The 55558-nt window shown below is 63.3% G+C and carries 59 protein-coding genes and 2 tRNA genes (1 of these 61 cut by a window edge); 31 read left to right on the top strand and 30 right to left on the bottom strand.

Annotated elements, in window-relative coordinates; translation table 11 throughout:
* Positions 1 to 991: the 5' end (the start) of a M10 family metallopeptidase C-terminal domain-containing protein gene (locus tag IC232_RS21605; protein ID WP_190847016.1), read on the bottom strand. 1004 nt of this gene lie to the left of the window's left edge; only the first 991 of its 1995 coding nucleotides appear in the window; it begins with the start codon at positions 989 to 991; its stop codon lies off the left edge, out of view.
* Between the two features lie 263 nt (positions 992 to 1254).
* Between IC232_RS21605 and IC232_RS21600 the strand changes: the two genes are divergently transcribed.
* From IC232_RS21600 to IC232_RS21560, 9 genes are all read left to right on the top strand, one after another.
* Positions 1255 to 3867: a TIGR02302 family protein gene (locus tag IC232_RS21600; protein WP_190847015.1), complete on the top strand. Its 2613-nt coding sequence runs from the start codon at positions 1255 to 1257 to the stop codon at positions 3865 to 3867.
* A 75-nt stretch (positions 3868 to 3942) separates the two neighbouring features.
* Positions 3943 to 4134: a twin transmembrane helix small protein gene (locus IC232_RS21595; protein WP_190847014.1), complete on the top strand. Its 192-nt coding sequence runs from the start codon at positions 3943 to 3945 to the stop codon at positions 4132 to 4134.
* A 196-nt stretch (positions 4135 to 4330) separates the two neighbouring features.
* The gene (locus IC232_RS21590; protein ID WP_190847013.1) at positions 4331 to 4927 is read left to right on the top strand and encodes an acyloxyacyl hydrolase; all 597 of its coding nucleotides are present in this window, start codon (positions 4331 to 4333) and stop codon (positions 4925 to 4927) included.
* Between the two features lie 25 nt (positions 4928 to 4952).
* Positions 4953 to 5528 (top strand): cob(I)yrinic acid a,c-diamide adenosyltransferase, encoded by a 576-nt coding sequence (locus tag IC232_RS21585; RefSeq protein WP_190847012.1) that lies wholly within the window; start codon positions 4953 to 4955, stop codon positions 5526 to 5528.
* A 10-nt stretch (positions 5529 to 5538) separates the two neighbouring features.
* Complete coding sequence (locus IC232_RS21580; RefSeq protein WP_190847011.1) at positions 5539 to 6246, top strand: rhomboid family intramembrane serine protease; 708 nt, start codon at positions 5539 to 5541, stop codon at positions 6244 to 6246.
* A gap of 103 nt (positions 6247 to 6349) precedes the next feature.
* Entirely contained in the window at positions 6350 to 7099 is a 750-nt protein-coding gene (locus tag IC232_RS21575) for an electron transfer flavoprotein subunit beta/FixA family protein (RefSeq protein WP_036355185.1), read from the top strand.
* A 15-nt stretch (positions 7100 to 7114) separates the two neighbouring features.
* A complete protein-coding gene (locus IC232_RS21570; protein ID WP_190847010.1) occupies positions 7115 to 8062 on the top strand; it encodes an electron transfer flavoprotein subunit alpha/FixB family protein in 948 nt (315 codons plus the stop codon).
* A gap of 73 nt (positions 8063 to 8135) precedes the next feature.
* A complete protein-coding gene (locus tag IC232_RS21565; protein ID WP_190847009.1) occupies positions 8136 to 9017 on the top strand; it encodes a 3-hydroxybutyryl-CoA dehydrogenase in 882 nt (293 codons plus the stop codon).
* Between the two features lie 145 nt (positions 9018 to 9162).
* A complete protein-coding gene (locus IC232_RS21560) occupies positions 9163 to 9732 on the top strand; it encodes an HNH endonuclease (RefSeq protein ID WP_036355619.1) in 570 nt (189 codons plus the stop codon).
* Positions 9733 to 9752: 20 nt separating this feature from the next.
* On the opposite strand, the gene IC232_RS21555 is transcribed toward IC232_RS21560, so the two are convergent.
* Both IC232_RS21555 and IC232_RS21550 read right to left on the bottom strand, forming a co-directional pair.
* Positions 9753 to 10253: a disulfide bond formation protein B gene (locus IC232_RS21555; RefSeq protein WP_190847008.1), complete on the bottom strand. Its 501-nt coding sequence runs from the start codon at positions 10251 to 10253 to the stop codon at positions 9753 to 9755.
* 11 nt (positions 10254 to 10264) lie between these two features.
* Positions 10265 to 10846, bottom strand: a complete 582-nt coding sequence (locus IC232_RS21550; RefSeq protein WP_190847007.1) for a YqaA family protein — start codon at positions 10844 to 10846, stop codon at positions 10265 to 10267.
* Positions 10847 to 10991: 145 nt separating this feature from the next.
* Here IC232_RS21550 and IC232_RS21545 point away from each other — a divergent pair.
* Positions 10992 to 11076, top strand: a tRNA-Leu gene (locus IC232_RS21545).
* A gap of 127 nt (positions 11077 to 11203) precedes the next feature.
* Complete coding sequence (locus tag IC232_RS21540) at positions 11204 to 11539, top strand: hypothetical protein (RefSeq protein ID WP_190847006.1); 336 nt, start codon at positions 11204 to 11206, stop codon at positions 11537 to 11539.
* Positions 11540 to 11674: 135 nt separating this feature from the next.
* Here IC232_RS21540 and IC232_RS33115 read toward each other — a convergent pair whose 3' ends face one another.
* On the bottom strand, positions 11675 to 11881 hold the full coding sequence (locus tag IC232_RS33115) for a DUF1236 domain-containing protein (protein ID WP_190847005.1): 207 nt from the start codon (positions 11879 to 11881) through the stop codon (positions 11675 to 11677).
* On the opposite strand from IC232_RS33115, the gene IC232_RS33110 reads away from it, so the two are divergent.
* A complete protein-coding gene (locus IC232_RS33110) occupies positions 11868 to 12410 on the top strand; it encodes a hypothetical protein (RefSeq protein WP_190847004.1) in 543 nt (180 codons plus the stop codon). The genes IC232_RS33115 and IC232_RS33110 overlap by 14 nt on opposite strands.
* 221 nt (positions 12411 to 12631) lie before the next feature.
* On the opposite strand, the gene IC232_RS21525 is transcribed toward IC232_RS33110, so the two are convergent.
* From IC232_RS21525 to IC232_RS21495, 7 genes are all read right to left on the bottom strand, one after another.
* Positions 12632 to 13180: an RNA pyrophosphohydrolase gene (locus tag IC232_RS21525; RefSeq protein ID WP_190847003.1), complete on the bottom strand. Its 549-nt coding sequence runs from the start codon at positions 13178 to 13180 to the stop codon at positions 12632 to 12634.
* 225 nt (positions 13181 to 13405) lie between these two features.
* On the bottom strand, positions 13406 to 14728 hold the full coding sequence (locus tag IC232_RS21520) for a S41 family peptidase (RefSeq protein ID WP_190847002.1): 1323 nt from the start codon (positions 14726 to 14728) through the stop codon (positions 13406 to 13408).
* A complete protein-coding gene (locus tag IC232_RS21515; protein WP_190847001.1) occupies positions 14728 to 16068 on the bottom strand; it encodes a murein hydrolase activator EnvC family protein in 1341 nt (446 codons plus the stop codon). Before IC232_RS21515 ends, IC232_RS21520 begins: the two co-directional genes overlap by 1 nt.
* A gap of 4 nt (positions 16069 to 16072) precedes the next feature.
* Complete coding sequence (gene rlmH / locus IC232_RS21510; RefSeq protein ID WP_190847000.1) at positions 16073 to 16567, bottom strand: 23S rRNA (pseudouridine(1915)-N(3))-methyltransferase RlmH; 495 nt, start codon at positions 16565 to 16567, stop codon at positions 16073 to 16075.
* A gap of 73 nt (positions 16568 to 16640) precedes the next feature.
* Complete coding sequence (rsfS, locus tag IC232_RS21505) at positions 16641 to 17021, bottom strand: ribosome silencing factor (protein ID WP_190846999.1); 381 nt, start codon at positions 17019 to 17021, stop codon at positions 16641 to 16643.
* Between the two features lie 98 nt (positions 17022 to 17119).
* Complete coding sequence (locus IC232_RS21500) at positions 17120 to 17776, bottom strand: nicotinate-nucleotide adenylyltransferase (RefSeq protein WP_190846998.1); 657 nt, start codon at positions 17774 to 17776, stop codon at positions 17120 to 17122.
* Complete coding sequence (locus IC232_RS21495) at positions 17773 to 19014, bottom strand: glutamate-5-semialdehyde dehydrogenase (RefSeq protein ID WP_246812328.1); 1242 nt, start codon at positions 19012 to 19014, stop codon at positions 17773 to 17775. Before IC232_RS21495 ends, IC232_RS21500 begins: the two co-directional genes overlap by 4 nt.
* Positions 19015 to 19201: 187 nt before the next feature.
* Here IC232_RS21495 and IC232_RS21490 point away from each other — a divergent pair, with 187 nt between their 5' ends.
* Positions 19202 to 19966, top strand: coding sequence for a DUF72 domain-containing protein (locus IC232_RS21490; protein ID WP_190847037.1), 765 nt, complete (start codon positions 19202 to 19204; stop codon positions 19964 to 19966).
* Here IC232_RS21490 and proB read toward each other — a convergent pair.
* The 5 genes from proB to rplU form a co-directional block, all read right to left on the bottom strand.
* Positions 19936 to 21051 carry a glutamate 5-kinase gene (gene proB, locus IC232_RS21485; protein WP_190846996.1) on the bottom strand — a complete coding sequence of 372 codons (1116 nt, stop codon included), beginning with the start codon at positions 21049 to 21051 and terminating at the stop codon, positions 19936 to 19938. The genes IC232_RS21490 and proB overlap by 31 nt on opposite strands.
* Positions 21048 to 22082, bottom strand: a complete 1035-nt coding sequence (gene obgE / locus IC232_RS21480; RefSeq protein ID WP_190846995.1) for a GTPase ObgE — start codon at positions 22080 to 22082, stop codon at positions 21048 to 21050. The genes proB and obgE overlap by 4 nt, the downstream gene beginning before the upstream one ends.
* A 148-nt stretch (positions 22083 to 22230) precedes the next feature.
* On the bottom strand, positions 22231 to 22881 hold the full coding sequence (locus IC232_RS21475; RefSeq protein WP_190846994.1) for a GNAT family N-acetyltransferase: 651 nt from the start codon (positions 22879 to 22881) through the stop codon (positions 22231 to 22233).
* Positions 22882 to 23062: 181 nt separating this feature from the next.
* On the bottom strand, positions 23063 to 23329 hold the full coding sequence (gene rpmA, locus IC232_RS21470; protein WP_036355650.1) for a 50S ribosomal protein L27: 267 nt from the start codon (positions 23327 to 23329) through the stop codon (positions 23063 to 23065).
* Between the two features lie 34 nt (positions 23330 to 23363).
* Positions 23364 to 23756 carry a 50S ribosomal protein L21 gene (rplU, locus tag IC232_RS21465; RefSeq protein WP_190846993.1) on the bottom strand — a complete coding sequence of 131 codons (393 nt, stop codon included), beginning with the start codon at positions 23754 to 23756 and terminating at the stop codon, positions 23364 to 23366.
* 263 nt (positions 23757 to 24019) lie between these two features.
* Between rplU and IC232_RS21460 the strand changes: the two genes are divergently transcribed.
* Positions 24020 to 24109: transfer RNA gene (locus IC232_RS21460), tRNA-Ser, on the top strand.
* A 211-nt stretch (positions 24110 to 24320) separates the two neighbouring features.
* On the opposite strand, the gene IC232_RS21455 is transcribed toward IC232_RS21460, so the two are convergent.
* Positions 24321 to 25151 (bottom strand): alpha/beta fold hydrolase, encoded by an 831-nt coding sequence (locus tag IC232_RS21455; protein ID WP_190846992.1) that lies wholly within the window; start codon positions 25149 to 25151, stop codon positions 24321 to 24323.
* A 442-nt stretch (positions 25152 to 25593) separates the two neighbouring features.
* Here IC232_RS21455 and IC232_RS21450 point away from each other — a divergent pair, with 442 nt between their 5' ends.
* The 6 genes from IC232_RS21450 to IC232_RS21425 all read left to right on the top strand — a co-directional run bounded on the left by IC232_RS21450 (position 25594) and on the right by IC232_RS21425 (position 27948).
* Entirely contained in the window at positions 25594 to 25803 is a 210-nt protein-coding gene (locus IC232_RS21450; protein WP_190846991.1) for a cold-shock protein, read from the top strand.
* A gap of 152 nt (positions 25804 to 25955) precedes the next feature.
* Positions 25956 to 26165 (top strand): hypothetical protein, encoded by a 210-nt coding sequence (locus IC232_RS21445; RefSeq protein WP_190846990.1) that lies wholly within the window; start codon positions 25956 to 25958, stop codon positions 26163 to 26165.
* Positions 26162 to 26455 carry a hypothetical protein gene (locus IC232_RS21440; RefSeq protein ID WP_190846989.1) on the top strand — a complete coding sequence of 98 codons (294 nt, stop codon included), beginning with the start codon at positions 26162 to 26164 and terminating at the stop codon, positions 26453 to 26455. The genes IC232_RS21445 and IC232_RS21440 overlap by 4 nt, the downstream gene beginning before the upstream one ends.
* A gap of 50 nt (positions 26456 to 26505) precedes the next feature.
* Positions 26506 to 26811, top strand: coding sequence for a hypothetical protein (locus IC232_RS21435; protein ID WP_190846988.1), 306 nt, complete (start codon positions 26506 to 26508; stop codon positions 26809 to 26811).
* A gap of 38 nt (positions 26812 to 26849) precedes the next feature.
* A complete protein-coding gene (locus tag IC232_RS21430; RefSeq protein WP_190846987.1) occupies positions 26850 to 27554 on the top strand; it encodes a hypothetical protein in 705 nt (234 codons plus the stop codon).
* Between the two features lie 145 nt (positions 27555 to 27699).
* Positions 27700 to 27948 (top strand): ParB N-terminal domain-containing protein, encoded by a 249-nt coding sequence (locus IC232_RS21425; RefSeq protein ID WP_190846986.1) that lies wholly within the window; start codon positions 27700 to 27702, stop codon positions 27946 to 27948.
* 101 nt (positions 27949 to 28049) lie between these two features.
* Here IC232_RS21425 and IC232_RS21420 read toward each other — a convergent pair whose 3' ends face one another.
* A complete protein-coding gene (locus IC232_RS21420; protein ID WP_190846985.1) occupies positions 28050 to 28919 on the bottom strand; it encodes an amidoligase family protein in 870 nt (289 codons plus the stop codon).
* 221 nt (positions 28920 to 29140) lie between these two features.
* On the opposite strand from IC232_RS21420, the gene IC232_RS21415 reads away from it, so the two are divergent.
* The gene (locus tag IC232_RS21415; protein ID WP_190846984.1) at positions 29141 to 30235 is read left to right on the top strand and encodes an alginate lyase family protein; all 1095 of its coding nucleotides are present in this window, start codon (positions 29141 to 29143) and stop codon (positions 30233 to 30235) included.
* A gap of 39 nt (positions 30236 to 30274) precedes the next feature.
* On the opposite strand, the gene IC232_RS21410 is transcribed toward IC232_RS21415, so the two are convergent.
* Positions 30275 to 31042: an SDR family NAD(P)-dependent oxidoreductase gene (locus IC232_RS21410; protein ID WP_190846983.1), complete on the bottom strand. Its 768-nt coding sequence runs from the start codon at positions 31040 to 31042 to the stop codon at positions 30275 to 30277.
* A gap of 107 nt (positions 31043 to 31149) precedes the next feature.
* Here IC232_RS21410 and IC232_RS21405 point away from each other — a divergent pair, with 107 nt between their 5' ends.
* The 7 genes from IC232_RS21405 to IC232_RS21375 all read left to right on the top strand — a co-directional run bounded on the left by IC232_RS21405 (position 31150) and on the right by IC232_RS21375 (position 39936).
* Positions 31150 to 31911 (top strand): GntR family transcriptional regulator, encoded by a 762-nt coding sequence (locus IC232_RS21405; RefSeq protein ID WP_190846982.1) that lies wholly within the window; start codon positions 31150 to 31152, stop codon positions 31909 to 31911.
* Between the two features lie 194 nt (positions 31912 to 32105).
* Complete coding sequence (locus tag IC232_RS21400; RefSeq protein ID WP_312895217.1) at positions 32106 to 32990, top strand: ABC transporter permease subunit; 885 nt, start codon at positions 32106 to 32108, stop codon at positions 32988 to 32990.
* 9 nt (positions 32991 to 32999) lie between these two features.
* The gene (locus IC232_RS21395; RefSeq protein WP_190846981.1) at positions 33000 to 33914 is read left to right on the top strand and encodes a carbohydrate ABC transporter permease; all 915 of its coding nucleotides are present in this window, start codon (positions 33000 to 33002) and stop codon (positions 33912 to 33914) included.
* 58 nt (positions 33915 to 33972) lie between these two features.
* Entirely contained in the window at positions 33973 to 35520 is a 1548-nt protein-coding gene (locus tag IC232_RS21390) for an extracellular solute-binding protein (RefSeq protein WP_246812324.1), read from the top strand.
* Positions 35521 to 35573: 53 nt separating this feature from the next.
* A complete protein-coding gene (locus IC232_RS21385; RefSeq protein ID WP_190846980.1) occupies positions 35574 to 37910 on the top strand; it encodes a heparinase II/III family protein in 2337 nt (778 codons plus the stop codon).
* An 82-nt stretch (positions 37911 to 37992) separates the two neighbouring features.
* A complete protein-coding gene (locus IC232_RS21380) occupies positions 37993 to 39102 on the top strand; it encodes a DUF3616 domain-containing protein (protein WP_210335453.1) in 1110 nt (369 codons plus the stop codon).
* A 126-nt stretch (positions 39103 to 39228) separates the two neighbouring features.
* The gene (locus IC232_RS21375; protein ID WP_190846978.1) at positions 39229 to 39936 is read left to right on the top strand and encodes a PRC-barrel domain-containing protein; all 708 of its coding nucleotides are present in this window, start codon (positions 39229 to 39231) and stop codon (positions 39934 to 39936) included.
* Positions 39937 to 40025: 89 nt separating this feature from the next.
* Here the strand turns inward: IC232_RS21375 and IC232_RS21370 are convergent, their stop codons facing one another.
* Positions 40026 to 42080, bottom strand: coding sequence for a sensor histidine kinase (locus tag IC232_RS21370; protein ID WP_190846977.1), 2055 nt, complete (start codon positions 42078 to 42080; stop codon positions 40026 to 40028).
* A gap of 75 nt (positions 42081 to 42155) precedes the next feature.
* Between IC232_RS21370 and IC232_RS21365 the strand changes: the two genes are divergently transcribed.
* Complete coding sequence (locus IC232_RS21365; RefSeq protein ID WP_190846976.1) at positions 42156 to 42932, top strand: hydroxypyruvate isomerase family protein; 777 nt, start codon at positions 42156 to 42158, stop codon at positions 42930 to 42932.
* 10 nt (positions 42933 to 42942) lie between these two features.
* Here IC232_RS21365 and IC232_RS21360 read toward each other — a convergent pair whose 3' ends face one another.
* The 6 genes from IC232_RS21360 to IC232_RS21335 all read right to left on the bottom strand — a co-directional run bounded on the left by IC232_RS21360 (position 42943) and on the right by IC232_RS21335 (position 47816).
* On the bottom strand, positions 42943 to 43293 hold the full coding sequence (locus tag IC232_RS21360; RefSeq protein ID WP_190846975.1) for a cupin domain-containing protein: 351 nt from the start codon (positions 43291 to 43293) through the stop codon (positions 42943 to 42945).
* An 18-nt stretch (positions 43294 to 43311) separates the two neighbouring features.
* Complete coding sequence (gene kduD / locus IC232_RS21355; protein ID WP_190846974.1) at positions 43312 to 44070, bottom strand: 2-dehydro-3-deoxy-D-gluconate 5-dehydrogenase KduD; 759 nt, start codon at positions 44068 to 44070, stop codon at positions 43312 to 43314.
* Between the two features lie 10 nt (positions 44071 to 44080).
* Positions 44081 to 44917: a 5-dehydro-4-deoxy-D-glucuronate isomerase gene (gene kduI / locus IC232_RS21350; RefSeq protein ID WP_190846973.1), complete on the bottom strand. Its 837-nt coding sequence runs from the start codon at positions 44915 to 44917 to the stop codon at positions 44081 to 44083.
* A gap of 23 nt (positions 44918 to 44940) precedes the next feature.
* Positions 44941 to 46221 (bottom strand): TRAP transporter large permease, encoded by a 1281-nt coding sequence (locus tag IC232_RS21345; RefSeq protein ID WP_190846972.1) that lies wholly within the window; start codon positions 46219 to 46221, stop codon positions 44941 to 44943.
* Between the two features lie 4 nt (positions 46222 to 46225).
* Complete coding sequence (locus IC232_RS21340) at positions 46226 to 46765, bottom strand: TRAP transporter small permease (RefSeq protein WP_190846971.1); 540 nt, start codon at positions 46763 to 46765, stop codon at positions 46226 to 46228.
* 70 nt (positions 46766 to 46835) lie between these two features.
* Positions 46836 to 47816: a TRAP transporter substrate-binding protein gene (locus tag IC232_RS21335; protein ID WP_190846970.1), complete on the bottom strand. Its 981-nt coding sequence runs from the start codon at positions 47814 to 47816 to the stop codon at positions 46836 to 46838.
* Between the two features lie 192 nt (positions 47817 to 48008).
* Here IC232_RS21335 and IC232_RS21330 point away from each other — a divergent pair, with 192 nt between their 5' ends.
* Entirely contained in the window at positions 48009 to 48689 is a 681-nt protein-coding gene (locus IC232_RS21330) for a GntR family transcriptional regulator (protein WP_312895216.1), read from the top strand.
* A gap of 106 nt (positions 48690 to 48795) precedes the next feature.
* Complete coding sequence (locus IC232_RS21325; RefSeq protein WP_312895215.1) at positions 48796 to 49854, top strand: MBL fold metallo-hydrolase; 1059 nt, start codon at positions 48796 to 48798, stop codon at positions 49852 to 49854.
* 18 nt (positions 49855 to 49872) lie between these two features.
* Here the strand turns inward: IC232_RS21325 and IC232_RS21320 are convergent, their stop codons facing one another.
* The 4 genes from IC232_RS21320 to IC232_RS21305 all read right to left on the bottom strand — a co-directional run.
* Positions 49873 to 52113: a xanthine dehydrogenase family protein molybdopterin-binding subunit gene (locus tag IC232_RS21320; RefSeq protein WP_190846968.1), complete on the bottom strand. Its 2241-nt coding sequence runs from the start codon at positions 52111 to 52113 to the stop codon at positions 49873 to 49875.
* 12 nt (positions 52114 to 52125) lie between these two features.
* Positions 52126 to 53142, bottom strand: coding sequence for an FAD binding domain-containing protein (locus IC232_RS21315; RefSeq protein WP_190846967.1), 1017 nt, complete (start codon positions 53140 to 53142; stop codon positions 52126 to 52128).
* Positions 53139 to 53654, bottom strand: a complete 516-nt coding sequence (locus IC232_RS21310; RefSeq protein ID WP_190846966.1) for a (2Fe-2S)-binding protein — start codon at positions 53652 to 53654, stop codon at positions 53139 to 53141. Before IC232_RS21310 ends, IC232_RS21315 begins: the two co-directional genes overlap by 4 nt.
* A gap of 481 nt (positions 53655 to 54135) precedes the next feature.
* A partial coding sequence (locus tag IC232_RS21305) for a hypothetical protein (RefSeq protein WP_190846965.1) occupies positions 54136 to 55558 on the bottom strand: 1423 nt, incomplete at its 5' end.

Below are 55558 nucleotides of genomic sequence, written 5' to 3'. Positions count from 1 at the left end.
CCGGATCGTATCCCACAAGAGTGCCGACAAGGGTGCCGGCGGGCGTGTTCTTTTGGACTTCCAGGAACTCGAAAGTGGCCTCCGGCTCCAGGTTATCGTTGATGTTGAGAAAGACGGTTTCCGTTGTTGTTTTGTTGTCGCCGTCTGTCACTTCGATCACGAAGCTCTGAAAGGCTGCCCTGTCCGAACGCAGGGTGACGCCCTCCTGCACCACGACGTTCCAAGTGCCGTCGTTATTGTTGACGAGGCTGAACCACTGGTCGCTGGCCTCGGACGGTTTATACCTCAGCGGAGTGCCCTCGGAATCCTCGGCGCTGATCACGGCGACGAGGGTCCCTCCTTTAGAGCCATCCAACACCTCCTTCGGATCGGCAGTCACCTCCGGCGCTTCGTTCAAGGGGATCACGGTGAGCGTGATCGGCTTCACGTAAAACAGGCCTTTAGCGTCTGTGACCTTGACATAGACCAGCATCGGTTCGATCGAGGCATCGCCGAGGTCGTGCTTGACGACGATCTCGCTGCCGGAAGTCTCGAAATAGGGATGGTCGTATTCGGTCGCGCCGGACATATCCGTAACGATCATGTAGGTGAACTGGTCGCCCCGATCCGGGTCCTCAGCATTCAAGGTGGCGACGGTGTGGCCAATGATGGCATTGTCCTCAACGGTGCCGCCACTGACAAGGATGATGTCCGTGGGAGCCTCGTTCACATTGGTGAGGCTGATCACCACCGGAGTGGCGTCGACCGGCGTGCCCTGGTTCCCAGTGACTTGGATGTTGAGCGAGAACTGCTTCTGAGTTCCTTCGAAGTCGAAGTTGCCGGACTTCACGACAAGCTGGTTTCCATTGACGATCTGGAAACGCTCATCATTAAGGACGAACGAGAATGTCTCGCCCGCGACGACCTCACCATCGACGCTGAGAGTGCCTACGAGAGCGCCTGCCTGAGCATTCTCGGCAAGTGTATTGGAGGATAGAACAAGCGTAGCCATGGAAGCGCCCCGAACAAATAATGTAATTATGTTATTATTGAAATAATGTATCGTCTTGGGACCGTTGACGTCAAGGAATTTCCCCGCTCCAGGCCTCCCGTCACAGCCGTGAACCCAGGCCGTTTCAGCCGCGTTTTCATAAAAGCCCCGGTCACCTCTTCTTGAACCTCCGTGCCGATTTGACCGCTGGTCATGCAGGGCGGCCGTGCTAGCTTCCTTACGGGGGCGTCTGCACGTGTGGTGCAGCGGGAGACTTGGTTACCATGAGCGAAGGCCCGAACCCGACATCTGGGCAGAGCCGGCTGAACCAGCGGTTCGGCCGCCTTGTGACTCATGCGCGCTGGTCCCTCTGGTGGGAGGAGGCCTGGCCCCGGCTCTGGCTGCCGCTCGCTATCGTCGTGCTGTTCCTCACCCTGTCCTGGCTCGGCCTCTGGCTCGATCTGCCTGTCCTGTGGCGGACGATCGGGCTCGGCCTGTTCGCGGCCGCCTTCCTTCTGTCGCTCTGGCCCTTGGTGCGCCTGAGGATGCCGAACCGGACCAGAGCCCTCGACCGGCTCGACCGGGAGACCGGCCTCACGACCGGCCCGGCGCGCGCCCTCGACGACTCGCTTGCCATGGGGTCCGCCGATCCGGGCACCCGGGCGCTCTGGGCTCTTCATCGCAAGCGTGCGGAAGAGGCGGTCAGCCGGATGCGGGTCGGTCTGCCCCGGCCGGACATGCCGCGGCGCGACCGCTATGCCTTTCGGGCCGCGGGCCTGCTCGCCCTGGTGACGAGCGCCTTCGTGGCGGGTCCCGAGATCGGCTCGCGCCTCGCCGCGGCCTTCGACTGGCGGGATCCGGAGACGGCAACGGCCTCCTTCCGCATCGACGGCTGGATCGACCCGCCTCTCTACACCCGCACGCCGCCTCTCATGATCGATCTTGCCCGCGGGCAGAACTTGCGGGCGCCGGCTCACTCGACGGTGGTGATCCGCATCGCCGGCGAAGGCAGCGCCGAGGTCAAGCCGGGCAAGGGGCTCACCCCCCTGCCCCCCAAGGCCAGCCAGCGCACCGACATGCGCGAGGAGCGCTATACGCTTGAGGGCTCCAGCGAGCTGACGGTCAGCACGGGCTTTGCCCAGAGCGTGACGCTGACCATCGAGGCCACTCCCGACCGGATGCCCGAGATCGCCTTCACCACCCCGCCGGAGGTGAATGCACGCGGCACCTTCACCCTCTCCTACAAGGGCAAGGACGACTACGGAATCAGCGCTCTGGAAGGCGCCGTGGAGAAGGCCGACAACAGCCGGGGCCGCTCCCTCGTGGCCGCCCCGCAGCTGACCCTGACGCTGCCGAGTCACGAGGAGAATGCGCCCGACACCAAGTCGCCCGTCGATCTCACCAACCATGCCTGGGCCGGCGCGCCGGTGACGATCCAGCTCAAGGCCAAGGACGAGGCGGGCCAAGAAGGGCTAAGTGAGAAGATCACCTTCACCCTGCCGCAGCGCCCCTTCACCAACCCGCTCGCCAAGGCCCTGGTGGAGCAGCGGCGCAACCTGGTGCTCGCGCCCGACGACCGCAAGCGCGTGCAGGTGGCGCTCGACGCGCTGCTGATCGCGCCTGATCAGTACACCCCGCAATGGGGGGTGTTCATGGGGCTGCGCACGGGAACGGAGCGCCTGCGGGTTGCCAAGACCGATCAGGATCTGCTGGATGTGGCCGACTGGCTCTGGACCATGGCGCTGCAGATCGAAGATGGCGGGTTGTCCGATGCGGAGCGGGAGCTGCGCGCCGCCCAGGAGCGCCTGAAGGAGGCCATGGAACGGGGGGCGACGGACGATGAGATGCGCCGCCTCACCGAGGAGTTGCGTCAGGCCATGGACAAGTTCCTGCGGGAATTCGCCCAGCGCATGCAGCAGAACCAGCAGCAGTCGCAGAACCAGAACCAGCGCGCACCGGACCGGACAATCTCGCAGGACGACCTCAACCGCATGCTGAAGCAGATGGAAGAGGCCATGCGCCGCGGCGACGTGGCCGAGGCCCAGCGCCTGCTCGAACAGCTGCGCAACATTCTCGAAAACCTCCAGACCGCCCAACCCAACAGCCGCATGACCGACCCTCTCGGCCGCGAGATGAACCAGGCCATGCAGGACATGGAGGACATGGCGCGCGAGCAGCAGAACCTGCGCGATGAGACCTTCCGCGACGGGCAGAACCGGCGCATGCAGCAGGGCGACCGCAACGGCCAGCGCCAGCAGGGTCAGCGACAGGGCCAACGTCAGCAAGGCCAGCGCCAGCCCGGTCAACAGGGCCAGCAAGGCGAGCAGGGCGAAGGCCAGGAGCCAGGCGAGAACGGCCAGGCAGGGCCGGACCAGGATCCCCTAGGCCTCAAGCAGCGGCAGCAGGCCCTGAGGGAAAGGCTGGAGGAGCTTCAACGGCGCATGCAGGGCATGGGCATGCAGGGCGAGCAAGGCCTCGGCGAGGCTGAGCAGGCCATGCGCGATGCCGAGGGCGCTCTCGGCCAGGGCCAGGACGGTCCGGCCGTCGATGCCCAGGGCCGGGCTCTCGAGAGCCTCCGGCGCGGCATGCAGGGCATGGCCCAGCAGATGCAGCAGATGCAACAGGGCGAAGGCCAGGGTAACGAGCAGGCGGGCGACCAGCCGGGCCAGGGCAATCCACAGGGCAACCAGCAGGCAGGCCAGCGCGACAACGACCCTCTGGGACGCCCGTTGCGGAACAGGGACTACTCCGATGGCCGCGTCGAGGTGCCCAGTGCCGGTGCGTCACCGGCGCAGCGCGCCCAGCAGATCCTCGAGGAATTGCGACGCAAGCTGGGCGATCCCTCGCGAGCGCAGGAAGAACTCGAGTATTTCGAGCGGCTGCTGCGCAGAAACTGATATCAGGGTCAACGCGGCCCTTGTCTCTCCTAAAGGTTCGGGCCAGGGTCGCCCGAACCTCTTCATGGAATCACGATGTCCGGTTTTGTCGATCTTCTTGTGCCGATAGCGGTTGTCGCTGTCGCTCTGGTGTTGCTTCTCGGTCTCTTCAACATGCTGCGCGGCGGCAATGCCAATCGGTCGCAGCATCTCATGCGACTGCGCGTCCTGCTGCAGTTCGTCGCCATCATCGTCATCATGGGCGTGATCTGGTGGAGAGCTGCTTGAGTATTTCCCATGCGTAAGATCCCGCAAGGCAAGTCGCCGGATCGTTCATAAGCGTGGACAACCGGCATCACCTGTCCGGTTAACGCTCCGGGCATCTCCGTATTGACACGTTTTCGCCACGGTTTGTATTAAGAGATCGTTAGCCATAACGGCGTAGCCTTTTGGCCTTAATTTTTATTGAGTTATGGACCTTTTAATGCGCACCAGCCCGGCCCTAGGCCTGAGTCTTCTGGTCCTGTTCATGGGATCGGCAGGCGCTTTGGGCTCCGATTTCAAGCGACAGGCCGACACCTCCCAAATGTCATCTCAAGCCAGCATCCTGTCGGAATTCCGTTTTGGGCTGTCGGCTCAGGATCCCTGGGGACGCGAAGGACGGGATGGCTCGGCCAACCTGACCGGCGAAATCCTGTTCGATAAGCCCTTCACCACATCGGACCTTTTCACCAGCTATTTCATTCCCCGGCCGCACATCGGCGGCAGCCTGAATTTCGACGACCGCACCAGCTTCGCCTATGCGGGCCTGTCCTGGACGATCGACGTCACGCCGAACATCTTCGTGGAAGGCAGCTTCGGCGGCGCCATCCACAACGGCAAGGACTCCTCTCATCCGCTCTCGGATCGTCAGACGTTAAGCTGCTCACCGCTGTTTCGTGAATCCGGTTCGGTGGGCGTGCGGCTTTCCGCCAACTGGAGCGTGATGGCGACCATCGAGCACCTGTCCGACGGCGGCACCTGCTCGGACGAGAATAGAGGCTTGACGAATGTCGGCGCGCGGGTTGGGTATTCCTTCTAGCGAATCCTAACCTGTCAGGCCTTTCATGGTCGTTCTGAACCGCATCTATACCCGCACCGGTGACACCGGCACCACCGCGCTTGCCGCCGGAGGGCGCCGCCCCAAGCACGACCTTCGCATAGAGGCCTATGGCACGGTGGACGAGACCAATGCCTGCATCGGGCTGGTCCGCCTTCACACGGCGGATCACGAAATCGACCCGATGCTGGGCCGCATCCAGAACGACCTGTTCGATCTCGGCGCCGATCTCGCAACGGTGGAGACGGACAAGCCCCTGCCCTACGAACCCTTGCGCATCACGCAAGCCCAGGTGGACCGCCTCGAGCAGGAGATCGATCGCTTGAACAGCGAATTGTCGGTGCTCCGCTCCTTCGTGCTCCCGGGCGGCACGCCAGCCGCCGCAGCGCTGCATCTCGCCCGCACCATCTGCCGCCGCGCGGAGCGTCATGTGGTCGAGCTCACGGAAAAGCCGGACGAGAAGGTCTCCCCGGAAGCGGTGAAATACCTGAACCGCCTGTCCGATTTCCTGTTCGTCGCATCCCGCTATGTCAACGACAAGGGTGCGCTCGACGTGCTCTGGGTGCCGGGACAGAACCGGTAGGAAGCAGAACATGTTTCTCCCGCTTCACGACGGCGTCCCGCTCAAGCACATGAAGACGCCGCTCGCGACGCGGTGTCTGATCGGCCTCTGCATCGTCGCCTATGTCGTCACCTTCTATGTCCCACCGGGTCCCGATGCGATGGTGGGCGGCCTGGGCTTCATCCCCTCGGTTCTGTTTGGCACGGAGGCGCTGCCCGAGGGCTATCCCTTCGTGCCGGTGGAGCTGACGCTCGCCACGAACATCTTCCTGCACGGATCCCTGTTCCACCTGATCGGCAACATGCTGTTCCTGTGGGTGTTCGGCGACAACGTGGAGGATGCCATGGGGCACCTGCGCTTCGTCGCGTTCTTTCTGCTTTGCGGCACGGCCGCGAGCCTCGCCCATGCCTTCATTACCCCGGAGCCCCACCGCCCCCTGATCGGGGCCTCGGGCGGCGTGTCCGGGGTGGTGGCGGCCTATCTCATCCTCTATCCGCGGGTGAAGATCTGGGGCCTCTTTCTCAAGGGCATTCCGCTGCACCTGCCGGCCTACTGGACCATCGGCTTCTGGTTCGCCCTCCAGTTCGCCTCAGCCTTCTTAGGCGGCGACGACAGCGTCGGCTGGTTCGCCCATCTTGGCGGCTTTCTCGTGGGCGCTATTCTCACTCCACTCATGCGCCGTCGCTACGACCCCGTGCTTGCCCGCGTTCAGGCGCAGGAACTGCAGGCGCCGCGTTGACAATCGGGGCCTGGAAGCTACGGTCCCATCCGCCTTTTTCCTATATGTCCGGAGGGCCCGTTATCGGCCATATCCGGACCCGACCTTTGGTGAGGACAGTCGAATGAAGCTTCTTGTCTGTGTGAAGCGGGTTGTGGACTACAACGTGAAGATCCGGGTGAAGCCGGACGGGTCCGGCGTGGAACTCGCCAACATCAAGATGTCCATGAACCCCTTCGACGAGATCGCCGTCGAGGAAGCGGTTCGCCTGAAGGAGCAGGGCAAGGCCACCGAGATCGTCGCCGTGTCCATCGGCCCGCAGCAGGCGGGCGAGACCATCCGAACCGCGCTCGCCATGGGCGCCGACCGCGGCATCCTGGTCAAGACCGACGCCACCGTGGAGCCGCTCGCCGTCGCCAAGATCCTGGCCAAGGTGGTGGAGCAGGAAAAGCCTGATCTCATCATCATGGGCAAGCAGGCCATCGATGACGATGCCAACCAGACCGGCCAGATGCTGGCAGCGCTGCTGGGCTGGCCGCAGGGCACCTTCGCGTTCAAGGTCAATGTGGGCGAGGGCTCCATCGACGTCACCCGCGAGGTTGACGGCGGCCTGCAGACGGTGGGCCTGAAGCTGCCGGCCATCGTCACCACGGATCTGCGCCTCAACGAGCCGCGCTATGCGTCCCTGCCCAACATCATGAAGGCCAAGAAGAAGCCGCTCGACGAGACCTCGCCTGAGACGCTGGGCGTCGACGTGGCGCCGCGCCTGAAGGTGGTTAAGACCGCCGAGCCCGGCGGCCGCAAGGCCGGCGTGAAGGTCGGCTCCGTGGCCGAACTCGTCCAGAAGCTCAAAGTCGAAGCCGGCGTGCTCTAAGAAGGACAAGAAACAATGACCACCTTGCTGTTTGCCGAGCACGACAACGCTCACCTGAAGGACGCCACCCACAAGGCCCTCTCCGCCGCACAGGCGCTCGGTGCCCCCGTGCACGTGCTGGTGGCCGGCTCCAACGCCCGTGCCGCGGCTGAAGCCGCTTCCAAGCTCGAGGGCGTGGAGAAGGTGCTGTTGGCCGAGGCGCCCGCTTACGAGCACCAGCTTGCCGAGCCGACTGCGGCGCTCATCGTCTCGCTGGCCGGCTCCTACGATGCCTTGGTGGCCCCTGCCACCAGCAAGGGCAAGAACGTGATGCCCCGCGTGGCGGCGCTCCTCGACGTGATGCAGGTCTCCGACATCATCAAGGTGGTGTCGCCCGACACCTTCGAGCGCCCGATCTATGCCGGTAACGCTATCCAGACCGTGCAGGCTACCGACGCCAAGAAGGTGATCACCGTGCGCACCGCTGCCTTCCAGGCTGCGGCTGGCGAGGGCGGCTCTGCCCCAATCGAGGCTGTCGGCCCCGCCGAGGATTCAGGCCTGTCGACCTTCAAGGGCGAGGAGATCGCCCAGAACGACCGGCCCGAGTTGACCTCGGCCCGGATCATCATCTCCGGCGGCCGCTCGCTCGGCTCGGCCGACGCCTTCAAGCAGTATATCGAGCCGATCGCCGACACCCTGGGTGCCGCCATGGGCGCCTCGCGCGCGGCCGTCGATGCGGGCTATGCCCCCAACGATTGGCAGGTGGGCCAGACCGGCAAGGTGGTGGCGCCCGACCTCTACATCGCGGTCGGCATTTCAGGCGCCATTCAGCACCTGGCCGGTATGAAGGACTCCAAAGTGATCGTGGCGATCAACAAGGACGAGGAGGCCCCGATCTTCCAGGTGGCCGATTACGGCCTTGTCGGCGACCTCTTCACCATCCTCCCTGAACTGAAGGATGAGTTGACCAAAGCCGGTCAATAAGGTCAGGAATAATGACGGACCGGGCGGAACCTCCGCCCGGCCGCTGTGACGGTTGGATGCAGGCAGCAGATCGATGGGCATTGAGATCAAGACGGTTGGCGTGATCGGCGCCGGACAGATGGGCAGCGGCATCGCCCATGTGTGCTCGCTTGCAGGTTTGAACGTCCGCCTCAATGACCTCTCGGAAGAGCGGATCAATACCGGCCTGGCCACGATCAACGGCAACATGGCCCGGAAGGTGTCCAAGGGCACCATCTCGGAGTCCGACCGGCAGGCGGCGCTCGAGCGCATCAAGCCTGCCCGCACCTATGACGATCTGGGCGCTTGCGACATCGTCATCGAAGCCGCGACTGAGAACGAGGAGGTGAAGCGCAAGATCTTCACCAACCTCTGCCCGTCGCTCCGGCCCGACGCCATGGTGGCCACGAACACCTCGTCGATCTCCATCACAAGGCTCGCAGCCGCCACGGATCGCCCCGAGAAGTTCATCGGCATTCACTTCATGAACCCGGTGCCGGTGATGCAGCTCGTCGAGCTGATCCGCGGCATTGCGACGGACGACGCCACCTACGAGTCGTCCAAGGAATTCATCCACAAGCTCGGCAAGACTTCGACGGCCGCCGAGGACTTCCCGGCCTTCATTGTCAACCGCATCCTCCTGCCGATGATCAACGAGGCGATCTACACCCTCTATGAGGGCGTGGGATCCGTGGAGGCCATCGACACGGCCATGCGGCTGGGCGCCAACCATCCCATGGGCCCGCTCCAGCTCGCCGACTTCATCGGTCTCGACACCTGCCTGTCGATCATGCAGGTGCTGCACGAGGGCCTTGCCGATTCCAAATACCGCCCCTGCCCGCTTCTGGTGAAATACGTGGAGGCCGGCTGGCTCGGCCGGAAGACGAAGCGCGGCTTCTACGATTACCGGGGCGAGAAGCCGGTTCCGACGCGCTAGACGTCCCTTCCGAGGGTTCGGAAACGCACCACATCCCTGTGGGTGCGTCACAGACGTCTGAGCCTTTGATCTTCACAACGGCGTCACACTCCCTATAGTCTAATGATACGGGAATTAGTCTTCTCTTATGTGAAGAGGAGGTGAGGTGACGATACACGTCCAACCTGTTGTGCGACCGGAGGCCTGCCCGGCCCTCGTCCTCAATGCCGACTACCGGCCTTTGAGTTATTATCCCCTGTCCATCTGGTGCTGGCAGGATGCGATCAAGGCGGTCTTCCTCGACCGGGTCAATATCGTGTCGGAATACGACAAGGTCGTGCGAAGTCCGACCTTCGAATTCCGCCTTCCCTCGGTCATCTCCTTAAAAACCTACGTCAAGCCGTCCCGGCACCCGGCCTTCACCCGCTTCAACGTCTTCCTGCGCGACCGTTTCAGCTGCCAGTATTGCGGCATTCGCGAGGACCTCACCTTCGATCACGTCATTCCCCGGTCCAAGGGCGGGCAGACCACCTGGGAAAACGTCGTCGCCGCCTGCGCCCCCTGCAATCTCAAGAAGGGGGACAAGCTGCCCCGCGAGGTCGAGATGTGGCCCCGGCAGAGCCCCTTCGCTCCGACGATCCACGATCTCCACTCCAACGGCCGTCTCTTCCCGCCGAACTATCTCCACGACAGCTGGATGGACTATCTCTACTGGGACAGCGAACTGGAGCCGTAAGGCCACGGATCTTAGAGACTTTACCGTCCGAGACAGAAGCCCTTGCCGGCCGCCGCCCGGGCGGCGAAGGCCGCAAGCGCCAGCGAGATCAGCACGTTCCATCCCGCCAGCGACAGGCCGAGAAACCGCCAGGCCGCTTCCGTGCAGCTGACCACGCGGGTGTTCTGGAGCTGGTTCAGGAAATCGCCCACATTGCCCGCGCCCTGGCCCGCCCCGCCGCCGCAATCGCTCGGCCCCGCGAACACGCCCCACTCGACCCCCGCATGATAGGCGCCGAGCCCCGCGCTCACGATGAACGTCAGGGCGAGAAGCCACAGGCCTGCCCTGGTCCAGCGCGGCGGCAGGAGAGCCGCCGCAAGGCCAAGCGGGATGGCGATATAGTAGGGATTACGCTGGGTGAGGCAGAGCTTACAGGGAACGTAGCCGAAGACGTGTTCGAACACGAGCGCCCCGCCGACAGTGGCCGCAGCACCCAGGGCAATGGCCAGGGCGGCGTGGCGCATGGAGAGAGCAAGGCGCATCGTTCCTCTCCTCAGAACATGTAGCGGAATGCCACGAACCCGCCGACGATGGCGACGATCCCCACTCCTGCCACCAGATTGAAGTTGTTGTCGATGATCGCCTTGATGCGCGGGCCGAACTGGCTCATCAGCAGGGCCACGAGGAAGAACCGGGCGCCGCGGGTCAGGATCGACAGCGCAATGAACCAGCCCAGATGATAGCCCGCGAAGCCCGACGTGATGGTCACGAGCTTGTAGGGGATCGGGGTCAGCCCCTTCAGCAGGATCACCCAATGGCCGTAATCGGCATAAGCGTGCCGGAACGTCTCCGCTCCCTCGCCGAGGCCATAGATCTGGAAGAGCCAGGCCCCGACGGAATCGTACAAGCCCAATCCGATGAAATAGCCCAGGATGCCGCCGAGAACCGAGGCGACCGTGCAGATCAGGGCATAGGACCAAGCCTTGTCCGGCCGCGCCAGCATCATGGGCACGAGCATCACGTCCGGCGGAACCGGGAAGAAGGAGCTTTCCGCGAAGGACACGGCCGCCAGCGCATAAGGGGCCGAGGGCCGCGCTGCGAGGGAGAGGGTCCAATCGTAGAGACGTCTGAGCATGGGGTTCCGACCGGTTAAGGGGCCTACCGCGCCCCGCGCCCTTTGAGCACAAGGCGCCCGGAAAGGCGAGAGGCCAGCCTGCGGCTTCCCTTCACATCTGGCACATTGACCAGCCTTCATGCCTCATGGTACGTCGCAGGTCCTTGCCCCTGTGGCGGAATTGGTAGACGCGCTCGACTCAAAATCGAGTTCCGCAAGGAGTGCTGGTTCGATCCCGGCCAGGGGCACCACTGACCTTTCAGTGGCACGGCAGAACGCCGACGCACGTTGCGCAATCGGAAATCGTTGAGCCTCAACCGACCTTGGGGCTGCGCTGCGCATGACTGCCGCCTTGCTCATCTCAATGGATTATCGCTTTTGGGCTACCTCATCTTCTGCGTTGCACAGGCTGCTACGTTTGGAACAAATGCCCGCGCTGGGAATGGCGAATGCGAACGGCGCTCGAAGCGACCATATCGCATCACGTACACAGTCAATGCGAACCGGGAGGGGCACGTCATGGAATATGGAATCGAAGCAGTCGCGCGCGCGTTGTATTCTGTCGAAGATGACGCTCATGTGTGGGAGCATGAGCCGGAAATCCTCAAGGACGAATTCCGTGAGCATGCTCGGATTGCGCTGGCGTTGCTTGCACAGCACCGCAGGCAGGAGCGGTATGACAGGCAGGCCGTGGCCTTTCCTTACGCCGCGTAGGCTCTCTCCACCATTCCGCCCGGCGATTCCTAACACTTCAGACGAGCGGGCGTCATCATTTCCACAATGAAAGCGCCCGCGGCTCACTCAAGCCGCGGGCGCCTAATGTCAGAAGCGACGTCGCTGGGCTGCCGATCAGCCGCGGCGCTCGATCACCGTCACGATGCGACGGGTGCGAGGCTCGAGGATCACGACCTGATCGCGCACGACGATGTATTTGCACTCCGGCAGGCCGGTCAGGATGCGCTCAACATTGTCCGGGCAGTCGTAGAGGGTCGTCACCGAAGCCGGGATGGTCGAGCCGACGCTGACGCTGAACTCCACATTGGTGAGCGGCTGCACGTTCACGCTGCTGAACGACCGCGAGATCTGCGTCCGCTGCTCCGAGGTCACGCTGATGTTCCCGGATCCGGACGAGGTCGTGCTGCCCGTGGTGTTTGTGTTGGCAGCATTGCCCGTCGAGTTGGAAGCATTGCCCGTGGTGCTCGAGGTGCCGCTGGAGGCCGTGCCCGACTTCGTGCCTTGCGTCGTTCCCTGCGCCGTACCGGAGGTACCTGACGTGCCGGACTGGGCGCTGTCCGTCGAGCTGCCGCCCGTGGTGGAGGTGCCGGACGAGCCGCCGGTGCTGCTGGAGGCAGAACCGCCCGAGGTGGTTCCGCTCGACGAGCCGGATGCACCGCCCGTGGTCGAGCCCGAGGCACCGCTGGACGAACCGCCGGGTGTCATGATCGTGGAGCCGCCCGAGGACCCTCCCGAAGCGCCGCCGGAGCTGCTGCCACTCGAGCTACCGCTCGTCTGCGCCATCGCGGCCACGCTTAGGGAAAGAGTCGCTGCTGCTACACCGGCCAGTAAAGTAACACGCATTGGATGAAACCTCCCTTTGATGGAGGACCGACAATGGCCCCCTGTAATGCCTATCAACGGGGGTTTTCAGCTAGGGTTCCGTTCCCATCGGCAAGTGCTGGCTGTGTACATCTGCGGTTCATGAACATGAACGAAAAGCCCTGGAAAAACTGGACTTTTCTGCTCGATGTCCTTGCCGACCAACTCGGCATGGCAGGCGTTGTCTCCGGCCCGCATTGCAAAAGTTTGTCAGGGGTGCGCCGTGCTGTGGAGTTGCTCCGGTACGAGCGGCGCAAACACCGCGACAACCTTCTCGTAGACAGGTCGCTTGAACGGAATGATCAGTTCCGGCAGGCGGCGCATCTCTTCCCAGCGCCACTCGTCGAATTCGGGCCTGTGGCCGCCTCCGCCCGGCTGATGGATGTTGATCTCGCTGTCATCGCCCTCGAACCGGAAGGCGAACCATTTCTGGTTCTGCCCGCGGTAGCGCCCGCGCCAAGCGCGACCTGCCACCATGGTGGGCAGATCATAGGCATACCATTCAGGCGCTTCGGCCAAGAGACTCACGGAACGAACGCTGGTTTCCTCATGGAGTTCGCGCAGAGCCGCCTGATAGGGTTCCTCGCCGGGATCGATCCCGCCCTGAGGCATCTGCCAGGAATAGCCATCGGACGCCGTGTCAGCCTCGGAACGGCGCCGCCCGATGAAGACCAGGTCATCCTTGTTGATCAGCATCACGCCGACACAGGAGCGGTAGGGCAGATCCTTTCTGGCCTGTGATCCTCTTGCGCTCCTCATCAGTCACTCACTCCCTTGGTCACGGAACCGAGATGCGGCCGGTTCTTATTAGTGCCGGTGCTTGGTCATGGTTCCGAAGCAAGAAGAGAGAGTGCCGCTTCACCGGCTCCCGCACAAGCCTTTCCGCTGGCCTGTGGATGCCGCAACAAAAATGGGCCCGAAGGGTTCGCATCCCGCCGGGCCCATTTTGCATCATTGTTTCTCGAACGAAAGGACGATCCGCCCTTAGTTCGGATTCGGCGTCGTGGCGGTATTGGCAGCACCCTTGCGGACGCCATGCAGCAGGTCGTAAGCGGCGATCAGCTGCTTGTCCTTGCTCGCATCCGGCGGGATGTAGGCGGAGGAACCGCCGCGCTCTTCCTTGTCGCCGCCGTTGCTCAGGTGGCCGCGCAGACCGGCCTCGCCCTTGGTCTCGTCCTTGCCCTTGAGCTCCTCGGGGATGTCCTGCAGCACCTCGATGTCGGGATCGATGCCCTTGGCCTGGATTGAACGGCCGGCCGGGGTGTAGTAGCGCGCCGTCGTCAGGCGCACGGCCCCGTTGCCGCCGAGCGGGATGATGGTCTGCACGGAGCCCTTGCCGAAGGAGCGGGTTCCGAGAACCGTCGCGCGCTTGTGGTCCTGCAGGGCGCCGGCCACGATCTCGGAAGCCGAGGCCGAGCCGCCGTTGACCAACACCACCAGGGGCTTGCCCTTGGTCAGGTCGCCGGCCTTGGCGCTGAAGCGCTGAGTGTCCTCGGCGTTCCGGCTGCGGGTCGAGACGATCTCGCCGCGGTCGAGGAAGGCGTCCGACACCATGATGGCCTGATCGAGGAGGCCGCCCGGGTTGTTGCGCAGGTCGATGACGAAGCCCGCCACCTTGTCGGCACCGATGTCGCTGGTGAGCTTGTCGATGCCGGTGCGCAGGTTCTCGTAGGTCTGCTCGTTGAACTGCGTCACGCGCAGCACGCCGATGTCGCCTTCAACGCGGGCCCTCACGGGGCGCACCTTGATGGTCTCGCGGGTCAGCTTCACCACCACCGGATCCTTGGCTTCCTTGCGCTGGATCTTGAGGGTGACGGAGGAATTGACCGGTCCGCGCATCTTGTCGACCGCCTGATTCAGGTTGAGGCCCTGGACCGGCTCGTCGTTGATGTGAGTGATGATGTCGTTGGCCAGAACGCCGGCCCGTGAGGCGGGGGTCTCGTCGATCGGGGTCACGACCTTGACGAGGCCTTCCTCCATGGTGACCTCGATGCCGAGGCCGCCGAACTCGCCGCGGGTCTGCACCTGCATGTCGCGGAAGCTCTTGGCATCCATGAAGCTTGAATGCGGATCCAGGGAGGTCAGCATGCCGTTGATGGCAGACTCGACCAGCTTGGCCTCTTCAGGCTTTTCCACGTAGTCCGTGCGGACCTTTTCGAAGACGTCTCCGAAAAGGCTCAGCTGGCGGTACGTGTCGGCCGAGGCGGCAACCGCGCTCATGCTGGACAGAAGGCTCGTCTGCGACACCATGGTCGCGCTGCCTGCGCCGATGGCTGCACCGAGAATCAAGAGAGATAGTTTGCGCATTATCCGCGAACCTTTTCGCTTTGCGATTTTGCCCACCAGGGACTTGGATCGATAGAACCGCCGTCTTTCCTGAACTCAACATAGAGGACGGGATTGTTCTTTTCTATGGCGGAGCCGATCAAACTCATGAGAGGAGCCTCCCCCATGGTCGCAACAGGCTCGCCGGCGAGCACGAACTGCCCGACATCGACGTTGATTTGGTCCATACCGGCCAGAAGAACATAGTATCCCCCACCGGCATTGATGATCAAGAGTCGACCATAGGAGCGGAAGGGGCCTGCAAAGGCCACCCACCCGTCCGTCGGGGATACCACGGTTGCATTCTGCCGCGTCGTGATCGAAATGCCACGCGTCGTTCCGCCATACCCGTCCGAGGCGCCGAACTCCAGGGCCGTCTCGCCGCTGACGGGGCGCGGCAGCAGGCCCTTGGCTTCCGCAAACGGGATCTTCGGGGCCAGCCTGGCCGGATCCCGGAAGGCCAGCTGGGCAAATTTCTCGCGCGTCTGGCGCTCCTGGGCCTCGGCAGCCTTGCGGGCCTCCTCCGAGGCTCTTTGCGCGCCTGAGATTTCCGCTTCCATGCGGTCGATGAGTTCCTTGAGCGTTCCGGCCTGGCGGGCCAGCTCCTCGGCCTTTTGTCGCTCAGCACCCGCATTGCGCTCCACCTCGGCGATGCGGCCCTGCCGGGCCTCCATGAGGGCGGCGACGCGCTCCTGCTCGCGAGTGAGCGCTGTCAGCTCCCCATTCAGGGTCGCACGGTCTGCGGTGATCGCCTCCTTCAGGCGCACGAGTTCGCCCAGGTCTGTCGCCAGAATTTCGGCCTCGACGCGCAGCTCGGGGAGAACGGCCCCCAGCATGATCGAGGCGCGCACCGCCTCAAGCATGTCCTCGGGCCGCACCAGCACGGCGGGCGGCGGGCGGCGGCCCATGCGCTGAAGGGCGGCGAAAACCTCGATGATGACGCCCCGGCGGCTCTGCAGGGAGCGGCGAATGGCCGCTTCGCTGGAGGTCAGGGTCTGAAGCCGCTGCTCCAGGCCGCGAATCCGGTCTTCGGTGCCGCGCACGCGCTCGGCGGTTCCGATCAGGGCGGCATTCAGCTTGGCCCGGTCCGCCTTGATGGACTCGATCTCGGCTTCCAGATGGCGGCGGGCCTCGGCATTGGCCGTGATGGCCTCCTCCAGAACCTTCAGGTCCTGCTCCCGGCGCGCCTTCTCCTCGGCTGTTTCAACCGGAGCAGCAGGCGCAGGCGCGGGCTGCTGGGCCCCGGCAGGGCCCAGACTGGCGGCGGTCAACAAGACGGCAAGACCAAAAGCCTTGCGGGAAAAGGATTTGAAGCGGAGCATCCGGTCAGGAATCATCGTGGCCGGCGCGATGATAAGGGTGTCCGGCGATGATTGTCAGGGCCCTATAGAGCTGTTCGGCCACGAGCGCCCGCACAATCTGGTGCGGCATCGTGAGCGCTCCGAAGGACACCACGAGGTCGGCGCGCTGGCGCAGCTTGGGATCGAGCCCGTCGGGCCCGCCGATGACGCAGGCGATTCCGGCGCGGCCCTCGTCCCGCCACTGCCTGATTTTCCCCGCGAAAGCGTCGCTGGAAGGGCTCTTGCCGCGCTCGTCGAACACGATCAGCACGGAGGAGCCGGCCTTTTCGAGCAAGGCCGCTGCCTCTTCCGCACGCCGGTCATCATCCCGTCGCGCGCGGCTCTCCGGCAGCTCGACCATGTCGAGCCCGGCCAGACCCAAGGCTCGCCCCATGCCCTCAACTCTCTGCCTGTATCGCTCGACCAGCTCCCGCTCGGGGCCGCTTTTCAGACGGCCCACGGCCAGCAAGCTCAGTCGCACGATAAAAGCCTTACAATCTCAATGCCGCATGATCTTGATCGGGCAACCGATCCCCACTTGCCCGGATCATGCTTTAGCTGGCGCGATCCTGCGGACGGTCGGCGCCCCACATCTTCTCGAGGTTGTAGAAGCCGCGAACCTCGGGGCGGAAGACATGGATCAGCACGTCGCCGGCATCGATGAGCACCCAATCGCAAGCCGGCAGGCCTTCGACGCGCGCGTTTCCGAACCCCTTGTCCTTGAGGTCCTTGATCACGCGCTCGGCGATCGCGCCGACATGACGGTCGGAGCGGCCCGAGGTGACGATCATGGTGTCGGCAAGCGAGGTTTTTCCGGCCAGGTCGATCTCGACCGTGTTCTCGGCCTTCATGTCCTCGAGGGAGGCCAGGGCAGCGGCCCGGATGTCCTCTGCGGCAGGAGCATCCGCTCCGGCGAGAGGAGGAAGCGGGTTCATGTCCGCTTCGACGGAGGATAGTCGGTTCAGGTTCAGACCCTTTCTCAGCAGCACTCGGAGGTGCCGACCCTTAAGATAATGCGGGAAGGCCCCATTTTTCAACGTCCCTTAATGGGAGAAGTTCGTCGCAACTGCCGCAGCTGTGTGGATGACAGATGGGACCGGGGCCCGTGCAGGAATGCCCAGGCGGGGGGCTTCAGGCTAGGCAGGGCGCGGGCATCGGCCTCGTCGATCCGCCCCTTGGACAGGGCAGCGGCGCTGCGGGAGCGGACCGCCTTCAGGGTCCAGCCGGGACGGTCGATGATGGCCATCGGCATCATCCGGGCGATGCGCCTCCACCCCCGCCAGCGGTGGAAGCTCGCCAGATTGTCCGCTCCCATGATCCAGACGAACCGGACGTTCGGATAGCGCCGCTTCAGATAGGACAGGGTATCGACCGTGTAGCGGGCGCCGATATCCTCCTCGAAGGCGGTCACATCGATGCTGGGGTGATCAGCCAAAGCCTGAGCCTCCTCCACCCGCATGGCCGTGGTGGCGAGTTCGCCCGTGTCCTTGAGGGGGTTGCCCGGCGTGACGATCCACCAGACCCGGTCGAGCCCGAGCCGCTTGAGGGCCATAAGGCTTACGTGCCGGTGTCCGGCATGGGGCGGGTTGAAGGAGCCGCCATAGAGGCCTATCCGCATGCCGGGCGCCACCCGCGGCAGACGGGCCAGGCTGGATGGCCTGATGCGGAAGCGGGAGGGGCTGAGCTTCACGGGCGCGTCTGGCCCGAGCCGCGGATGCGGTACTTGAACGAGGTCAGTTGCTCGACCCCCACGGGCCCGCGGGCATGCATCCGGCCCGTGGCGATGCCGATCTCGGCCCCGAACCCGAACTCGCCGCCATCGGCGAACTGGGTCGACGCATTGTGGAGCACGATGGCCGAATCCACCTCGGCCAGGAAGCGCCCGGCCGCCGCCTCGTCATCCGTGACGATGGAATCCGTGTGGTGGGAGCCATAAGATTCAATATGGGCGATGGCCTCATCGAGCTCATCGACCACCCGGACGGAGATAATGGCGTCGAGATATTCGGTGCGCCAATCCTCCTCTGTGGCCGGGGTCACACGCGGATCGGCGGCCTGCACGGCCTCATCGCCGCGCACGGCGCAGCCAGCCTCCAGCAGCATCGCCACCAAGGGCTTCAGGTGAGTGCTGGCGCAGGCGCGGTCCACCAGCAGCGTCTCGGCCGAGCCGCACACGCCGGTGCGGCGCATCTTGGCGTTCAGCACAATATTCTTGGCCATCTCCAGATCGGCTTCCCCGTGCACGAAGACATGGCAGATGCCCTCCAGATGCGCGAAGACCGGCACCCGGGCCTCTTCCTGCACCCGTGCCACGAGACTTTTGCCGCCGCGCGGCACGATCACGTCGATGTTGCCGTCGAGACCCGACAGCATGGCGCCCACCGCGGCCCGGTCGCGGGTCGGAACGAGGCGGATGGCGTCGGCTGGGAGACCCGCCTGCTCCAGCCCCTCCCCCATCGCCTGCGCGATGGTAAGCGACGTGCGGAAGCTCTCCGAGCCGGTACGCAGGATCGCGGCATTGCCCGCCTTGAGGCACAGAGCGCCTGCATCCGCCGTCACGTTGGGACGGCTCTCGAAGATCACCCCGATGACGCCGAGCGGCGTCGCCACGCGCTCGATCTCCAGCCCGTTCGGGCGCTCGAAGCGCGCCAGCATGCGCCCGACCGGATCGGGCAGATCGGCAATGCTCTCGACCGCAATCGCAATGGCCTCGAGCCGCTCGGGGTTCAGCATGAGCCGATCGATGAAGGAGGGCGGCTGCCCCTTGGCCTTCGCCTCGGCCAGATCCTGTTCGTTGGCGGCAAGGATCGCATCCGCCTGCGCCCGGATGCGGGCGGCCATGGCGCGTAAAGCGGCATTCTTGTTGTCAGTGGAGGCAAGCGCCACCTGCCGGGCAGCGCTCCGTGCGCGGCGGCCGAGCTCGCCCATGAGAGCCGGCACATCCGGCTCTCCAACCGAAGCCGCACCTGGCGCGTTGAGATAGTCAGCGAGCACTTCAGAAATCAAGGCGCGAATATCGTCCATGTCCCAGTCCCAGCCCCTGACGGCCTCAGGGGAAATGCCTCATCTGGAACCCATAGCACGGCAGGCGGCCCCTGAGCCAAGCCGCTCCGCCTTGCCTGAGATCCGCGTCGGAACCTCCGGCTGGCACTATCGGTCCTGGCATGGACCTTTCTACCCGGCGCGTCTGAAGATCAAGGACTTCCTGTCCTACTACGTCCAGCGTTTCGATACGGCGGAGATCAACAACTCGTTTTATCGCCTTCCCACCGAGCAGGCTGTGCGGGCCTGGCACGATTCGACGCCGACGCGATTTCTGTTCGCCTGGAAGGCCTCCCGCTTCATCACCCACATGAAACGCCTCAAAGGAATCGAGGAGAGCATCGATCTGGTCTTCGGCCGCATGAACGCTCTCGGCGACAAGTTCGGCCCGGTCCTGTTCCAGCTGCCGCCCACCTTGAAGGCCGATGCGGAGACACGGGAGCGGGTGGCGCGCTGTTTATCGCTGGTGCCGCAGGGACGCCGCTGCGCCTTCGAGTTCCGGCACCCGAGCTGGTACGACGAATCCGCTTTCCGGATCCTGCGCGACCACAACGCTGCCCTCTGCATCTCCGACCATGCGGATGCGCCCGCACCCTGGGAAGCGACCGCGGATTTCGTCTATGTGCGCGCCCACGGCACCAATGGACGATACGCGGGTAGCTATTCCGCCGAGACGTTACAGGAGTGGAGCCACCACATCGCCGATTGGCGAAAAGGTGAGCGCAGCGTCTATGTGTATTTCGACAACGACATCAAGAGCGCCGCGCCCAGCGATGCGCAGATCTTGCTGAAGCTTCTCGACGAGGATCAGTCGCTGAGGGCCATGTCGTCCCGGTGAACCATCTCGGTGCGGCCGGGATAGCCGAGGATGCCCTCGATCTCACGGCTTGGACGGCCGATGATGCGCGCCGCATCCTCCGCGTCATAGGCGACAAGGCCGCGACCGAGCACACGCGCTTCGCTGCGGATCGTCACCGCGTCGCCGCGATGGAACGAGCCTTCAACCTGACGCACGCCCACCGGCAGCAGGCTTGCGCCGCTCTGCAGGGCTCGTGCCGCGCCCTCGTCCACGATGAGCGTGCCACGCGGCTCAAGGGCGCCGGCGATCCAGGTCTTGCGGGCGGTGGCCGGATTGGACGGCGTGAGGAACCATGTGCAGCGCCCGCCCTCGGCCACGCGCTTCAACGGATTTTTCGTGCGACCATCCGCAATGATCATGTGCGTGCCGCCGGCCGTCGCGATCTTGCCGGCCTCGATCTTGGTGCGCATGCCGCCGCGCGACAATTCGGAGGCCGCACCGCCCGCCATGGCCTCGATGGCCGGCGTGATGCGCTCGACCACCGGGATGTGCTCGGCCTTCGGATCGGAAGCGGGAGGGGCCGTGTAGAGCCCATCGATGTCGGAGAACAACACCAGGAGATCGGCGCCGATCATGGTGGCGACGCGGGCCGCCAATCGGTCGTTGTCGCCGTAGCGGATCTCGGAGGTGGCCACCGTGTCGTTCTCATTGATCACCGGAACGGCCCGCATCTCCAGAAGCTTCAGGGTGGTGGCGCGCGCATTGAGATAGCGGCGGCGCTGTTCCGTATCCGCGAGCGTCACAAGGATCTGGCCGGCCGTGATGCCGTGATGGGCCAGCACCTCCGACCAGATACGCGCCAGAGCAATCTGCCCGACGGCCGCAGCCGCCTGGCTCTCCTCGAGCCGCAACGGACCGGAGGGCAGCCCCAGCACCGTGCGCCCCATGGCGATGGCACCGGACGAGACCACGAGAACGTCGGCCCCCTTGGCATGAAGATCGGCGATGTCCTCGGCGAGCGCTGCCAGCCAGGCATGGTTCAGCCGTCCCCTGGCCCGATCCACCAGCAGGGCGGAGCCGACTTTCAGAACGACGCGGCGGAACTGGCCGATCTGCGGGCTCACGGATGCCACTCTTCCTGGGGTTGGGACGGCTCTTCCTCGACCTTGGCCTGGTCGATGACGCCAAGGAGCGCCTGCAGCACCTCCTGAACGCCCTGGCCGGACGCGGAGGAGATCACGTAAGAGGTCCGCTTGCTGGCTTTCTTCAGCTTTTTCAGCTGCTCCTTCAGGGTATCGTCATCGAGAGCATCAGCCTTGGAGAGCGCCACGATTTCCGGCTTCTCATCCAGGCCATGGCCATAGGCCTCGATCTCGTGGCGCACGGTCTTGTAGGCCTCGCCCGCATCCTCGCTGGTGCCCTCGACCAGATGCAGCAGCACCCGGCAGCGCTCCACATGGCTTAAGAAACGGTCACCGAGGCCTACGCCTTCCGACGCGCCTTCGATCAGGCCCGGAATATCGGCCAGGACGAATTCGCGGTTATAGGCCCGCACGACGCCGAGGCCCGGATGAAGCGTGGTGAAGGGGTAGTCGGCGATCTTCGGCTTGGCCGCCGTGGTCGTTGCCAGGAACGTGGATTTGCCAGCATTGGGCAATCCGACGAGGCCCGCATCCGCGATCAGCTTGAGCCGCAGGATGAGCGTGCGCTCGATGCCCTCCTGGCCGGGATTGGCCCGGCGCGGAGCCCGGTTGGTCGAAGTGGTGAAATAGGCGTTGCCGAAGCCGCCATTGCCGCCCTTCGCCAGCAGCACCCGCTGGCCCACATGGGTCATGTCGGCGATGACGGTCTCGCCGTCCTCCTCCAGGATCTCCGTGCCGGCCGGGACTTTCAGCACCGCGTCCGAGCCCTTGGCCCCGTGGCGGTTCTTGCCCATGCCGTGGCCGCCGGTCTTGGCCTTGAAATGCTGCTGGTAGCGGTAGTCGATGAGGGTGTTGAGCCCCTCCACGCATTCCGCCCACACGTCGCCGCCGCGGCCGCCGTCGCCGCCGTCCGGGCCGCCGAACTCGATGAACTTTTCACGGCGAAAGGAGATGGCGCCACCACCACCGTTGCCGGAGCGAATAAAGATCTTGGCTTGGTCGAGAAATTTCATAACCCGCATCCTTTACGGGACTGGAGCACTTTTCGCAAAAGCGGATCCACTATCGCGGTTAAAATGCTGCCGTCCACGTCGTCGTGCGGAAGCAACGCAGACAAAAGAGAAGCGCTCCCGGAAAGCTTTCCGGGAGCGCCTCCTGGTCTCAACTGGCAAGCGACATCCCCCGCTCGACCTCGACCTCAACGGAGAGAGGCTCGCGCACGAAGCCGGTCTGGCCCCAAGCCTTCAGGCTCTCCCAGGTGCGCCGGTCGAGCCGGAAGTGGTCGACCGGATAGAGGCCGCACCGGGCCGGCAGCTCGGACAGTCCGGCACCCTGATAGGCGAAGCCGCACTTCTCCAGCACGCGCCGGGAGCCCGGGTTGATCACCCGGGCGCAGGCCGTGACCTCGTCCTCCTCGCCATAGGCGAAGAAGGCGTCGATCAGCGCGCGGACCGCCTCGGTGGCATAGCCCTTGCCCCAATAGGGAGTGCCGAGCCAATACCCGAGGTTCGGCTTGCCCGTATCCGGATCAGGCCCGATGCCCACCATGCCGATGAGGCTGTTGGGCTTAGCCACCGGCGTGATGGCGAGCTGCAGTCCCTGGCCGTCCGCATTGGACCGCCGGGACTGGAAGATAAATCGCTCGGCATCGTCCGGGTGGTATGGATGCGGAATTCGCGCCGTCATCTCCGCGACTGCTTTCTCCCCGGCGAGGCGTACGATGGCTTGAGCATCCGCAAGACGGGCCCAGCGCAGCCACAGGCGGCGGGTCTCGAGGCGGAAAACATCGTCACGGGTGAGGTCGGGAAACATCGTCTTGCTCCGATCCGAATGGGCCCTCCCTGGGCCCGGAAAACACGAAGGGGAGGTGGACATCCCACCTCCCCTGTCGGTTCTTGGATCTGAGCTTGGCCTTTTCGGGCCTACTTCGGAGCTTCTGATCCGCCGGGTCGGTGTAATGCCGGCGGGAGCTCCTTCGTTTTGCTCTCGCCGTTTATTCTGCTGCCTCTTGGGCCGGTACGACCGATACGAAGGCTCGGCCTTGACGCGTCAGGAATCGGACTCGGCCATTGGCCGTGGCAAAGAGGGTGTGGTCTTTGCCCATGCCGACATTCGCGCCGGCATGCCATTTGGTGCCGCGCTGACGAATAATGATGTTGCCGGCGACAACCTGCTGATCGCCGAAGCGCTTGACGCCCAGGCGACGGCCTGCCGAGTCGCGACCGTTGCGAGACGAACCGCCTGCTTTTTTGTGAGCCATGGGTTACTCCCGTGTCCTGTGTTGAGCCGAGCGCTTATTCAGCGGTGGCCGGCGCAGCTTCGTCAGCCGCAGCCTTGGTGGTCTTCTTGGCCGCAGCCTTCTTGGGCTTTTCGCCACCGGCGAGGATCTCGGTGATCCGCACCACGGTGTAATCCTGGCGATGCCCGCGCTTGCGGCGCGAATTCTGGCGACGGCGCTTCTTGAAGGAGATGACCTTCTCGCCGCGGGTGTGTTCCACCACTTCGCCTGCCACGGTCACGCCCTCGACGAGGGGGGCGCCAACCTGGGTCGAGCCGTCGTTGGTGACCATGAGAACCTGGTCAAAGGTAACGGCGGCGCCCGGCTCGCCTGCGAGCGTGGCGACGGTGATGACGTCATTGGCGGCAACGCGATACTGCTTGCCGCCGGTCTTGATCACTGCGAACATCTTGATCCTCGTGTTCAAACCCAATTCTCAGCGGGCATAACCCCGCCGGATTGGCTTTTTGGCAGTTTCCGGCTTCGGTTCACGGCAGGCTAAAGCTGCCGCATGGATATGCGCAGGCACGCGTGCCCGTTCATAGAGGACGCCTATCTACGGACGCGCCTGGTCTTTGTCAATCAAAAACCTTGCTTTTGGCGCTTGAAGAGCCGCAAAGCCCATGATATCCACCCCGCCTCAACCAGCGGGGCTTAGGCCCTTCGCACCCCGGAGAGGTGGCAGAGTGGTTGAATGCACCGCACTCGAAATGCGGCATACGGGCAACCGTATCGGGAGTTCGAATCTCCCCCTCTCCGCCATTCTTGCTCACCTTAAGATCTGCCCGACATAGGGTTCATGCTGACCGAGGGCACATGGGCGGTACACGCGTGGAAGCACCATTAAACTTTGCAGATGAGGAGCCTGCCTCGGGGAGCAAGGCAGGCGCTTCGTTATCAACCTGGGCTCTGCGGATCATTGCCTCGCGACGTGAGGCCCGGCCCTTGATCCATCACGAGTCTCGCGGCCCGATCAGCTTTGAATGAGGGCGAGGAGATCCGGGTTGATGATCTCCGGGTGCGTGGTGCACATCCCGTGGGGAAGGCCATCATACACCTTGAGCGTGCCATTCCTGACGAGCTTCACTGCCAGCAGGGCCGAGTCGGCAATCGGGACGATCTGGTCATCGTCCCCGTGCATGATGAGCACAGGCACGTCGATTCTCGTGAGGTCCTCGGTGAAGTCAGTCTCAGAGAAGGCTTTGATGCAATCGTAATGGGGCTTGATGCCGCCCATCATGCCCTGGCGCCACCAATTGTCGATGACCGCCTCGGAGACCTTCGCGCCGGGACGGTTGAAGCCATAGAACGGACCGGCAGCGACATCTCGATAGAACTGAGCGCGGTTGGCCGCGAGCTGGGCGCGGAAGCCATCGAAGACCTCGATAGGCAGGCCGCCAGGATTCTTGTCCGATTTGACCATCACCGGCGGCACGGCCCCAATCAACACGGCCTTGGCAACTCGGCCGGGTTCCGCGCGGGCGACATAATGCGCGACCTCGCCGCCACCGGTGGAATGGCCGACATGGATGGCCTGCTTCAGGTCAAGGGCTGCGGCCAGTTCGGCGACATCGGCGGCATAGGTATCCATCTCATTGCCATGCGCGGTCTGGGTCGACCGCCCGTGGCCGCGGCGGTCGTGGGCAATCACACGGAAGCCCTTATCGAAGAAGAACTGCATCTGGCTGTCCCAGTCGTCGGCACTGAGCGGCCAGCCATGATGGAAGACGATGGGCTGAGCGTCGCGTGAGCCCCAGTCCTTGTAGAAAATCTGCGTACCATCCCGAGTTGTGATCGTGCTCATCGTCTTCTCCTTGCGCAGGCAGAGCGCAAGGCCGAGCTTAAGACGATTGTTTGACACGCTTGTGGCATCGCATTGCTGTTCTCATCCTGGAGGCCGGGTAGCCATCCACCCTCCCTTGAGGCGCGAAGGGCATGCCATGGACGAGATCAATGATATTTGGCGATCACGATCTCTGGCCAGCACAGTTTCGTCTCTCACTTGAGCCGAACTCTGCTGATATCGGAATAGATAAATGAAATAATAAGCAGCGCTTGCTATCGATCAGGAAAACATCTATATAGTTCTTATCGGATTTTGGCCGGACAATCGGGTCGTTTCGCTTTTGGTTCTTCCAGGCGCACGTTCGGACTTTCTTACCATCACATCGACGAACCGAGTTGAAACCACGCTTTTGCGTGGCGTCGCTCACGTGCATCTGCAACAATCGCGAAAGGTCACCCCAATGCTTATGGGCACAGTAAAATTCTACAATGACATGAAGGGCTTCGGCTTCATCCAGCCGAACGATGGCAGCAAGGACGTGTTCGTCCACGCCACGGCCCTTGAGCGCGCCGGAATGCGCGGCCTCGTTGAGGGCCAGAAGGTCTCCTTCGACACCGCTGAAGACCGCCGCTCCGGCAAGATCGCCGTCAACAACATTCAGACCGCCTGATCGTTGATGGCCGGCCCAGCGCATACGCCTGAGCCGCTCAGCCCTGAAGCCGCCCCCGTGGGGCGGCTTTTTCGTTTGACCGGCAGATCCCTTTAGCAGCGACCTGCGCTGCCCTGCCCTGCCCAACGGCAACCGAATTCCACGAGGAACGAATGTCCCATAAATTTCAGATTCATCAGTTGGTCCGGATCGTCCATCCGCGTATTTCGGACAAGCGTGCAAGTGCAAGCGGCATCTACGAGGTGACCCGCCTTATGCCCGCCGACCAGACCGGTGAAGTCTCATACCGGATCAAATCGTCCGGCTTCGGCGAGCGCGCCGTGCGCGAAAGCGAGATCGCAGCACGGGCATCCGAGATTTGACCAGCGGCGACGCCTTCTTCCAAGGGTCGCAGATCTACGATCCGATCGCGCTGCTTCGGCGAGACGACGAGGTCCTGTACGTTGCCCGCGTGGGCATGAAGGCCTCACGACAATTCATGATTCTGACGCCGACAGGCGAGCCCGCTTGGCCGCACGAGCCGCTCGGCAGTCTCTCTGACATCGGCTGGTCGCTTCGAGCGCATCGATGGCACGATGTGACGCCTGAGCCCGTTGGACAGAATGAGCGCTTGGCCAAGACGCTGGCACGCCTGTTGACTGAGCGCGCATAAGCAGTCGACCACTAAGAGGTATTCAGGCAGCGGATACGGAGGAGCAGATAATGGCCGATCAACTCACCAATCTCGATGCTCATCGCGGCATGGCGGCTCAGAAGGCAACCGACCTTCGACGTCTCCGGTCCGAGGTCGAAGCCGACCAGGAAGCGCTGCGAACGAGACAAGCAGAACTCGAAGACCTGCTGGCCGCCGCACCCGCCAGCGATTGGCATGAAGCGGCCGAGAAGGCGCGCTACCTGCTTGGCCTCTTCGCGCAGAGCCTGGATGCAAGCGATCTCCGTCGCCGCAAGCTCATTGACCGCGTCCTGGCCGACTTCGATCATCTCCTCGACAAGGCGCCTCAGGACTGAGATGATCCTACCGACGAACTTGCGGGCACCAGCACTTCATGATCCCCTGGGTGTTACTCGACACGGCAAAAATCCCTGGTGACGGGGGCGAGCTGCGTCTCAAGAAGCGTGGTGCCGAATTCTCCATCATGCTGGGCAGCAACGAGCTGATGAACAGCCGCCTGAGCGGCTCCGAGGAGGCGCTGGCCAGACTGTCTTGCCTGAGGCTCCGAGACCGCGAGCGCCCAACGATTCTCATCGGTGGGCTGGGGATGGGCTTTACGCTTCGCGCCGCGCTCGCTGAACTCGGCTCTGAAGCCCAGGTCACCGTGGCTGAGCTCCTGCCCGCCGTTGTGGCATGGGCGCGGGGCCCCATGGCCGAAGTGTTCGGCGACAGCCTCACAGATCCGCGTGTCAGCATCTATGAGGGAGATGTCGGGCGCCTGATAAGATCGAGCCGGTCTGCTTACGATGCCATTCTGCTCGACGTCGACAACGGACCCGAAGGCCTGACACGCAAGACCAATGACAGCCTCTACGACCTGCCGGGGCTCAGCTCTGCCCGCGCGGCCCTCACACCCGGTGGCGTCCTGGCTGTGTGGTCATCGGCGCCGAACAGCGCCTTCACCCGGCGCCTGCGCAATGTGGGGTTTGGCGTTGACGAGGTCGGTGCGCGCGCCAATGGAGCACGCGGTGGCGCAAGACACACGATCTGGATTGCGACCAAGCCAGGGGGAACAACGGCCTCGCAGACGCGAAGCTAGAAGGACACCGTCACGCGTGCTTCGTACCCTAGCAAAACCGGCACGTAACTTTCACGCCGAATTGCTTGCTTCGATAGTATTCCCACCCGGAACATGGCCGGAATAAGCATTCATGGACACGAGACTTGGGCCAGGAGCAGCACAGATGATGAAGAAGCAGATGATTGCCATCCAAGATGTCTACGTGCCTGTCCAACGGCGGCAAACTCTCGATCCGCAGAAGGTTGAAGCCCTTGCCGAGAGCATGCTGGCCAAAGGTCAGGAGGCGCCTATTCTCGTGCGGCCGGATGGAAAGCGTTTCGTCCTGGTCGAGGGTTTGCATCGCCTGGAAGCCTGCAAGGCTCTCGGAGAGACAACGGTGCCCGTTTATCTGGTGCAAGCCCGCAAGCATTAGCCGGCATCCCGTCAAAAGCGACTGCTCCCGCCTGCTGTCTTCAGGCGGCTCGATCCCGAGACACCCATGATTCGGATACTCTGAAACCTCCCCTCGCCGGGTCAGACGAACTCCCTTGGGTTGACCTCGCCTTGAACAAGCTCGGCAGCGATGCGCTCTACCTTGAGCCAGCCATGCCAATCCGGGAGGATGCTCCAATCCAGGTCGCCGAGATAGGCATGCGGAAGCCGGTAATGGAACACCGGCCGTGGGCCGATCTTCTCGCGTGGAAGCGCTTGGCGCACCTGCGCCTCGTTCAGGTAGGCGAGCACCGGCAGGAGGTCGAGGGCACGCTGGCGGGTCGGATTGGCTGCCAGATAATCGGCGGTGAGGTCCGGCAGGCTGGGCCAATAACCCGGAGCAAGGACGCGCTCCTTGTAGCTCCCAGGGTAATCCGGTGGGAGCGCAAGCGCGAGCCTTAGGCTGCCCCCAGCGGTCTGCCGCCTGAGATCGTCGCTGACCAGAAGAAATGCTTTCAGGAAAGCCGTGAGTGTCCGCGCATCGAGGCTTGGCGGGTCGATGTTGAAGTGCAGGCTGAGCGAGTTCTGGAAGATGACGCCACGGCCTCGAGCGCCCACGGACCGAAGGCTTGCAAGAGCTTTGTCCACATCGCCAAGCTGAGCCGCAGGGATGGGTGCGGTGATCAGCTCCCGCGGGACAAAGGGCGAGACGAGGGTTCCCAAGAATGCAGCACCGCGGCGACCAAGCCCGACATCCAGGTGCGGGTGGCGAGCGGGATGGATATGACGGAGATCCAATTCGACCGACAGGTTGCCCAAGCGGGTGCCGCGCACCTTGATGGCGTGAGGGTCCTCGGGTTCGACGACCCCGCCCAGATCCCGGGCAAGGGCGGCGGCGGCGGCACTGGCGCTGGGACCGAGAAACTCCACCTCGACACCCACGCGTCGCACGCTGCCATCCGCAGCGATCATCGCGGCGGCTTCAAGGTGGTGGGATCGGGTAACGGGATTGTCCATTCATCAGAGAGATGGGAGCGGTCACACCATATGGCAACAACTGGTATGGCTGCTTCTCATGGCCTCCGCAGGCCCTACTTCCCTATAATCTTGAACTGCAACTCTGGATCTGCCTGGAAGCTGGTCGGCAACTCCGCCACATTGTCCAAGGCAGACAGGTGCAACAGGAGCAGGATATGCCTCTCGGTTCCAGCGATCGGGTCTTGTGCAGCGTCCGACTTGGTGCGGTTCTCCTCGCCCTGTTGCAGGCAGCACCGGGTCAAGCGCAAGGGGCGGGGTACCTCGTGCCGGCTCTCGGCAAGGACAGGGGGCAGGCGGAGCCGGAATACAAATGCGAGATGCCTGGAGCGCCTGTGATCACCCTTGAGACGCAGAGCAAGTATAAGCAGGCCGATAGCTTCCGCGCGACGGTCGATGAAAACGCCAACGAGACCTACCTGAAGGCTGTGGTGCCGCTTCGGGCTTACGCCAAAGGGCTGGTGCAAATCGCCAACGATTATGTGCGCTCAAATCCGGCGGCAGCCGCTTGTGCGCTTGATTGGCTGGAGCGTTGGGCTTCGGCGAATGCAATGACCGACATGCGCTCGAAGCAAGCCCTGTTCAATCTGGGCCAGACCCTCGGCGGCTTCGCGCTGGCCTATCTCCAGATCCGGAATGCTCCAGACCTGCAGAAAGACAAGAAAAAGCGGGTCGAAGCCTGGCTCAAGGCACTCGGCCAGCAAGTGGTCAACTTCATGGATGAGAACCACGAGGTCTCAGGGCGGAACAACCACCGCTACTGGGCAGGCCTTGCCGCCACTGCGGCAGGCATCGCCGCCGATGACAAGCGCTTGGCCGATTGGGGCGTTGAGAGCGCCCGCATCGGCCTTTCGCAGATCACCCCGGAAGGCACATTGCCGCTCGAAATCAGCCGGGGAAAGCGTGCCCGCGACTACCATATCTACGCAGCGGAACCGCTCGTTGCTACTGCGCAACTGGCGCGCAGCCGAGGTGTCGACCTTTATGCGGAAAACAATGGCGCCTTGAGGCGGCTGGCGGACCGGGTGGTTGCATCCCTTGACGACCCGTCCTTCTTCGAGAAGGCCGCGGGCACGAAGCAGGAGGCTTTTTCGGGCGACGGCACCGTCCCGCCCAACCGCATCGCCTGGCTTGAAATCTACCAGAGCCGCTTCCCCTCGCCCAGCATCGAGGCGGTGATCGCATCAAGGCGCCCTCTCGCCTCAAGCGGGCTCGGGGGAGACCTGACGCTTCTCTTTCACGGCAGCCAGTAACCCCTGCTTGTGATGCGAGAGAGCGAGGCGCGCTGTTCGTCAGATCATGCCGAGGCCGCCGTTGATCTGGAGGATTTCTCCAGACAGATAGGAGGCGCGGTCTGACGCGAGGAAGAGCACCGCTTCGGCAACATCCTCCGGAGTCCCCTCCCGGCGGAGAGGGGTTCGCTCGACCGTTGCCTTGCGCCCCTCGGGCGTGCTGAACACATCATGGAAGCGTGTGCCGATAAGGCCGGGCGCTACCCCGTTCACGCGGATCCCCAGCGGGCCGACTTCCTTCGCCAGCGCCCGGACATAAGTCGCGACCGCACCCTTGGTCGCCGCGTAATGCGAGGCGCCGGGGCCACCGCCGTCGAACGCGGCAAGCGAGGACATCAGCACGAGGGTTCCTGACTTCCGGGGCTCCATGCTGCGCAGAGCCAGCTGACAGGCGAGGAACGTGCCCGTCAGGTTGACGGCAATCGCCTCCTGCCAGAGATCCAAGGACGCATCGACACAGCGGCTGCGCTTGAGCAGGCCGCCAGCATTGGCAAACAGGATGTCGACCGGTCCAAACGCCTCCTCGGCCCTCCTGAACGCGTCGGCAACGCTGGCGGGATCCGTCATGTCGGCTTTGATGCCCATGACCTGGCGCTCCGAGCCATTGAGATCACGCTCCAAGGTTCCGGCTTCCTCGGCGCTCGTCATATAGGTGAAAGCCACCTTTGCCTCGTTTGAGGCGAAGGCGCGGGTAGCGGCGGCACCGATCCCGGATGCCCCGCCGGTGATCAGGACGGTCTTTCCGGCAAACTGGAACTCTGAAGACATGGCGGCCTCCCTGCAGGCAATGCGCTCGTGAACGCTTTTGCCATCAAATGTCTCTTGCCAGAGCCCCGTCAACTGATATCTTAGAACTATAAGGTGATATCTCTGTTATGGCGCTGCCCGTTGAAAGACCGCTTACAGACGTCCTTCAGCCCAGCCTTCTGGCCGGGGGTGGTCCGCTCGTCGTGCAGATCCACAGGGCCTTGAGGACCCTCATCCTCGAAACCATTCTGCTTCCCTGGCAGACCCTGTCGGAAAAAGACGTGGCCGCGTGCCTGGAGGTCAGCAAGACGCCGGTGCGCGAGGCGATCATCCGGCTGTCCGAGGAAGGACTCGTCACGGTCGTTCCAAAAAGCAGGACCTATGTGGCGCCGATTAATCTCGATCGCTTCATGGAAGGCTGCTTCGTCCGTCTGCAACTCGAGAGCGGCGCAGCCAAGCGCGCGGCCGAGGAGCGGAGTCTCGAGGACGTCTGCAACCTGAAAGCCTGCCTTGCCCGTCAGGAAGAGGTCATAGCAGCCGAGGATTACACGGCGTTCAGGCACCTCGACGAGGAGTTTCACTTCCTCGTCATCGAAGCCGCAAAATTGCCAGGAGTCATTCAGCTCCTTGAGACCGCGAAGGTCGAGATCGACCGGATCCGCAGCCTCAAGCAGCGCCTGAACATCCGCGCCACGGATCGGGTTCTGGCCCAGCATCGGTCGATCACGTCGGCGATCGCCGACAAGGACCCGGCCAAAGCCGAGGAAGCCATGCGCGCCCATCTCGGCAGCATCGAGACCAAAGTTTGGGAGCTTGGGGAGAACCCGGAGTTCTGGGCGCTCTTCGAGGCGATCAACCGGGAACGCCCACGGTTCAGACTCTCCGCATAAGCCAAGAACAGAAGCGGAGGCGAAGGGAGGAAGGCAGGATGGCAGACGCGGCACTCGACAGGGAGAGCGGCGGCGGATCCGTGAGAATCATGGACGGCGTCATCGCGACGCCTGAACTCGCCACGCCACCGGCCTTTTCCTCGACCGGTCCAGGATACGACTTCCGCAAGGCGGTTCGCACTCTGCTCAGCGACATGCGCCGGGACTGGCAGCTCTATGTGCTGCTCGCCCCCATGATCATCTGGTTCGTGGTTTTCCTCTACACGCCGATGTACGGGCTCCAGATCGCGTTCAAGCAATACAGCCTGTTCCGTGGGATCGAGGGCAGTCCGTGGATCGGCTTCGATAATTTCGTCGCCCTTTTCAGCAACGAGTACTTCCTGCGGGCGGTTAAGAACACGCTCCTCATCAGCTTCTACTCGCTCGTCTTCGCCTTCCCGGTTCCGATCGTCCTGGCCCTGATGTTCAACGAGATCCACCACCAAGGATTTCGCCGGATCGCCCAAACCATCACCTACCTGCCGCATTTCATCTCGGTGGTGATCATCGCCGGTCTCGTGGTGAGTTTCCTATCGCCAACGACCGGAATCGTGAACATCATCCTGGATCGCCTCGGCTTTGAGAAGATCTACTTCCTCACGATTCCGGAGTATTTCCGCCCGATCTTCATCGGCTCCAATATCTGGAAGGAGGCCGGCTTCGACTCGATCGTCTATCTGGCGGCCATCGCCGGCATCAATCCGGCGCTCTATGAATCCGCCCGCATGGACGGCGCCTCGCGCCTGCAGATGATCCGCTACATCACCCTGCCCTCGCTCCTCCCGGTGATCATGATCATGTTGATCATCCGTGTCGGCCAGCTCATCGAGGTCAATTTCGAATATATCATCCTGCTCTACCAGCCCGCCACCTTCGAGACCGCCGATGTGATCTCGACCTTCATTTACCGTGCGGGCCTCCAGAACAATCAATATGCGCTCGGCACGGCGGCGGATCTCTTCAACGCGGTCGTGGCCCTCGTCCTCGTGGTGGGCGCCAATTGGCTGAGCCGTCGCTACAGCCAGCACTCGGTCTGGTGAGGTTCCAGTATGTCCTCTCGTGCACTCACCTCCGACACCTCACACGAACCTTTCAATCTCTATACCCGGGGAGACAGGATCTTCGGCTTCGCCAACACGGCGCTCCTCCTGCTCTTTGTGCTGAGCACCCTGTATCCCTTCATCTACATCCTGTCGGCGTCGCTGAGTTCCGGCTTTGCGGTCACGTCAGGCCAGGTCACGCTCTGGCCGGTGGACGTCACGCTCGCCGCCTACGAGTATGTGCTCGCGGACCAGAAGTTCTGGATCGCCTACGGCAACACGCTGTTCTACGCCTTTTTCGGCACCATCACGAGCCTCCTCATCATGGTGCCGGGCGCCTTTGCGCTGTCGCGGGCGCGGCTGAGGGGGCGCCGCGTCATCGGCTTCATGATCGCCTTCACCATGTGGTTCCATGCCGGGCTCATCCCATTCTTCCTCAACGTCCGCGATCTCGGTCTGCTCGACGCGCGCCTCGGCATCGTCCTGGCCTTCGCCTGCAACGCCTTCAACGTGATCCTTCTGCGCAACTACTTCGAATCCGTGCCGGCCTCGTTCGAGGAGGCAGCCCGGATCGACGGTGCGAGCGACTTCCAGTTGCTGTGGAAGATCTTCATCCCGCTTGCCAAACCGGCGATCATCACGGTCGCGCTCCTGTGCCTCGTCTCCCGCTGGAACGGCTATTTCTGGGCCATGGTGCTTCTGCGCAGCGAGGAGAAGGTCCCGCTTCAGGTCTACCTGAAGCGGACGATCGTCGACATGCGCAGCGACGACAGCTTCGCCAGCGGGCTCATGTCGACGGACTACTCGTTCGAGACGATCACGGCGGCCATCATGGTCGTGTCGATCCTGCCCATCGTGATCGTTTTTCCATACGTCCAGAAATACTTCAACAAAGGCATCACACTCGGCGGAGTCAAAGAATGACGAGGGAACGCCGCGCCGGGTCGGCGAGCCCCAAGGGAAACGCTACTGGAGGACTACGATGAAAAGGATGATGACGGCCGCGCTGCTGTCGGCCTTGCTGGCCGCAGCGCCCGCCGCGGCTCAGGACGCCAAGACGACCAAGATCACCGATAAGCCGCTCGAACTGACGATCCACATGCACTTTCGCGACAAGTACGTGTGGAACGACGACTGGCCCGTGGCCAAGGAGTTGAACCGGCTCACGGGCATCAAGCTGAAGAACGTCGCGTCGAAGGCCACCACCCTCAGCCGGGAGGCGTTCAACCTCCTGATGGCTTCCGGCAACCTGCCGGACATCGTTGCAGGCAATGAGCTCCGGCACGATTTCGTGCGCTATGGAATGGAGGGCGCTTTCCAGCCCCTCAACAAGCTCATCGACCAGCACGCCCCGAACCTGAAGCGGTTCCTCGCCGAGAACGAGACCGTGCGCAAAGCCATCACGGCGCCGGACGGGAACATCTACTGGGTACCCTATATTCCAGACGGAAAATACGCCCGCGGCTGGTTCATCCGCTACGACTGGCTGGAAAAATTAGGCCTGCAGCCGCCGCAAACGGTCGATGAGCTCTACACGGTGCTGAAGGCCTTCCGCGAGCGCGACCCGAATGGGAATGGCCAGAAGGATGAGGTCCCGCTCTTCATCCGCGAGCCCGACTCTGAACTCCAGCGCCTTGTGGTCCTTTGGGACGGCCGATCCAGCGGCTCGGACGCAGCGCATGACTTCTATATCGACAACGGCAAGGTTAGACATCCCTATTCAGGCGACAATTATCGGACCGGCATCCGCAACATCGCCAAATGGTATGCGGAAGGTCTCATCGACAAGGAGGTCTATACCCGCCGAGCTCGCGCCCGCGAGGCGCTTCTCGGTGCCAATCAAGGCGGCATGACCTATGACTGGTTCGCCTCGACCGCCAGCTACAACACCAGCCTCAAGGACAAGGTGCCGGGCATGAAGTTCCTGGCGATTGCCCCGCCGGCCAGTGCCTCGGGCAAGCGCATCAACGAGAACCGTCGCGCCCGTCTGCGGCCCGATGGCTGGGCGATCACTGTCGCCAACAAGAACCCGGTCGAAACGATCAAGCTCTTCGACTTCTACTTCACACCGCAAGGCCGCCTTCTCTCGAACTTCGGTGTCGAGGGGCAGCATTACGACATGGTGGACGGCAAGCCTCGCTACAAGCCGGAGATCCTGAGTGCCAAGGCGCCGGTGAATGCGCAGATGTGGGACATCGGTGCCCAGATCCCGATCGGCTTCTGGCAGGACTATGAGTATGAGCGCCAATGGACCGACGAGAACGCACTAAAGGGCATCGAGCTCTACGAGAAAGGCAACTACCTCATCGACGAGTTCCTCGGCGTGAGCATGACAACGGACGAGCGTCAGATCTTCGACCGTCACATGCCCAATATACAAACCTTCATGATCGAGCAGATGCAGGCCTGGATCCTGGGCTCCCGGGATGTGGACAAGGACTGGGAGACCTACAACGCCCAGCTGAAGAAACTCGGCTTGGATCAGGTTCTTGCCGTCATGCAGAAAGCCTACGACCGCCAATATCGCTGAACGTTCGCCGCCAGCCTCCGGGCTGGCGGCTCCTCACTATCGGATCCGTCCTCATGTCGACCAGCGTCTCCCCGCATTCCGCCGCCAAGCAGACCATCCTCGACCAGCCGAAGGCCGGTACGCTGACGGTGAAATACACACCGGATGCCGAAGAGGTCTACGAGAACCCGCCGCGGTTCGTGTGGCTTCCCACTCTGGACGAAGGGTCATGCTACGTTCTGAAGGTGACAGAGGGCCGCAGCGTGAACAGCAGGCCCCTCTTCATCTACGAGAACCTGCCGAGAAACTTTTTCACGCCGGATCACGCCTATGATCCGGGGGAATATTCGTGGGCTTACGCCGTCTGGGACCCAGACGAGGGTGCTCCTGCGAGCGCCTGGAGCGAGAGCCGCTGCTTTACTGTGCCAGCAGGCTTGGATCCGGTGCCGCTCCCATCCGGCACGGCCCGGGCCAGGGCCGCCCTTCCGTCCCATCCGCGACTCTGGCTGAACCAGGACAAGACCCGCGCCTTTGCCGCGGCCCTGAAGGATGATCCGGACCATTGCGGATTCCGGAATTTCTACGAACGATCAGTCAAGCCATGGATCGACCGGCCCATCATCGCGGAGCCTGCTCCCTATCCCAACAACAAGCGGGTCGCCTCCCTGTGGCGGCAGATGTACATCGATTGCCAGGAGGTGATCTACGCCATACGGCACTTGGCGATCGCCGGCCGCCTGCTGGAAGACGAGGAACTTCTCGTACGGGCCAAGGAATGGCTTCTCGCTGTCGCCGACTGGGATGTGCTCGGGCCGACATCCCGGGCCTATAACGACGAGGCGGCGTTTCGCGTGGCGGGCGCCCTCGCCTGGGGTTACGATTGGCTTTACGGCTGTCTCGATGCGCAGGAGCGGATGATCGTCCGGGCGGCCCTCCTCGCGAGAACCCGCGAAATCGCCGACCATGTCATCGGCCATGCCCGCATCCACATCTTTCCTTATGACAGTCATGCGGTGCGAGCCCTGTCGGCCGTGCTGACACCTTGCTGCATCGCTTTGCTGGACGATGAGGACAAGGAGGTCCAGGACTGGCTCGACTACACGGTCGAGTATCTGTTCAGCATCTACGCTCCCTGGGGCGCGAGGGATGGCGGCTGGGCGGAAGGACCGCATTACTGGACGACCGGTATGGCTTATCTGCTGGAGGCGGCCGGTCTCATCCGCAACTACTACGGCGTTGACGTTCTGCAGCGAACCTTTTTCCAGGCCACCGGCAACTTCCCCCTCTACACCAAGGCGCCAGGAGTGCGCCGCACTTGCTTCGGTGACGATTCCACCATGGGGGATCCGCCAAGTCTCAAGACCGGCTACAACATGCGCCAGTTCGCCGGGGCGACAGGCAACGGCCATTACCAATGGTACTTTGAGCAGGTGAAGCGCGACGATCCAGGCACCGAGGACCTGTTCTACAATTACGGCTGGTGGGACTTCGCCTTCGAGGACCTGCAATACGCCCACGATCTTAACGCCGTCGAGGCCAGGCCGCCGACGGATCTCCCGCTGCTGCACGTGTTCCACGATGTCGGCTGGGTCGCTCTTCAGAAGGACATGGGCGATCCCGCACGCCACCTTCAGTTTGTGTTCAAGAGCAGTCCCTACGGCTCCCTGAGCCATAGCCACGGCGACCAGAATGCGTTCCTGCTGCGTGCCTTTGGCGAGGATCTGGCCATCCAGGGCGGCTATTACGTGGCGTTCAACTCCACCATGCATCGCCTCTGGCGCCGTCAGACGCGTTCCAAGAACGCAATCCTGATCGGCGGCAAGGGCCAGTACGCAGAACGCGACAAGGCACTGGGCAAAGCAGCCTCAGGCAAACTTCTCGCCGTGAAGCAGAATGCCACAAGCATCTTCATGAGCGGAGACGCCACCGCCGCGTACCGGTCCCTCAATCCCGGAGTGAAGCTGGCGCAACGGGACGTGCATTTCGTGCGCGAGCGCTACTTCGTGATCGTTGACCGGATCTCGCTCGACGAGCCGGAGCCGATCACGTTCCTGTTCCACACCGAGCACGAGATGGAGATCGGCGGCCAGACCTTCCGGGTGACTGGCAAGCAGGCAGGCCTTTACGGTCACTTTGTCTTCAGCAGCGCGGGCAAGCCCGTTCTCCGGCAGCACCAGGGCTTTCCGGACGTTGACCCGGCGGAGATCGAAGGCCTTCCACTGCAATGGCATCTTGCTGCCGACATGCCCGCTGCCCGACAGCACAACCTGGTCACGCTTCTCGTTCCCTATGCTCTGAGTGAGCCGTCGCGCGTCCTGCACTTCATCGACGATCAGGGCTTCAGCACCGATATCTATTTCGTCGACGAAAATGATCAGGAATTCTCGGTGGTGCTGCCGAAGGAGTTCTGATCGAGCAGAAGGTCCTGAGCCGAAGGGGCTTATATGCAATCTGGAGCGTTGTCGCTCCAGTACCCGCGCACCAGGAGCCGTCGTGTCGGACACCAGCCTTGCAGAAACTGTCGCACAAGTTCCCCTCGCCTTTTCCGATTGGAAGCCGATTCGGCATTTGGAGGATCCGCTCCACAAGGATCTCTCGGCCGTCACCCGGATCGGCAATTGTCTCTTTCTCGCCTGTGACGAGACCGCCAGCGTCGAACGTCTCCGGCGCCTGGATGACGGCAGCTTTGGGGATCATCAGCATTACGTCCTGGACGCGCTGGTCGACCTTCCTGCCGGAGCGGACGGCGAGATGGATATCGAAGGCCTCTGTGCCGATGGCAGCTTCCTCTGGATCGTGGGATCCCACTCGCTCAAGCGTTCCAAGCCCAAGCGCGATGAGAACGACAGCGCTGAAGCTCTCCAGAACATGGAGGAGATCGAACGCGAGCCCAACCGCTACTTCCTGGGGCGCATCCCGCTCGTGGAAGAGGCTCCAGGGCTCTTCTCTCCAGCGCGGTCAGACGGGGAACGACAGGCCGCCTGGCTCAAGCTGGGCAAGAAGCGGAGCGCCCTTGAGCGTTGGCTTGCGTCCGATCGGCATCTTGGGCCGTTTCTGAACATCCCCTCCAAGGAGAACGGCTTCGACATCGAAGGGCTGGCGGTGCGCGGCAACCGGGTCTGGCTTGGGCTGCGCGGCCCTGTGCTGCGCGGGCACGCCGTCATCCTTGAGCTGGAGCTGAAACAAAAAGCTCCGGACCGGCTGAAGGCGGGTCGCATCGATGGTGAGAGGCGCTATCGCAAGCACCTTCTCGATACCCGAGGTCTGGGTATCCGCGACATGCGGTTTGAGGAGGATGATCTCCTTCTGCTTGTCGGCCCGACGATGTCTCTGGAAGGGCCGGCCTTTGTCCTGCGGTGGCGGAACGCGGCCCATGATGACGGCTCCGGCGTGATCGCTCCCGAGCGGATCGAGACGATCGCGGAGCTGCCTTACCGGCTGCATGTGGACCACCCGGAGGGCATTGAGCTCTGGCCTGAGGCAGGCAATGGCGCCCTGCTCATCATCTACGACGCCCCTGCCCCGGAGCGAACCGATCCTGATACGTTTACGGTGCGGGCCGACGTGATCTGTCCCAGTGGGGCAGGACCAAACAAGAGCTGAGCGGATCGTCCGGCTGCCGATTGGCTACAACCGCAGCACAAGGCGCTGGAATGCCGTAGAACCTTGTCCGAGCTCATCCGTTTTCCTTGAGAGCGTCCCAAGACGCCCTGCTCGAAGGAGAATCACATGATGAGGATGCAGCTTGCGGCAGGCCTTGCCGCAACCGCCCTGTTGGTCGGATCGGCCTTGGCCCAGACGACGGCTCCCACACAGCCAGTCGGGCCCGGCCAAGTCATGACGCAGATGCCGCCGGACCTGATGCGCGGCTCGCAGCTGATGGGCATCGACGTGTACGGGGCCGACAACCAGAAGATCGGCGACATCGACGAGGTTCTGGTGGACCGCCAGGGCAAGATCCATGGTCTCGTGGTAGGCGTGGGCGGCTTCCTGGGCATCGGCCAGAAGGATGTGGCCATCCCGTTCGACCAGGTGCAGTGGATGTCGAACCAGGAGGTTCAGGCCTCCGCCAACACCGGGCAGCGCACGAATACGGCCGATACGACCGTGCCGAGCACCGCCACCGGCGGGGCGGGCCAGCCTGCCACCACCGGCAGCACAGCCGCAGGCACCACCGGGTCTCCCGGAGCAGCCGGAACCTTGGGCGGCGCAGGCACGGCGGGCACGACTGCTGGAGGCGCCACGGCAACGTCCGGCAGCGATGCCAACACACCGGCGCGCGCCATGGTGAAGATGACCAAGGCCGACCTGCAGAACGCGCCCGAGTTCCGCTACAGCGCAGATGCCAACCGTGCCGGCGCTGTGGGCAACACCAACCCGCCTCCGCAGAACGTGAACACCCCTGGCAATACACCGCCGAACACGCCGCGGCAGTAGACCCGGCAGGTGTCCAAACAGGCGGGATTGGCAGCATCGTCAATCCCGCCGGATAGTCTGATCAAACTAGGCGGCCAGTGCCTCTCCACTCAGGCCGCCTGCTGACTGGCCGATCCGATCGGAATGGCGATCGTGCAGCGCATGCCTTCACGCTCGAACCTGACTGTCAACTCGCCAGCGAGTTCCTGAATGATTGTCTGTCGCAGCAGGCGAGAGCCAAATCCGGAATTCGGTTGACCCTCGAGCAGGGGTCCGCCCCGTTCGCACCACTCGAGGGCGAGATTGGGCTCGCTGCCCGCTTCATTGATCTTCCAGTCAACCTGCACCTGGCCGGACGCCAGAGACAGGGCTCCGTGCTTGACGGCATTGGTGGCAAGCTCGTGGATCGCCATCCCCAGCACCACTGCTGATTTCGGAGAAAGCTGCACCTCAGGGCCGTGGAGCCGGATGCGCGAGGGAGCCGTTGCATAGGGCTGGAGCTCAGTTTCCAGAATCGTCCTGAAGGAGGCTCCCTCCCAATGGGTCTCATTGAGGAGGTTGTGCGTGCGCGAGAGTGCCAGCAGGCGCTCCTGGAAACGCTGCTGCGCCACCTGGGGCGGCACTCCGGGACGCGCAGCCTGCCAGGCCAGGGACTGGACCGTTGCAAGGGTGTTCTTCACCCGGTGATTCAGCTCGTCGATCAAAAGCCTCTGGCGCCGGTCGGCCTCCCGACGCTCCGTGACGTCCTCGACCACCCGCACCGCATAAAGGAACTCTCCTTCCGCATCCCGGACTGCCGTGCTGGTCACGCGGGCCCAGCCGCTCCTGCCGCTCTTGTGGTGGAACTTGCTGTCCGTCGTATAGGTGTCGAAGTCGCCGGCGACCTGCCGACTGAACAGGTCAAGATCCTGTTCGAGCGTCGAAGGATCGGCCGCGTGGCCGAAGTGCAGGCCGAGCAGTTCCTCATGAGTATGGCCGGTCAGTTTGCAGCGTGCCTCATTGACGGAGACGAATCGTCCGTCCCTGTCCACCTCGGCAATGCCTACGGCCGCATTGTTCTGAGTGGCACGCAGGCGGGCCTCGCTTCGGGCCAACGCAGTCTCGCGGCTGCGCAATTCTGCCGAGGCGCCGGTCAGGGCCTCGCCGACCCGATCGATCTCCGTCAGTCCGGTCGATGCCGCGGCAAGCGGCTCGCCACGGCCGAGTCGCTGCGCCAGGCTGACCAACCCCTGGACAGGATCGGCGATGCGTTTTCCGAAGCCAAGGGCGAGAAGGAAGGAGAGCCCGAGCAGGCCCATGCCGAGCCCGAATAGGGTCCAGAGGGAGCGGCGCAGAGGGGCTTGGACGATCTCGGCGGGAACACCCACGAAGGTCGTCCAATTCGACAGCTCCGAGCGCGAATAAGCCCCGAGAACCTCAGTGCCCTCTAGATTGTGTCCCTCCCAAATCCCTCCATCCTCCCGGGCCGCCCTGAGGAACTCGTCAGGTGCGGCCGTTCCGACAAATGATTCATGCCGGCGGGACCGGGCCACCACGCGGTCTGCCCTGTCGATGACCGTAGCAACCCATTGGCCTGGAAGACCTTCGGCTTGCAGGACGTCCGCGATCCGCCGGGGTTCGACCGCCATGGACAGGACGTGAGTCACCGTATCGTCCCTGAGAACAGGAACCCTGACGCTGATGATCGGCCGGGCGGCCGTTGCGCCGGTGAAGAGGTCCTGGACCACGGGACGCTTGGTTGCGATCACCTCCTGGTCGATCGGAAGGTTGGCTCCCTTCGGCAGGGGCGAGCCCCAGGGCAGACGCGTGTTGGCGACCTGCTGGCCCGTGGTGTCACGGACCACGATGGCATAGTCGTCCGGCTTCGCCCGCGACCAGGATTGAAGGGTCATCTGGGCCTGACGTTGGAACGCCTCGAAATTGCCTTCGAGCAGGGTCGAGGAGGTTGCAAGCGCCTGAGCGGCCGCCTGGATTCCCACGAGTTCGCGGTCGACCGAGGCCATGATGCGCTGGGCAGTGCCGAGGGTTTCCTCCTCGTAATGGTGGCGCTCCGCGCTCGCATAGCGCCACAGCAGGATGGCCGCGAAAACTAGGCCCGGCAGCACGAGGGCGGCGCCGAAAGCCATCAAGCACTGGCGAATGGTGTAGCTTCGCAATGAGACCATGCGGGCTAAATACCGCTTCTCTGATGCAAGTCGAGAGACTAGCCTGAGATCCTAAAGATCTTAGCAGAAAGAACCATGCCCCGTTTCTCGGCCAATCTGGGTTTTCTCTTCTCCGATCGCCCTGAGATCGAGCGGGTCGCTGCCGCTGCCTCCTGCGGCTTCAAGGCCGTCGAGATGCATTGGCCTTACCACGTGCCCGCCCATGACATGCGCGAGGCACTGGCAAGCCACGACCTCACCATGCTCGGTTTGAACATGCCCATCGGGAACGCCGCGGGCGATTTCGGCTTGGCCGCCCTGTCGGGCCGCGAGAGCGAGTTCCAGCATGCCCTGGATCAAGCCCTGTCATATGGCAGCACGATCCGAGCCTCGGCGCTTCACTGCCTCGCCGGGATCGTTTCCGCCGATGAGCGGATGGCTGCCGAGCGCACCTTCATCACCAACCTGCAGATGGCGGCCGACAGGGCCGGTCAGGCAGGCATGACGATCCTGATCGAGCCGATGAACCATCGCGACCGGCCGGGGTATTTTCTCCACCACGTGGAGCAGGCAGCCGCCATCATCGAGCAGGCCGGGCGCCGCAATATCAAGCTCATGTTCGACTGCTACCACGTGCAGATCACCCAGGGCGATCTGACCACGCGGCTGAGGACCCATCTGAACCTCATCGGCCATGTGCAGATCGCCGCGGTGCCGAGTCGCGCCGAGCCGGACGAGGGTGAGGTCAATTATCGGGATATCTTCCGAACACTCGATAGCCTGAGCTACCAGGGCTGGGTCGGAGCCGAGTACCGGCCGCGCGGGCGCACCGAGGACGGTTTGGTCTGGCTTTCAAACCTATCGGGCAACTAAGCGGAATCCGTCACGCGTCCGCTGCAACGAAATCGTCCCGCATCGGCGTAAAGACATCGAGGAGAACGCCGGCCTCAACGGCAACCGCTCCATGGACGGCATTCGGCGGGACAAGGAAGCTGTCGCCCTGCCTCAGCCGTTCGGTGCGGCCGTCGATGGTAACGTCGAAGACACCCTGCTCGACCAGGCTGCACTGGACGTGCGGATGGAAATGGGGAACGCCGACGGCTCCCGCCTCAAAGGCCACGCGCACCATCATCACGCCCGTGTCGTAGGTCAGCACCTTGCGGCGGATGCCCTCTCCTGCAGCCTCCCAGGCGGTTTCACGGTCGAAAGCGAAGGCTAAACCTTTGCGAGTCATGATCGTCTCCGAAATGATTTACCGGGCAAGCCATCCGCCGTCGACGGGCAGGACGATGCCGTGGATGTAGTTTGCTGCAGACGAGGCTAGGAAGACGGCGGCGCCGCCGAGGTCAGCCGGGTCGCCCCAGCGGCCCGCGGGGATCCGGCCGAGAATCTCGCTGCTGCGCTTCGGGTCGTTGCGCAGAGCCTCGGTGTTGTTGGTGACGAAATAGCCCGGCGCGATGGCGTTGACGTTGATGCCCTTCGACGCCCACTCGCAGGCCAAAAGCCGCGTGAGGCCGGCAAGTCCGCTCTTGCTTGCCGTGTAGGAGGGAATCCGGATCCCGCCCTGGAAAGACAGGAGCGAAGCGATGTTGATGATCTTGCCGCCCTGTTCATCGGCCATCATTGTGCGCGCCACAGCCTGGGACAGGAAGAAGGTGGACTTGAGATTGACGTTCATCACGTCGTCCCAATCCTGTTCCGTGAATGCGATGGCATCGGCCCGCCGGATGATGCCGGCGTTGTTGACGAGAATGTCGACGCGGCCGGTCAGAGTGACGGCGTCAGTGACGATGCGCTCGATCGGCTCGAGGGAGGACAGGTCCGCCTGCACGCTGTGGAACCCAGTGCCTGCCTCGCGACACAGGCGCTCCGTCTCGTCCATGCTGGAGCGGCCGACCGCCACGACGGAAGCGCCGGCTTGGGCCAGCGCCACCGCAATACCCTGACCGAGGCCCGTGTTGGCCCCAGTGACGAGAGCGGTCTTGCCTGTCAGATCGAAAGAGAACGTCATCGCCATGTCCTCAGCGTAGGGCGTCCATGGGCACCATGTCCATGTCGGTGAAGTCCTGGTTGTCCCCGCCCATGGCCCACACGAAGGTGTAGTTGCTGGTGCCGACGCCGGAATGGATCGACCAGCCCGGCGAGAGGATCGCCTGCTCGTTCGACACGACGAGATGCTTGGTCTCGTCGGGCTCACCCATGAAGTGGAACACGCGCGTGTCGGGCTGCATGTCGAAATAGACATAGACCTCTGAGCGCCGATCGTGGAGATGAGCCGGCATGGTGTTCCACATGCTGCCCGGCTTGAGTTGCGTCATGCCGAGAACGAGCTGCGCCGAACGGCAGACCTCCGGATGGATCATCTGGAAGATGGTGCGGACATTGCCGTTCGCCGCATCACCGAGATCCACGCGGCGGGCCCGATCGAGGCCGATCTTCACCGTCTCGAAGCGGGCGTGCGCCGGGGTGCTGACGAGATAGAATTTGGCCGGGCTTGCGGCGTCAAGGCTCTCGAAGCGCACGTCTTTCGTGCCCATGGCGATGTAGAGCGCATCGCGGGGCGCAAGATCATGAACGGTTCCATCCGTATGGACGCGCCCCGCACCACCGAGGTTCACGACGCCGAGCTCACGCCGATCGAGGAAATTCGGGGAGCCGATCTGCTTGTGCGATTCCAGCTTGATGGCCCCCGAGGTCGGGGTCACGCCGCCGACCACCAGACGGTCGATATGGCTGTAGGTCAGCTTGACCTCACCCGGAACGAAGAGCGTCTCGATCAGGAAGTGGCGGCGCAGTTCGGCCGAGCTGAAATGACGAACGGCCTCGGGATGGCAGACCTGCCGGATTTCGATGGTCATGATTGCCTCTTTCAGTAAATGGATCAGCGGAACAGGGCCGGCAGCCAGAGCGACAGCCCAGGAATGTAGGTGACGAGGAGCAGCACGAGGACGCTCGCGCCCAGGAACGGCCAGATGGTCTTCATGGCCTCGCCAATGGTGATCTTGCCGACCGCGCAGCCGACGAACAGAACGGATCCGACCGGCGGCGTGTTGAGGCCGATACCGGCATTGAGAATCAGGATCACGCCGAAATGCACGGGATCAATGCCGAAGGCCTTGATCACCGGTAGGAAGATCGGCGTGCAGATGATGATCATCGGCGCCATATCCATGAAAGTGCCGAGCACCAGCAGGATGACGTTGATGAGGAGCAGAACGACGATCGGGTTGTCCGATACGGCCTTCATCAGGGCAATGGTGGCCTGCGGCACCTGCAGGAAGGCCATGAGCCAGCCGAACGCGCTGGCGGTGCCGATGACGAGGAGCACCATCGCGGTGGTGCGCACGGCACCGAGGGTCGCCTCGACGAAGTTCTCCCAGTTCATCTCGCGGTAGACAAGGAGCGTGACCAGCAGGGCATACACCACCGCGATGCACGAACTCTCCGTCGCGGTGAACACGCCGGAACGCACGCCGCCGAAGATGATGAAGATCAGCAGGATGCCCGGCACCGCAGAGGCGAAGAAGTAGGCCAGCATCCGAAAGCCTGGAAACGGATCGGCCGGATAACCGCGGCGCACGGCCACGACATAGGCCGTGATCATCAGGGCCGCCGCCAGGAGGAACCCGGGCAGGACGCCCGCCGTGAAGAGATCCGCCACCGAGATCGTGCCGCCCGCCGCAATCGAGTAGATGATCATGTTGTGCGACGGCGGGATCAGAAGCGCGATGATCGCGGCGTTCACCGTCACGTTGACGCTGTAATCCTTGGCGTATCCCCGCTTCTCCATCTGCGGGATCATGATCCCGCCGATGGCGGACGCATCCGCGATGGCCGATCCGGAGATACCGCCGAAGAGCGTCGACGCCACGACGTTGACCTGTCCGAGCCCGCCGCGCAGGTGACCGACAAAACCGGCGGCCAGACGGATCAGGCGGTCGGCGATGCCGCCCCGCATCATGAGATCACCGGCATAGATGAAGAACGGGATCGCCATCATGGCGAAGGCGTTCATGCCTGAATTGATCTGCTGGAACACCACGACGGGCGGCAAGCCCATGTAGAGAATGGTCGCAAGCGACGCGATGCCGAGGCAGAACGCAACCGGCGTGCCGATGAGAAGGAGCAGCGTGAAGACGCCGAACAGAACCCACATCTCCATGGCGTCAATCCTTCACGGCAACAAGATGAGGCTCGTCCACGCGCACCAGCGGCACGTCTTCTCCCAGGGAGAGGAGGCGAACGAACTTTTCCAATGAAAAGAGGGCGATCAGGGCACCGCCGAATGCAAGAGGGACATAGTCGAACCCTTGCGGGATCGGCAGACCGGGCATCGCCGCCGACCAGGTCTCCACGGCAAGCTCAGTGCCGTACCAGGCCATGGCTGCGCCAAAGACAAAAACCAAAACTTCCGTGACTCCGAGCATCAAGCGCCGCAACCCTGGGGGAGCATAGTGAAGACCGATCTCGAAGCCGAGATGGTTGCCCTCCCGCACCCCGACAGCAGAGCCGAGAAGAATGAACCAGCTCATCAGCAGGAGGGAGGCCGGCTCGGTCCAGCTCGGCGACTGGTTCAGCACATAGCGTCCGAACACCTGCCATCCGACGAAGACTGTCATTAAAATGAGCCCGACCCCGGAAATCCAAAGCGCCGCACGGTTGATAGCAGCAAGAATTCGGGACAGCGCGGCAAGACCATCGCGCATCGATCAAAATCTCCAGAAGGAAAAAGGGGCCGGCCGGAGCCGGCCCAGGTTGGTTCGGGAGGAACCGAACTCAGTTCATCGCCTGGATGCGGGACACGAGGTCCTTCACCTTCGCGTCCTTGGCGTACTTCTCGTAGACGGGCTTCATCGCGTCGATGAAGGGCTGCTTGTCCACATCGTTGATCTGGCTGCCGCTCGCCCGGATCTTCTTCTCGGCTTCCTTCTCGCGGGCTTCCCAGAGCTCACGCATCTTCGCCACGGACTCCTTGGCGGTTTCGCGTACGGCCTTCTGGTCCTCGGGCGAGAGCTTGTCGAAGCTCTTCTTCGACATCACCAGCACTTCCGGCGACATGGAATGCTGGGTGAGGGAGTAATACTTGGCCACTTCGAAGTGACGGAAGGAATCATAGCTCGGCCAGTTGTTCTCGGCTCCGTCGACCACGCCGGTCTGAAGCGCCGAGTAGACCTCTCCCGGAGGCATCGGGGTCGCGTTGGCTCCGAGTGCATTGATCATGTCGAGGAAGAGGTCGGACTGGATCACCCGAACCTTCATGCCCTTCAGGTCGGCCGGCGTGTTGATGGCACGCTTGGAATTGTAGAAGGACCGGGCGCCCGAGTCGTAGAAGGCGAGCGCCACAAGGCCATGAGGCTCGAACGCCTTCAGGATCTGTTCGCCGATGGGCCCGTCCATGGTCTTGCGCATATGGTCGACGGACCGGAAGATGAAGGGCAGGCCGGGCACCAGGGTCTCGGGAATCAGGTTGTTGAACGGCCCCATATTGATCCTGTTCAGGTCGATGACGCCGAAGCGGGTCTGCTCTATGGTGTCCTTTTCCTGACCCAGCTGGGCGGAGTGGAAGACCTGCACCTTGTACCGGCCGTTGGTTTTCTTCTCCAGCAGGGAGCCGAAATGCTTGACTGCCTCGACCGTTGGGTATCCATCCGGGTGAATGTCAGCCGAGCGCAGCGTGGTCTGGGCGCTGGCCGTGCCGCTCAGCAGTGCGGTGCACAGACCAAGCGCAGCAGCGGCGAATGTCCTTTTCGTCAGCATCGTCTTCTCCTTGAGCGTCCTCTGATGATTTCTTGTTTTCAGACCCAGCCTTCAGCCGGATCGTCACCCGCCCAGGAGCCCTCAAGCCCATGGGACGGAGCCAGAAGCTGTCTGTCGCAGCCCTCTGGTCGACGATTGTATGGTAGTATACACTAATATATGACGCAACTCGCCAAAAGAATGAGATCCATTGTGAACAGCCCCTTTCCTACCGGTCATGGCTCTGCGGCCCAGCGCATCGAAAGCGAGTTGCGTCGCCTGATCATCGCCCTGGAGCTCCCGCCGGGCAGCCGGCTCTCCGAGCAGGACATCGCCGAGCGTCATGGCGTTTCCCGCCAGCCGGTCCGCGAGGCCCTTATCGGCCTGGCCAAGACGAGGCTCGTGGAAATCCAGCCCCAGCGCGGCACGACGGTGGTGAAGATCTCGGTGCGGAAAATGATGGAATCGCGCTTCGTCCGGGAGGCGATCGAGACCGCTGTGGTGCGCCGGGCCTGCTCCTCGTTCGACACGCAGAGCCGGGAAAGGATCGATGATCTTCTGGAGTTGCAGGCCCAAGCCGCCAGCCGGGACGATCATGCGGCCTTCCAACGCTATGACGAACTGTTCCACATCGCGCTTGCGGAAGGAGCCGGCTGCCCTCTGGCCTGGGAGGCGGTCCAGGATATCAAGGCCCATATGGACCGGGTGTGCCAGCTCACCCTTCCGAGCCCGGAGGCGATGCTGCCCCTCATCGACCAGCACCGGGCCATCATGGCTGCGATCGATGCCCGGGACGAGGATGCGGCTGCAGACGCGATGCGCCGCCACCTCACGGAAATTCTGCGGGCCCTGCCGCGCGTGGAGGCGGAGCACCCGGAGCTCTTCAGCGCATGAGCGAGCAGATTTAGGCCCGGGAGAACCCGATCTCCTCCTTGTGATTGTTCAAGCTCCAGCCAGACCGTAAGCTCCTGTCACCCTCGCATTCCCACTGGAGCAGGACGTGCTGTCGCGCAGACAAGTCGTAAACCTGATCGGATCCCTCCCGTTCATCGGCACCGCCTCGGGAGCAAAGGCCCGGGAGGGCGGCTTCTACTACAGCGGCCCGCCGAGCGATCACTTCGACGGCCAGCGCTTCTTCAACCCCAGTGGCGAGCCGTCCCGCGGGTTCGGCGACTTCCTGCGCTGGCGGCTGACCAAGAGCGCGGCACCATGGCCGGAGCCCTACCCCAGCCCGTTCCAGGACACGCCCCCGGCTCGCGTCGGGCGACGCGACCTGCGCATTAGCTTCGTTGGGCACGCGTCCTTCCTGATCCAGATCGCCGGCCACAACATTCTGACAGACCCGATCTGGTCCGAGCGCGCCAGTCCTGTGCCATTTGCCGGACCGCGGCGCTACAACCCGCCGGGCATCCCGTTCGATCAGTTGCCCCGGATCGACACGGTGCTCATCTCGCACAATCACTACGACCACATGGACCTGCCCACCCTCGCGCGCCTGTGGCAGCGCGACCGCCCGCGGATCGTGGCGCCGCTCGGCAACGACGCCATCATCCGCACCCATGATCCAGGCATCGCCGTCACGGCGATGGATTGGGGCGACCGCATCTCGCTTGGCTCCGATCTCCAGGTGTTCGCCGAGCCGGCGCATCATTGGTCCGCCCGCGCCACGAACGACCGCAACCATGCGCTCTGGGCCTCCTTCATGCTGCGCGGCGGCGGCCGTTCCGTCTATTTCGGCGGCGACACCGGTTTCGTCGGCGGCAGGCATTTTCAGGGCATCGCAGCGCGACACGCCGGACCGGATGTGGCGCTGCTGCCCATCGGCGCTTATGAGCCGCGCTGGTTCATGGCACCCAACCACATGAACCCAGAGGATGCGGTGCGCGCATTCGGCATTCTCAAGGCCAAATCGGCCTTGGGCTATCACTGGGGAACGTTCAGGCTCACGGATGAAGGCGCCGATCAACCACCTCGGGACCTCGCCAGGGCTCTGCAGGCACGGAACATCCCTGCGCGCCGCTTCACGGCCATGAGGCCGGGACAGGTATGGACCGCCTGATCGGCAGTTTTACCAGCGTCATGATCCAAGAATCTTGTCCACGGTGATCGGGTAATCGCGGATGCGCTTGCCCGTGGCATGGAAGATCGCGTTCCCGATCGCCGCGGCAGTGCCGACGATGCCGATCTCGCCCAATCCCTTGATGCCCATGGGATTGAGCTTGTCGTCATGCTCGGAGACGAAGATCACGTCGATGTCGTGAATGTCCGCATTCACGGGCACGTGGTACTCGGCCAGATTGTGGTTCATGAACCGCCCGAGGTTGTGATCGAGCAGGGATTCCTCTTCGAGAGCCATGCCCATCCCGAACACGATGCCGCCGATGATCTGGCTGCGCGCGGTCTTGGGATTGAGGATGGTGCCCGCGGCCACTGCGTTGACGATTCTGGTCACCCGGACGATGCCGAGTTCTTCGTCCACTCTCACCTCGGCAAAGACGGCGGAATGCGAATAGCCGGAATAGCGCATGCTAGTCATCATGCCCGGGGCTGCCTTCTCCTCCGCTTCAACCTTGTCGACGCCCCGGGCGCGCATGATGTCGGTGAACGAGATTCCTGTCTCCTGATCATTCGTCAGCACGATCCGCCCGTCCGCGAAGGAGACATGCTCAAGGCTTGCATTCGCCAACGGCGAGCCATCCATCTCACGGGCATATTTGAAGAGAGTCTCGCGCACGCTCCGGCAGGCGACTTGCACCGCCGTTCCGGCCGAAGCGGCTGTCCATGACCCGCCTTGAACCGGAGACTTCGACAAGCTTGAGTCGCCAATCCGCGTCGTGACCTTGTCTATGGGCACTCCCAACGTGTCGGCGGCAATCTGCGTCAGGATCGTGTAGGTGCCCGTTCCGATATCCGACGTAGCGGTTGAGACATCAAGATGGCCGTCAGCGCCGAGCACTGCCCGGGCGGCCGTCTTCTGCATGAAGGCCTCCCAAACACCGGTTGCCATGCCCCATCCGACGAGTTCCCGCCGCTCCCGCATGGAACGCGGCTGCGGATTGCGCTTGGACCAGCCGAAGCGCTCGGCACCAAGCTGGTAGCAGGCTCTCAGCTCCTTGCTGGTGAAGTCTCTCTTGTTGGCCTCGTCCACCTCGGTGTAGTTCCTGAGCCGCAGCTCGACAGGATCGATGCCGGCAGCATAGGCCAGTTCGTCCATGGCCGTCTCGATGGCGGTGACGCCGGTCGCCGCGCCGGGCGCACGCATGTCGCTGGGCGTATAGGTATCGACCTGAGCCAGACTGTAGGTCAGCTTGACGTTGTCGCAATGGTAGAGAAGGTTCGACCAGTTGACGATGACCTCCTGGTAATCCTCGAAGGATGAGGTCGTCTGGACGGCATCGTGCATGATGGACTGGAGCGTTCCATCAGGATTTGCACCCAGCGATATGGTCTGGATGGCTTGCGGCCGATAGCCGAAGGTGAACATCTGATCGCGGGTCAGCACCACCCGGACCGAGCGCTTGAGCTCCAGGGCTGCCATGACGGCGAGGAAGAGCTGGTATTGCGGACGCAAGCCCGAGCCAAAGGCCCCGCCGACGAACGGCGACACGACGCGGACCTGATCGCTGGAGAGGCCGAATACGCCTGAGACGTAGCGCTGGCTGTTCTGAACGCCTTGCGTCTTGTCGTGAATGGTAAGCTTGCCATCCTCTTCATAGATGACGGTGGAGGCATGGGGCTCCATCGGATTATGGTGTTCGATGGCAATCCGATACTCGGCGTGAACTTTCACGGGCGCCCGAGCGAAGGCCTGATCGGCGTCACCGCGCGGACTGGGCGGCGGCGTGACGCCCGACCGCTTCTTCGGCGGCACATAGGCCTCGCTCCGCTTGATGTCGAGATCCGTCATGTGAGTGTCAATCTCGTACTCAATACGCACCAGGGAAGCCGCATGGGCTGCTATCTCGAACTCGTCCGCCACCACGAGGGCAATCGGTTGGCCGCTATAGACGACCTGTTCATCGTAAAGCGGACGGAAGGGAGAACCGGGCGGAGCGACATCGTCCCGGTAATTGCGGTTAAACCATGCGGTGCGAGGCCGGTTCTCGTGCGTGAAGACCTGAACCACGCCCGGTATGGCCAGGGCAGCCGAGGCATCGATCGATGTGATCCGCCCCTTGGCGACCGCGCTCGAGATGACGATCCCATAGGCGAGGTCCGGCGCATCGAACTCCGCGGCATAGCGCGCCTCGCCCGTGACCTTGGCGCGCCCATCGACCCGGTTCTGCGGAGCGCCGACGTAACCATGAGCTTTCAGCATCCGTCCCGTCCTTTACCTGATGCGCTTGTCGGTCTGGGATTGCGGCGTTCCCGCAGCGGCCTGCGAGAGGGCGCGGACGATCCCGCGCCGGGCCAGATCAATCTTGAAGGCATTGTCCTCGAAGCCTTTGGCCTCGCGCAGGATGTGATCGGCGACACCCGCAAAAAGCTCCGCACTGGCAGGATGCCCACGCAGCATCGCCTCGGCATCCGGATCGCGCCAGGGCTTGTGGGCAACCCCGCCGAGGGCGAGCCGCGCCTCCGCGATGGTGTTCCCATCCATGCGGAGCGCAGCCGCGACGGAAACCAGCGCGAAGGCATACGAGAGGCGATCACGCAGCTTCAGATAGGTGTGGTGAACCCCGAAATCCGTCCGCGGAAGCTCGACGGCCGTGATGATCTCCCCATGCTGCAGCGTGGTGTCGATCTCCGGCCTGTCGCCCGGCAGGCGATGGAACTCGGAGATCGGGATCGTGCGCTCGCCATCGGGTCCCGCGACGTGGATGACAGCCTCTAGAGCCGCGAGAGCCACACACATGTCGGAGGGATGCGTCGCGATGCAGTGATCGCTGGTGCCCAGGATCGCATGGATGCGATTCCGCCCGAAGGTTGCCGGACAGCCTGTGCCGGGCTCGCGCTTGTTGCACGGCGTGGCCGTGTCATAGAAGTAGTAGCACCGGGTACGCTGAAGAAGATTGCCGCCGGTCGTCGCCGCATTGCGCAATTGCGGCGAGGCGCCGGCAAGGATCGCGCTGGCGAGCAGCGGATAACGGCTCCGGACAAGGGCGTCATGAGCCACGTCGTCATTGGTCGTCATGGCGCCAAGGCGCAGCCCGCCACTCTCGGTTTCCTCGATGGTGTTCAGGGGAAGGCGCGTGATGTCGATGAGACGGGTCGGACGCTCCACATTGTACTTCATCAGATCGACGAGGTTCGTTCCGCCGGCGATGAAGCGGGCGGACGCATCGGCGGCTGCCGCCTTGACGGCTTCCTCGATACTGCCGGCCCGCAGGTAGGAAAAGCGGTTCATTGCGCTGCCTCCGTGGTCGAGCCCAGCACCTGCTCGATGGCGTCGACAATATTGGTGTATGCGCCGCAGCGGCAGATGTTGCCGCTCATCCATTCGCGAATCTCGTCGCGGGTGCGCGCCCGGCCCTCCTGAATGAGAGCGACGCCGGAGCAGATCTGGCCTGGGGTGCAGTAGCCGCACTGAAAGGCATCATGATCGATGAAGGCTTGCTGCAGGGGATGCAGCTCGCCGTCTACGGCAAGCCCCTCGATGGTCGTGATGCTCGCGCCGTCCTTCATGACGGCAAGGGCCATGCAGGAATTCATCCGCTTGCCATCGATCAGCACCGTACAGGCGCCGCATTGCCCATGATCGCAGCCCTTCTTGGTTCCCGTCAGGCCAAGATGATCGCGCAGGAGGTCGAGAAGGACGGTCCAGGGCAGGACCTCCACCGTTCTGGTTTTGCCGTTGACCGTGAGGGTGACCGGTACCTTGTCGAGCGCGGGCGATGGATGATTCTGGATTTCACTCAATCGAAACCTCCCTCGGCGCGACAGAGACCGACCGCCATGCTGGAGAGCGATCAGGCTGAGGTGAAATCACCGCCGACCTACATCGGAACAGGGAGCACACGGGTGCATTGGTCGGCAGTGGACGTGATCCAACGGCCCAGATCAGCCAGGGTTCCGGCCACCTTGCACGGCAGGTGAGCGCTATCTATTTGGGTGATCAAGCCTTGAGCCGGGAACGCATCGGTCGCCTGTGCTTTCCCAAAGGAGCAATCCACCGATGGAGCTCCCATGTCTGACACGCCAAAGCCTTCCGACCAGCCGCCCGATGTCCCGGGTCCCTTGCCCGAACTTCCATCGCTAGATCCTTTTGAGCCCTTAGAGGACGACAAGCCCGCCGACGAACCGACTCCTCCCGTGGATGTGCCCATCGTGCAGCCAGGCACCCAATAAGACTTCTTCGGCAGGACAGATCCCTCGGAGGCTCCCTCCCGCCGGGCAATCGTCAGGACCAGTTCATCCGGGAGGCATCGACCTGAAGATCGTCGATGGTCTGAATATGGTCAGCAGCCGGCTGGTCGAGATTAGGTACCGAATGGGACGCAGCCGAGGAGGGATCACCGTCGATCTGCTCCGTCCATGAGGCAGTCGCGGCGTGGCTCATGTCAGCCTCCTCATCGGACATCAGGAGGATCATGTCCGATCCGGCACTGTTCTGCACGGTATCGGAGCCCTGCCCTTGTGGTGCCACAGGTTCGGCTTCGTCAATCACCACATCCACGGATTTTCGCGTCGAAGAGGCGCCCTCGCTGTCGGACAAGACGACCCCGATGCTGCGGGTTCCGGCTGTTAGGCCGGATTGAGCGCCGCTCTCGAGCATCAGGGACTGCAGCACCGCGGCGTAGGTTTCGGGTGAGGCATGGCCGCTGAGAGTCAGCGTACCCGTCTCGCCGGCATAGGCTCCTCCCACGAGTTCGATGCCGGTGTCACCAATCATCGTCCTCCCGTTCTCGCTGTGCAGGGTGAAACCCTCAAGATCGAGCCTGTCGCCCGGCTGTGCGCCCGAGAGCGTGATGACAGCGCCGCCGAGCTGCGTGCTGTCGATATCCGTCGCATGTGCAGTGCCAATGACCTCCGCCTGGTGCTCACCGGCCTCTGCGTGTTCCGCAGCGGTCAGACTCAGCTCGGGCGCATCGTTCACCGGAGCGACCGTCACCGTGAACGGCTTGCTGCTTGTGGCGGTTCCTCCTGAACTCGTCTCGGTGCTGGTGGCCTGAACCGTCAGGTTCAACGTGCCATTCCAATCCGCCGGAGGCATCAGCTTGAGACCCTGCAGATCTCCGCTTGGCACCCGCCATTCGCCTCCACCCCGTGCCGTTCCGGCTGACAGCATGAACTTCTCGGGAATGCCGAAGATGCTCACAACCATGGACTCAGATCCATCTGCATCGGTGAGAGCGGCTGCGAGGTCGAGCGGGATGGCGCTGTCCTCCTGACCTGTCGCATCCCTCGCCGTCACCTGCGGCGCATCGGCCACCGCCGTAACGCTCACCGCATGGCTACCCGTCACCGTCCGGCTGACGCTGGTGCCGTTGCCCGTGTCGATCAGCGTCGCCCTGATCGTGAGGGTGAAGTCCGCATCCGAGTGCTCAGCCGGATGCACCGCCACCCGCCCGGCCCGCAGGTCGGCGGTGGCCACCTGCCATACGCCAGGGCTCAGCTCCGCGCCCTGGCTCAGCCGCGCGCCTGCCGGCACGCCCGACACCTGAGCGAACTCAGACCAGGTCTCCGACGGATCGGGCGAGGCAAAGACCGGCTGGAGCACGATGGCCGTGTCCTCGGCACCTGTGCTGGAACCTGCAATGGTGCCGGCATCGGCCACCGGATCGACCCCCACCGTGAAGCTGGCAGAGGTGCGGGCGTTCGAG

The organism is Microvirga sp., from assembly GCF_014699075.1.
Lineage (GTDB): Bacteria > Pseudomonadota > Alphaproteobacteria > Rhizobiales > Beijerinckiaceae > Microvirga.
Note: the sequence above shows the minus strand (reverse complement) of the source record. Positions and strands in the feature narration are given on the sequence as shown.

Excerpts from the sequence above, each read along its gene's own strand:
- IC232_RS21595 (WP_190847014.1), top strand. The coding sequence starts at position 3,943 with ATGTCCGGTTTTGTCGATCTTCTTGTGCCGATAGCGGTTGTCGCTGTC.
- IC232_RS21405 (WP_190846982.1), top strand. The coding sequence starts at position 31,150 with ATGGCGCTGCCCGTTGAAAGACCGCTTACAGACGTCCTTCAGCCCAGC.
- rpmA (WP_036355650.1), bottom strand. The coding sequence starts at position 23,329 with ATGGCTCACAAAAAAGCAGGCGGTTCGTCTCGCAACGGTCGCGACTCG.
- IC232_RS21390 (WP_246812324.1), top strand. The coding sequence starts at position 33,973 with ATGAAAAGGATGATGACGGCCGCGCTGCTGTCGGCCTTGCTGGCCGCA.
- IC232_RS21450 (WP_190846991.1), top strand. The coding sequence starts at position 25,594 with ATGCTTATGGGCACAGTAAAATTCTACAATGACATGAAGGGCTTCGGC.
- IC232_RS21410 (WP_190846983.1), bottom strand. The coding sequence starts at position 31,042 with ATGTCTTCAGAGTTCCAGTTTGCCGGAAAGACCGTCCTGATCACCGGC.
- IC232_RS21400 (WP_312895217.1), top strand. The coding sequence starts at position 32,106 with ATGCGCCGGGACTGGCAGCTCTATGTGCTGCTCGCCCCCATGATCATC.
- IC232_RS21555 (WP_190847008.1), bottom strand. The coding sequence starts at position 10,253 with ATGCGCCTTGCTCTCTCCATGCGCCACGCCGCCCTGGCCATTGCCCTG.
- IC232_RS21420 (WP_190846985.1), bottom strand. The coding sequence starts at position 28,919 with ATGATCGCTGCGGATGGCAGCGTGCGACGCGTGGGTGTCGAGGTGGAG.
- IC232_RS21565 (WP_190847009.1), top strand. The coding sequence starts at position 8,136 with ATGGGCATTGAGATCAAGACGGTTGGCGTGATCGGCGCCGGACAGATG.
- IC232_RS21375 (WP_190846978.1), top strand. The coding sequence starts at position 39,229 with ATGATGAGGATGCAGCTTGCGGCAGGCCTTGCCGCAACCGCCCTGTTG.
- IC232_RS21370 (WP_190846977.1), bottom strand. The coding sequence starts at position 42,080 with ATGGTCTCATTGCGAAGCTACACCATTCGCCAGTGCTTGATGGCTTTC.
- kduD (WP_190846974.1), bottom strand. The coding sequence starts at position 44,070 with ATGACGTTCTCTTTCGATCTGACAGGCAAGACCGCTCTCGTCACTGGG.
- IC232_RS21435 (WP_190846988.1), top strand. The coding sequence starts at position 26,506 with ATGGCCGATCAACTCACCAATCTCGATGCTCATCGCGGCATGGCGGCT.
- rplU (WP_190846993.1), bottom strand. The coding sequence starts at position 23,756 with ATGTTCGCAGTGATCAAGACCGGCGGCAAGCAGTATCGCGTTGCCGCC.
- kduI (WP_190846973.1), bottom strand. The coding sequence starts at position 44,917 with ATGACCATCGAAATCCGGCAGGTCTGCCATCCCGAGGCCGTTCGTCAT.
- IC232_RS21590 (WP_190847013.1), top strand. The coding sequence starts at position 4,331 with ATGCGCACCAGCCCGGCCCTAGGCCTGAGTCTTCTGGTCCTGTTCATG.
- IC232_RS21360 (WP_190846975.1), bottom strand. The coding sequence starts at position 43,293 with ATGACTCGCAAAGGTTTAGCCTTCGCTTTCGACCGTGAAACCGCCTGG.
- IC232_RS21580 (WP_190847011.1), top strand. The coding sequence starts at position 5,539 with ATGTTTCTCCCGCTTCACGACGGCGTCCCGCTCAAGCACATGAAGACG.
- IC232_RS21600 (WP_190847015.1), top strand. The coding sequence starts at position 1,255 with ATGAGCGAAGGCCCGAACCCGACATCTGGGCAGAGCCGGCTGAACCAG.
- IC232_RS21340 (WP_190846971.1), bottom strand. The coding sequence starts at position 46,765 with ATGCGCGATGGTCTTGCCGCGCTGTCCCGAATTCTTGCTGCTATCAAC.
- IC232_RS21570 (WP_190847010.1), top strand. The coding sequence starts at position 7,115 with ATGACCACCTTGCTGTTTGCCGAGCACGACAACGCTCACCTGAAGGAC.
- IC232_RS21585 (WP_190847012.1), top strand. The coding sequence starts at position 4,953 with ATGGTCGTTCTGAACCGCATCTATACCCGCACCGGTGACACCGGCACC.
- IC232_RS21475 (WP_190846994.1), bottom strand. The coding sequence starts at position 22,881 with ATGTTTCCCGACCTCACCCGTGACGATGTTTTCCGCCTCGAGACCCGC.
- IC232_RS21525 (WP_190847003.1), bottom strand. The coding sequence starts at position 13,180 with ATGAGGAGCGCAAGAGGATCACAGGCCAGAAAGGATCTGCCCTACCGC.
- IC232_RS21320 (WP_190846968.1), bottom strand. The coding sequence starts at position 52,113 with ATGCTGAAAGCTCATGGTTACGTCGGCGCTCCGCAGAACCGGGTCGAT.
- IC232_RS21315 (WP_190846967.1), bottom strand. The coding sequence starts at position 53,142 with ATGAACCGCTTTTCCTACCTGCGGGCCGGCAGTATCGAGGAAGCCGTC.
- rsfS (WP_190846999.1), bottom strand. The coding sequence starts at position 17,021 with ATGAACCCGCTTCCTCCTCTCGCCGGAGCGGATGCTCCTGCCGCAGAG.
- IC232_RS21520 (WP_190847002.1), bottom strand. The coding sequence starts at position 14,728 with ATGCGCAAACTATCTCTCTTGATTCTCGGTGCAGCCATCGGCGCAGGC.
- IC232_RS21575 (WP_036355185.1), top strand. The coding sequence starts at position 6,350 with ATGAAGCTTCTTGTCTGTGTGAAGCGGGTTGTGGACTACAACGTGAAG.
- IC232_RS21385 (WP_190846980.1), top strand. The coding sequence starts at position 35,574 with ATGTCGACCAGCGTCTCCCCGCATTCCGCCGCCAAGCAGACCATCCTC.
- IC232_RS21515 (WP_190847001.1), bottom strand. The coding sequence starts at position 16,068 with ATGCTCCGCTTCAAATCCTTTTCCCGCAAGGCTTTTGGTCTTGCCGTC.
- IC232_RS21335 (WP_190846970.1), bottom strand. The coding sequence starts at position 47,816 with ATGCTGACGAAAAGGACATTCGCCGCTGCTGCGCTTGGTCTGTGCACC.
- IC232_RS21445 (WP_190846990.1), top strand. The coding sequence starts at position 25,956 with ATGTCCCATAAATTTCAGATTCATCAGTTGGTCCGGATCGTCCATCCG.
- IC232_RS21365 (WP_190846976.1), top strand. The coding sequence starts at position 42,156 with ATGCCCCGTTTCTCGGCCAATCTGGGTTTTCTCTTCTCCGATCGCCCT.
- IC232_RS21455 (WP_190846992.1), bottom strand. The coding sequence starts at position 25,151 with ATGAGCACGATCACAACTCGGGATGGTACGCAGATTTTCTACAAGGAC.
- IC232_RS21415 (WP_190846984.1), top strand. The coding sequence starts at position 29,141 with ATGCCTCTCGGTTCCAGCGATCGGGTCTTGTGCAGCGTCCGACTTGGT.
- IC232_RS21430 (WP_190846987.1), top strand. The coding sequence starts at position 26,850 with ATGATCCCCTGGGTGTTACTCGACACGGCAAAAATCCCTGGTGACGGG.
- IC232_RS21345 (WP_190846972.1), bottom strand. The coding sequence starts at position 46,221 with ATGGAGATGTGGGTTCTGTTCGGCGTCTTCACGCTGCTCCTTCTCATC.
- IC232_RS21495 (WP_246812328.1), bottom strand. The coding sequence starts at position 19,014 with ATGGGCGAGCTCGGCCGCCGCGCACGGAGCGCTGCCCGGCAGGTGGCG.
- IC232_RS21395 (WP_190846981.1), top strand. The coding sequence starts at position 33,000 with ATGTCCTCTCGTGCACTCACCTCCGACACCTCACACGAACCTTTCAAT.
- IC232_RS21550 (WP_190847007.1), bottom strand. The coding sequence starts at position 10,846 with ATGCTCAGACGTCTCTACGATTGGACCCTCTCCCTCGCAGCGCGGCCC.
- obgE (WP_190846995.1), bottom strand. The coding sequence starts at position 22,082 with ATGAAATTTCTCGACCAAGCCAAGATCTTTATTCGCTCCGGCAACGGT.
- IC232_RS21425 (WP_190846986.1), top strand. The coding sequence starts at position 27,700 with ATGATGAAGAAGCAGATGATTGCCATCCAAGATGTCTACGTGCCTGTC.